At 61.7% G+C, this 56,090-nt stretch carries 53 protein-coding genes, 1 other RNA gene and 1 riboswitch (2 of these 55 running past the window's edge); of the genes, 32 read left to right on the forward strand and 22 right to left on the reverse strand.

Going from position 1 to position 56,090, the window contains the following annotated elements:
* Nucleotides 1-2,394, forward strand: the 3' portion of a protein-coding gene (gene pheT / locus AC5SSZ_RS00960; RefSeq protein ID WP_495436259.1) for a phenylalanine--tRNA ligase subunit beta. It extends 3 nt beyond the left edge of the window; the window shows 2,394 of its 2,397 coding nt (coding positions 4-2,397); the start codon falls outside the window, past its left edge; it ends in the stop codon at nt 2,392-2,394.
* Between the two features lie 53 nt (nt 2,395-2,447).
* On the opposite strand, the gene AC5SSZ_RS00965 is transcribed toward pheT, so the two are convergent.
* Nucleotides 2,448-3,338 carry a LysR family transcriptional regulator gene (locus AC5SSZ_RS00965; protein ID WP_495436261.1) on the reverse strand — a complete coding sequence of 297 codons (891 nt, stop codon included), beginning with the start codon at nt 3,336-3,338 and terminating at the stop codon, nt 2,448-2,450.
* Between the two features lie 85 nt (nt 3,339-3,423).
* On the opposite strand from AC5SSZ_RS00965, the gene AC5SSZ_RS00970 reads away from it, so the two are divergent.
* The 3 genes from AC5SSZ_RS00970 (at nt 3,424) to AC5SSZ_RS00980 (ending at nt 5,111) form a co-directional block, all read left to right on the forward strand.
* Nucleotides 3,424-4,062, forward strand: a complete 639-nt coding sequence (locus AC5SSZ_RS00970; RefSeq protein ID WP_495436263.1) for a class I SAM-dependent methyltransferase — start codon at nt 3,424-3,426, stop codon at nt 4,060-4,062.
* Between the two features lie 72 nt (nt 4,063-4,134).
* Nucleotides 4,135-4,584, forward strand: coding sequence for a YtoQ family protein (locus tag AC5SSZ_RS00975; RefSeq protein WP_065273576.1), 450 nt, complete (start codon nt 4,135-4,137; stop codon nt 4,582-4,584).
* On the forward strand, nt 4,581-5,111 hold the full coding sequence (locus AC5SSZ_RS00980; RefSeq protein ID WP_495436266.1) for a GNAT family N-acetyltransferase: 531 nt from the start codon (nt 4,581-4,583) through the stop codon (nt 5,109-5,111). The genes AC5SSZ_RS00975 and AC5SSZ_RS00980 overlap by 4 nt, the downstream gene beginning before the upstream one ends.
* Before the next feature lie 135 nt (nt 5,112-5,246).
* On the opposite strand, the gene AC5SSZ_RS00985 is transcribed toward AC5SSZ_RS00980, so the two are convergent.
* Nucleotides 5,247-6,056, reverse strand: coding sequence for a mechanosensitive ion channel family protein (locus AC5SSZ_RS00985; protein ID WP_368998940.1), 810 nt, complete (start codon nt 6,054-6,056; stop codon nt 5,247-5,249).
* Nucleotides 6,057-6,327: 271 nt separating this feature from the next.
* Entirely contained in the window at nt 6,328-7,446 is a 1,119-nt protein-coding gene (ald, locus tag AC5SSZ_RS00990; protein WP_065271315.1) for an alanine dehydrogenase, read from the reverse strand.
* A gap of 134 nt (nt 7,447-7,580) precedes the next feature.
* Between ald and AC5SSZ_RS00995 the strand changes: the two genes are divergently transcribed.
* From AC5SSZ_RS00995 to ppk2, 3 genes are all read left to right on the forward strand, one after another.
* Complete coding sequence (locus tag AC5SSZ_RS00995; RefSeq protein WP_065271314.1) at nt 7,581-8,039, forward strand: Lrp/AsnC family transcriptional regulator; 459 nt, start codon at nt 7,581-7,583, stop codon at nt 8,037-8,039.
* A 277-nt stretch (nt 8,040-8,316) separates the two neighbouring features.
* Complete coding sequence (locus tag AC5SSZ_RS01000; RefSeq protein WP_495436272.1) at nt 8,317-9,906, forward strand: GMC family oxidoreductase; 1,590 nt, start codon at nt 8,317-8,319, stop codon at nt 9,904-9,906.
* Nucleotides 9,907-10,132: 226 nt separating this feature from the next.
* Nucleotides 10,133-11,050, forward strand: a complete 918-nt coding sequence (ppk2, locus tag AC5SSZ_RS01005) for a polyphosphate kinase 2 (RefSeq protein WP_065271313.1) — start codon at nt 10,133-10,135, stop codon at nt 11,048-11,050.
* A 146-nt stretch (nt 11,051-11,196) separates the two neighbouring features.
* Here ppk2 and AC5SSZ_RS01010 read toward each other — a convergent pair whose 3' ends face one another.
* Entirely contained in the window at nt 11,197-11,712 is a 516-nt protein-coding gene (locus tag AC5SSZ_RS01010) for a MarR family winged helix-turn-helix transcriptional regulator (RefSeq protein ID WP_065271312.1), read from the reverse strand.
* A gap of 86 nt (nt 11,713-11,798) precedes the next feature.
* Between AC5SSZ_RS01010 and AC5SSZ_RS01015 the strand changes: the two genes are divergently transcribed.
* Nucleotides 11,799-12,974, forward strand: coding sequence for a cytochrome P450 (locus AC5SSZ_RS01015; protein ID WP_495436275.1), 1,176 nt, complete (start codon nt 11,799-11,801; stop codon nt 12,972-12,974).
* Between the two features lie 370 nt (nt 12,975-13,344).
* On the opposite strand, the gene rpsU is transcribed toward AC5SSZ_RS01015, so the two are convergent.
* Nucleotides 13,345-13,551, reverse strand: coding sequence for a 30S ribosomal protein S21 (gene rpsU, locus AC5SSZ_RS01020; protein WP_005614280.1), 207 nt, complete (start codon nt 13,549-13,551; stop codon nt 13,345-13,347).
* 154 nt (nt 13,552-13,705) lie between these two features.
* On the opposite strand from rpsU, the gene AC5SSZ_RS01025 reads away from it, so the two are divergent.
* Complete coding sequence (locus tag AC5SSZ_RS01025; protein ID WP_274834884.1) at nt 13,706-14,416, forward strand: COQ9 family protein; 711 nt, start codon at nt 13,706-13,708, stop codon at nt 14,414-14,416.
* Between the two features lie 143 nt (nt 14,417-14,559).
* Complete coding sequence (locus tag AC5SSZ_RS01030) at nt 14,560-15,543, forward strand: NAD(P)H-quinone oxidoreductase (protein WP_495438307.1); 984 nt, start codon at nt 14,560-14,562, stop codon at nt 15,541-15,543.
* A 63-nt stretch (nt 15,544-15,606) separates the two neighbouring features.
* On the opposite strand, the gene AC5SSZ_RS01035 is transcribed toward AC5SSZ_RS01030, so the two are convergent.
* Entirely contained in the window at nt 15,607-16,464 is an 858-nt protein-coding gene (locus AC5SSZ_RS01035) for a DUF2189 domain-containing protein (RefSeq protein ID WP_495436286.1), read from the reverse strand.
* Nucleotides 16,465-16,710: 246 nt separating this feature from the next.
* The gene (locus AC5SSZ_RS01040; RefSeq protein WP_495436289.1) at nt 16,711-17,370 is read right to left on the reverse strand and encodes a ribonuclease T2 family protein; all 660 of its coding nucleotides are present in this window, start codon (nt 17,368-17,370) and stop codon (nt 16,711-16,713) included.
* Nucleotides 17,371-17,523: 153 nt separating this feature from the next.
* Between AC5SSZ_RS01040 and AC5SSZ_RS01045 the strand changes: the two genes are divergently transcribed.
* Nucleotides 17,524-18,297, forward strand: a complete 774-nt coding sequence (locus AC5SSZ_RS01045) for a DUF1013 domain-containing protein (protein WP_495436291.1) — start codon at nt 17,524-17,526, stop codon at nt 18,295-18,297.
* An 85-nt stretch (nt 18,298-18,382) separates the two neighbouring features.
* Here AC5SSZ_RS01045 and AC5SSZ_RS01050 read toward each other — a convergent pair whose 3' ends face one another.
* Entirely contained in the window at nt 18,383-20,161 is a 1,779-nt protein-coding gene (locus AC5SSZ_RS01050; protein ID WP_495436293.1) for a carboxyl transferase domain-containing protein, read from the reverse strand.
* A 196-nt stretch (nt 20,162-20,357) separates the two neighbouring features.
* Here AC5SSZ_RS01050 and ltaE point away from each other — a divergent pair, with 196 nt between their 5' ends.
* Nucleotides 20,358-21,410 (forward strand): low-specificity L-threonine aldolase, encoded by a 1,053-nt coding sequence (ltaE, locus tag AC5SSZ_RS01055; RefSeq protein ID WP_495436295.1) that lies wholly within the window; start codon nt 20,358-20,360, stop codon nt 21,408-21,410.
* Here the strand turns inward: ltaE and AC5SSZ_RS01060 are convergent.
* From AC5SSZ_RS01060 to AC5SSZ_RS01080, 5 genes are all read right to left on the reverse strand, one after another.
* Entirely contained in the window at nt 21,407-21,820 is a 414-nt protein-coding gene (locus AC5SSZ_RS01060) for a hypothetical protein (RefSeq protein ID WP_495436297.1), read from the reverse strand. The genes ltaE and AC5SSZ_RS01060 overlap by 4 nt on opposite strands.
* 22 nt (nt 21,821-21,842) lie before the next feature.
* Entirely contained in the window at nt 21,843-22,442 is a 600-nt protein-coding gene (gene recR, locus AC5SSZ_RS01065) for a recombination mediator RecR (protein ID WP_065271302.1), read from the reverse strand.
* Between the two features lie 191 nt (nt 22,443-22,633).
* On the reverse strand, nt 22,634-22,978 hold the full coding sequence (locus AC5SSZ_RS01070) for a YbaB/EbfC family nucleoid-associated protein (RefSeq protein WP_065271301.1): 345 nt from the start codon (nt 22,976-22,978) through the stop codon (nt 22,634-22,636).
* Between the two features lie 10 nt (nt 22,979-22,988).
* Nucleotides 22,989-23,342, reverse strand: coding sequence for a hypothetical protein (locus AC5SSZ_RS01075; RefSeq protein WP_495436301.1), 354 nt, complete (start codon nt 23,340-23,342; stop codon nt 22,989-22,991).
* 20 nt (nt 23,343-23,362) lie between these two features.
* A complete protein-coding gene (locus AC5SSZ_RS01080) occupies nt 23,363-25,222 on the reverse strand; it encodes a DNA polymerase III subunit gamma/tau (protein WP_495436303.1) in 1,860 nt (619 codons plus the stop codon).
* A gap of 137 nt (nt 25,223-25,359) precedes the next feature.
* Between AC5SSZ_RS01080 and AC5SSZ_RS01085 the strand changes: the two genes are divergently transcribed.
* Nucleotides 25,360-25,881 carry a protein-tyrosine phosphatase family protein gene (locus tag AC5SSZ_RS01085; RefSeq protein WP_495436305.1) on the forward strand — a complete coding sequence of 174 codons (522 nt, stop codon included), beginning with the start codon at nt 25,360-25,362 and terminating at the stop codon, nt 25,879-25,881.
* A gap of 113 nt (nt 25,882-25,994) precedes the next feature.
* Here AC5SSZ_RS01085 and AC5SSZ_RS01090 read toward each other — a convergent pair whose 3' ends face one another.
* From AC5SSZ_RS01090 to nudC, 3 genes are all read right to left on the reverse strand, one after another.
* On the reverse strand, nt 25,995-26,369 hold the full coding sequence (locus AC5SSZ_RS01090; RefSeq protein ID WP_274832680.1) for a hypothetical protein: 375 nt from the start codon (nt 26,367-26,369) through the stop codon (nt 25,995-25,997).
* 120 nt (nt 26,370-26,489) lie between these two features.
* Nucleotides 26,490-26,725: riboswitch (cobalamin riboswitch) on the reverse strand.
* 108 nt (nt 26,726-26,833) lie between these two features.
* On the reverse strand, nt 26,834-27,337 hold the full coding sequence (locus tag AC5SSZ_RS01095) for an SRPBCC family protein (protein ID WP_495436308.1): 504 nt from the start codon (nt 27,335-27,337) through the stop codon (nt 26,834-26,836).
* Nucleotides 27,338-27,363: 26 nt separating this feature from the next.
* Nucleotides 27,364-28,350, reverse strand: a complete 987-nt coding sequence (gene nudC, locus AC5SSZ_RS01100) for an NAD(+) diphosphatase (RefSeq protein WP_495436310.1) — start codon at nt 28,348-28,350, stop codon at nt 27,364-27,366.
* 336 nt (nt 28,351-28,686) lie between these two features.
* Here nudC and AC5SSZ_RS01105 point away from each other — a divergent pair, with 336 nt between their 5' ends.
* Both AC5SSZ_RS01105 and ffs read left to right on the forward strand, forming a co-directional pair.
* The gene (locus tag AC5SSZ_RS01105; protein WP_495436312.1) at nt 28,687-30,543 is read left to right on the forward strand and encodes a 5'-nucleotidase C-terminal domain-containing protein; all 1,857 of its coding nucleotides are present in this window, start codon (nt 28,687-28,689) and stop codon (nt 30,541-30,543) included.
* A gap of 65 nt (nt 30,544-30,608) precedes the next feature.
* Nucleotides 30,609-30,707: signal recognition particle sRNA small type (gene ffs / locus AC5SSZ_RS01110), an RNA gene on the forward strand.
* 66 nt (nt 30,708-30,773) lie between these two features.
* Here ffs and AC5SSZ_RS01115 read toward each other — a convergent pair.
* On the reverse strand, nt 30,774-31,607 hold the full coding sequence (locus AC5SSZ_RS01115) for a prephenate dehydratase (protein ID WP_065271293.1): 834 nt from the start codon (nt 31,605-31,607) through the stop codon (nt 30,774-30,776).
* A gap of 119 nt (nt 31,608-31,726) precedes the next feature.
* Between AC5SSZ_RS01115 and AC5SSZ_RS01120 the strand changes: the two genes are divergently transcribed.
* The 5 genes from AC5SSZ_RS01120 (at nt 31,727) to AC5SSZ_RS01140 (ending at nt 38,192) form a co-directional block, all read left to right on the forward strand.
* Complete coding sequence (locus tag AC5SSZ_RS01120) at nt 31,727-32,233, forward strand: c-type cytochrome (protein WP_065271292.1); 507 nt, start codon at nt 31,727-31,729, stop codon at nt 32,231-32,233.
* A 311-nt stretch (nt 32,234-32,544) separates the two neighbouring features.
* On the forward strand, nt 32,545-34,407 hold the full coding sequence (locus AC5SSZ_RS01125; protein ID WP_495438308.1) for an extracellular solute-binding protein: 1,863 nt from the start codon (nt 32,545-32,547) through the stop codon (nt 34,405-34,407).
* Between the two features lie 9 nt (nt 34,408-34,416).
* A complete protein-coding gene (locus AC5SSZ_RS01130) occupies nt 34,417-35,505 on the forward strand; it encodes a microcin C ABC transporter permease YejB (protein WP_065271290.1) in 1,089 nt (362 codons plus the stop codon).
* Between the two features lie 3 nt (nt 35,506-35,508).
* The gene (locus tag AC5SSZ_RS01135) at nt 35,509-36,615 is read left to right on the forward strand and encodes an ABC transporter permease (protein ID WP_065271289.1); all 1,107 of its coding nucleotides are present in this window, start codon (nt 35,509-35,511) and stop codon (nt 36,613-36,615) included.
* The gene (locus AC5SSZ_RS01140; RefSeq protein WP_495436317.1) at nt 36,612-38,192 is read left to right on the forward strand and encodes an ABC transporter ATP-binding protein; all 1,581 of its coding nucleotides are present in this window, start codon (nt 36,612-36,614) and stop codon (nt 38,190-38,192) included. The genes AC5SSZ_RS01135 and AC5SSZ_RS01140 overlap by 4 nt, the downstream gene beginning before the upstream one ends.
* Nucleotides 38,193-38,258: 66 nt before the next feature.
* Here the strand turns inward: AC5SSZ_RS01140 and hemN are convergent, their stop codons facing one another.
* Nucleotides 38,259-39,614, reverse strand: coding sequence for an oxygen-independent coproporphyrinogen III oxidase (gene hemN / locus AC5SSZ_RS01145; protein ID WP_495436319.1), 1,356 nt, complete (start codon nt 39,612-39,614; stop codon nt 38,259-38,261).
* Between the two features lie 61 nt (nt 39,615-39,675).
* Between hemN and fnrL the strand changes: the two genes are divergently transcribed.
* On the forward strand, nt 39,676-40,416 hold the full coding sequence (fnrL, locus tag AC5SSZ_RS01150) for a transcriptional regulator FnrL (RefSeq protein ID WP_065271286.1): 741 nt from the start codon (nt 39,676-39,678) through the stop codon (nt 40,414-40,416).
* A gap of 79 nt (nt 40,417-40,495) precedes the next feature.
* On the opposite strand, the gene AC5SSZ_RS01155 is transcribed toward fnrL, so the two are convergent.
* A complete protein-coding gene (locus AC5SSZ_RS01155) occupies nt 40,496-41,389 on the reverse strand; it encodes a LysR family transcriptional regulator (protein ID WP_274834869.1) in 894 nt (297 codons plus the stop codon).
* A gap of 113 nt (nt 41,390-41,502) precedes the next feature.
* Here AC5SSZ_RS01155 and glyA point away from each other — a divergent pair, with 113 nt between their 5' ends.
* Together glyA and AC5SSZ_RS01165 are read left to right on the forward strand one after the other, a co-directional pair.
* Complete coding sequence (gene glyA / locus AC5SSZ_RS01160; RefSeq protein ID WP_495436322.1) at nt 41,503-42,840, forward strand: serine hydroxymethyltransferase; 1,338 nt, start codon at nt 41,503-41,505, stop codon at nt 42,838-42,840.
* A 48-nt stretch (nt 42,841-42,888) separates the two neighbouring features.
* Entirely contained in the window at nt 42,889-43,146 is a 258-nt protein-coding gene (locus tag AC5SSZ_RS01165; RefSeq protein WP_274832689.1) for a GlsB/YeaQ/YmgE family stress response membrane protein, read from the forward strand.
* Nucleotides 43,147-43,242: 96 nt separating this feature from the next.
* Here the strand turns inward: AC5SSZ_RS01165 and AC5SSZ_RS01170 are convergent, their stop codons facing one another.
* Nucleotides 43,243-44,082, reverse strand: coding sequence for a universal stress protein (locus tag AC5SSZ_RS01170; RefSeq protein WP_274829716.1), 840 nt, complete (start codon nt 44,080-44,082; stop codon nt 43,243-43,245).
* 204 nt (nt 44,083-44,286) lie between these two features.
* Here AC5SSZ_RS01170 and ccoN point away from each other — a divergent pair, with 204 nt between their 5' ends.
* Genes ccoN through ccoP form a run of 4 tightly spaced genes read left to right on the forward strand, consistent with a single transcriptional unit; the run spans nt 44,287 to nt 47,716 of the window.
* Nucleotides 44,287-45,897 carry a cytochrome-c oxidase, cbb3-type subunit I gene (gene ccoN, locus AC5SSZ_RS01175; RefSeq protein ID WP_495436326.1) on the forward strand — a complete coding sequence of 537 codons (1,611 nt, stop codon included), beginning with the start codon at nt 44,287-44,289 and terminating at the stop codon, nt 45,895-45,897.
* Nucleotides 45,898-45,910: 13 nt separating this feature from the next.
* Nucleotides 45,911-46,639 (forward strand): cytochrome-c oxidase, cbb3-type subunit II, encoded by a 729-nt coding sequence (gene ccoO / locus AC5SSZ_RS01180; RefSeq protein ID WP_065271282.1) that lies wholly within the window; start codon nt 45,911-45,913, stop codon nt 46,637-46,639.
* 13 nt (nt 46,640-46,652) lie between these two features.
* Entirely contained in the window at nt 46,653-46,850 is a 198-nt protein-coding gene (locus tag AC5SSZ_RS01185; protein WP_065271281.1) for a CcoQ/FixQ family Cbb3-type cytochrome c oxidase assembly chaperone, read from the forward strand.
* Nucleotides 46,847-47,716: a cytochrome-c oxidase, cbb3-type subunit III gene (gene ccoP / locus AC5SSZ_RS01190; protein WP_065271280.1), complete on the forward strand. Its 870-nt coding sequence runs from the start codon at nt 46,847-46,849 to the stop codon at nt 47,714-47,716. The genes AC5SSZ_RS01185 and ccoP overlap by 4 nt, the downstream gene beginning before the upstream one ends.
* 98 nt (nt 47,717-47,814) lie before the next feature.
* Here the strand turns inward: ccoP and AC5SSZ_RS01195 are convergent, their stop codons facing one another.
* Entirely contained in the window at nt 47,815-48,732 is a 918-nt protein-coding gene (locus AC5SSZ_RS01195; RefSeq protein ID WP_495436329.1) for a DMT family transporter, read from the reverse strand.
* 620 nt (nt 48,733-49,352) lie between these two features.
* On the opposite strand from AC5SSZ_RS01195, the gene AC5SSZ_RS01200 reads away from it, so the two are divergent.
* The 5 genes from AC5SSZ_RS01200 (at nt 49,353) to ccoS (ending at nt 54,864) form a co-directional block, all read left to right on the forward strand.
* Complete coding sequence (locus tag AC5SSZ_RS01200; RefSeq protein ID WP_065271277.1) at nt 49,353-50,261, forward strand: LysR family transcriptional regulator; 909 nt, start codon at nt 49,353-49,355, stop codon at nt 50,259-50,261.
* Between the two features lie 332 nt (nt 50,262-50,593).
* Entirely contained in the window at nt 50,594-52,024 is a 1,431-nt protein-coding gene (ccoG, locus tag AC5SSZ_RS01205; RefSeq protein ID WP_274832692.1) for a cytochrome c oxidase accessory protein CcoG, read from the forward strand.
* 3 nt (nt 52,025-52,027) lie between these two features.
* Nucleotides 52,028-52,501 carry a FixH family protein gene (locus AC5SSZ_RS01210; RefSeq protein ID WP_065271275.1) on the forward strand — a complete coding sequence of 158 codons (474 nt, stop codon included), beginning with the start codon at nt 52,028-52,030 and terminating at the stop codon, nt 52,499-52,501.
* Nucleotides 52,502-52,506: 5 nt separating this feature from the next.
* Nucleotides 52,507-54,687, forward strand: a complete 2,181-nt coding sequence (locus AC5SSZ_RS01215; RefSeq protein WP_495436333.1) for a heavy metal translocating P-type ATPase — start codon at nt 52,507-52,509, stop codon at nt 54,685-54,687.
* Nucleotides 54,688-54,705: 18 nt separating this feature from the next.
* A complete protein-coding gene (ccoS, locus tag AC5SSZ_RS01220; RefSeq protein WP_065271273.1) occupies nt 54,706-54,864 on the forward strand; it encodes a cbb3-type cytochrome oxidase assembly protein CcoS in 159 nt (52 codons plus the stop codon).
* A gap of 104 nt (nt 54,865-54,968) precedes the next feature.
* Here the strand turns inward: ccoS and AC5SSZ_RS01225 are convergent, their stop codons facing one another.
* Nucleotides 54,969-56,090: the 3' portion of a serine hydrolase gene (locus AC5SSZ_RS01225; RefSeq protein WP_274829713.1), read on the reverse strand. Its footprint extends 429 nt past the window's final position; only the last 1,122 of its 1,551 coding nucleotides appear in the window; its start codon lies beyond the right edge, outside the window; it ends in the stop codon at nt 54,969-54,971.

The raw sequence follows: 56,090 nt of genomic DNA on the forward strand, positions 1-56,090 counted from the left end.
AAATTCACTCTCTCCTGGCTGAAAGACCACCTTGATACCGATGCCTCCGTTGCGGAGATCACCGAGGCCCTGACCGACCTGGGACTGGAAGTCGAAGAGGTCTCGAACCCCGCCGACCGGCTCAAGGATTTTACCCTGGGCTATGTGAAACACGCGGAGAAGCATCCTGATGCGGATAAACTGCGTGTCTGCAAGGTGGACACCGACGAAGGCGAGATGCAGATCATCTGCGGCGCGCCAAATGCCCGGGAGGGCATCACCGTGGTGGTCTGCAAACCGGGCATGTATGTGCCGGGTCTGGATATCACCATCGGCGTTGGCAAGATCCGCGGTGTTGAATCCTTCGGCATGATGGCCTCCGAGCGGGAGCTGAAACTGTCCGATGAACACGACGGCATCATCGAGCTGCCCTCGGGTGCGGTCGGCGACCGGTTCATTGACTGGCTGGCAGAGAACGATCCGGCCAAGGTTGATCCGGTGATCGAGATCGCCATTACTCCGAACCGCCCCGATGCGCTGGGTATCTTTGGCATTGCCCGCGATCTGGCGGCGCGCGGGATCGGCACGCTGAAAACACACGACTACGAGGCGGTCCCGGGTGACTTCGAAAGCCCGGTCAAGGTGACCATCGACGAAGACACGCTGGATGGCTGCCCGCTGTTCACTGGCCGGGTAATCAAGGGCGTCAAGAACGGCCCCAGCCCGCAGTGGCTGCAGGACCGGCTGACAGCCATCGGTCTGCGCCCGATTTCGGCGCTGGTGGATATCACCAACTTCTTCACCTTCGATCAGAACCGTCCGCTGCACGTCTTTGACGTGGCCAAGGTGCAGGGCGATCTGCGGGTGCATCGCGCCAAGGGCGGCGAGACGCTGCTGGCGCTGGATGAAAAGGAATACACCCTTGGCGCAGGCCAGATGGTGATTTCCGATGAAAATGGCCCCGAAAGCATCGCCGGTATCATGGGCGGTGAGGAAACCGGCTGTACCGACGAGACGGTCGATGTCTTCCTAGAAAGTGCCTTCTGGGATCACGTGCAGATCGCGACCACCGGCCGCGCGCTCAAGATCAATTCGGACGCGCGCTATCGCTTCGAGCGTGGCGTTGACCCGGAATTCACCCTCGAAGGGCTGCATCGTGCCACCCAGATGATCCTGGATCTTTGCGGTGGCGAGCCGTCCGAAGTGGTGATCGCGGGCGATGTGCCGGATCATTCGCGGGCCTATAAACTGGACCCGGAGCGGGTGCAGTCGCTGGTCGGTATGGACATCCCCGAAAGCGATCAGCGTCAGACCCTGACCCGCCTTGGCTTCCGGCTGGAGGGAAACCTGGCCCATGTGCCCAGCTGGCGCCCCGACGTGCAGGGTGAAGCCGATCTGGTGGAAGAGGTCGCGCGTATCGCTTCGTTGACCAAGCTGCAGGGCAAGCCGCTGGCACGCTTGACACCGGGCATCCCCAAGCCGGTGATGACGCTGCAGCAGCGCCGCCAGCAGATGGCACGCCGCACGGCGGCCAGCCTCGGCTACAATGAAATCGTCAGCTACACCTTCATCGACAAGGCCTCTGCGACGCTGTTTGGCGGCGGCAGCGATGCCACAATGCTGGCCAATCCAATTTCCTCGGAAATGTCCCATATGCGTCCGGATCTGCTGGCCGGTCTGATGCAGGCCGCCGCGCGCAATCAGGCGCGGGGCTTCATGGATTTGGCCCTGTTCGAGGCGGGTCCTGTGTTCCACGGCGGCGAGCCGGGCGAGCAGCGCGAACAGATCTCGGGTCTCTTGGTCGGCCGCACTGGCCCCAAGGATGTGCATGGCGCGGCGCGCCCGGTCGATACCTTTGATGCAAAGGCCGACGTCGAGGCGGTTCTGGCCGCTATCGGCGCGCCGGCCAAGGTGCAGGTGCTGCGGGGCGGCGATGCCTGGTGGCATCCGGGCCGTCACGGCAAGATTTGCCTTGGCCCGAAAAAGGTACTCGGCGTCTTTGGTGAGTTGCACCCCAAGGCGCTGAGCGAAATGGGCGTCAAAGGGCCTGCCGTGGCCTTTACCATCTGGCCGGACGAGGTGCCGCTGCCGCGTAAATCCGGTGCCACCCGCGCGGCGCTGGACATCAGCGACCTGCAGGCGGTCGAGCGTGACTTTGCCTTTGTGGTGGATGAGAGCGTCGAGGCGCTGACCCTGGTCAATGCCGCTGCCGGTGCCGACAAGGCGCTGATCGAGGACGTGCGCGTCTTTGATGAATTCATCGGCGGCAGCCTGGGTGAGGGCAAAAAATCCCTGGCCATCACCGTGCGCCTGCAGCCGACTGACAAGACGCTGAAGGAAAAAGACATCGAAGCGGTGAGCGAGAAGATCATCGCCAAGGTGAGCAAGGCCACCGGAGGCATTCTGCGGGGCTGATCTGCTGAGCGGAATGGTTGGAATTTCAGGCCGTGCCCGATCCGGGCGCGGCCTTATTTTTGAAAAAAGTGCTCTGCCAGCAGATCGAATACCAGGCGGATCTTGCGGCTGGTGTGCAGCTCCCGGTGGGTGGTCAGCCAGACTGGGAACCGGATCGGCTCCATCTGCGGCAGGATCTGCTCGACCTCGGGCGTTTGCCGGGCGATGCGATCTGACATGGGGGCGATACCAAACCCCCGTTTGACCAGTTCCCACGCGACCAGCCCGCTTTGTGATTCATATCGAAAATTGCGCTTTGTCAGGGGAAACCCCAAGGGCGTGAGATGACCGACCATCCCTTCTGCATCGCCGAAGCTGATGAAGTCATGGCTGCTCAGATCCCGGACGTCTTCGGGCCGCCCGGCCTTTGCCAGATATTGCGGCGCGGCATAAAAGCGGGCGGTTTCCTCGTGGATAAGACGGGCGATCAATTCGGGCTGCTCGGGGCGCACGTGGCGGATGGCGATATCCGCCTCGCGGCGCATCAGATCGCGGATGTCGTTGGAGGCGATGATGTCGATGTGCAGATCCGGCGCCAACTGGCGCAACCGCCGCAGCACATTCGGCAGCAGGTAAGCAGAATAAACATCGCTGGCGGTAATCCGGACGGTGCCGGTGATGGATTCTGATTGTCCCAGTGCCGCAAGGGCGATCCGGTCCGCTGCCAGACCCATGGGGCGGGTATGTTCCAGCAGTTCGACCCCGGCTTGCGTCAGCTGCAGAGATTTGCCGATCCGCTCGAACAGCATCAAGCCAAGGCTTTCCTCCAGCGCAGCCACCTGACGGCTTAGCGTGGGTTGTGTCAGGTTCAGACGCCGGGCCGCAGCAGAGAGAGAGCCCGTCTCGGCGGTGGCGAGAAAGGCGCGGATGTGGTTCCAGTCGAAGGTGTTTGGGGTGCTGGTCATACATTACCGTATATCGTGCCTGCATATTTCGGCAATTCCTGCATGTATGGCTTTCTCGTAGTTTCCTCGCAAAGGAGACAAAACCATGCAGACCTCAATTCAGTTCTGGGACGGAATTGCCGAAAAATATGCCCGCAGTCAGATCCGGGATCCTGCCGCTTATGACTATACGTTGGAACGCACTCAGGCCTATCTGAATCCGGGCGACCGGGTTCTGGAACTGGGTTGCGGCACCGGGACCACCGCGCTGCGCCTCAGGAAGGCGGTCGCCTGTTATACTGCCACCGATCTGGCGCCTTCGATGATCGCCATCGCGCAGCGCAAGAAGGATGAGGCAGGCGTCACCAATCTGCGGTTCGTCGTCTCTGACATCGCAAATGCACCCGTGGGACCCTTTGACGCGGTGATGGCATTCAACCTGTTCCACCTGATAGGCGATCTGGATGGCGCCCTTGCGCATATCTACCGGACCATTCGCCCCGGTGGCACTTTTATCTCGAAAACGCCCTGCCTGGCCGATAGCAAAAGCGCGCTGCAGCGTTTCATGATGCGGGTTGCGATTCCGGTGATGCGGCTTGTCGGCAAGGCGCCGCCCTCGGTCGTGCATTTCCTGTCAGTGGCCGATTGGCAGGCACGGCTTGAGGCTGCGGGTTTCGAGATCATCGAGACCGGAAACTACCCGGCCGATCCGCCCAACCGGTTTCTGGTTGCACGCCGCAAGTGATCTGTAGGCGGCGGGGCTGGTCCGTTCGGGCGATCCGGTCTAAGCATGGCGGAACAGCGAATGGAGGGTGCGATGACTTTGAACGTATATCTTTCGGGTGAAATCCACACGGACTGGCGCGAGCAGATCGTGACTGGCGCGGCGGATCTGGACGTGGCTTTCAACAGCCCGGTCACTGACCACGGGGCCAGCGATGACTGCGGTGTGGCCATTTTGGGCGCCGAAGAGAACAAATACTGGCACGATCACAAAGGGGCCATGGTCAACGCGATCCGTACCCGCAAGGGGATCGAGGATGCCGATGTGGTCGTCGTGCGTTTTGGCGACAAGTACAAGCAGTGGAATGCCGCCTTTGACGCAGGCTATGCGGCGGCGCTGGGCAAATCGATCATCGTGCTGAGCCAGCCGGACCATCAGCACGCGCTGAAAGAAGTGCACGCTGCCGCGCTGGCAGTGGCTGAAGAGCCGCGGCAGGTGGTGGAAATCCTGACCTATGTGCTGACGGGCAAGCTGCCCGGGTGAGCGAGGTCATCCTTGAAACCGACCGGCTAATCCTGCGTCCGCACCGGACTGAGGATTTCCCCGGTGTGGCCGCGCTTTGGGGTGATCCCGAGGTGGTGAAATACATCGGCGGCGTTCCTTCTGACCCAGAAGCCTCGTGGGCGCGGCTTTTGCGGAACATGGGGCACTGGCAGGCGATGGGCTTTGGCTATTGGGCGGTCACGGATCGCACCGATGGCCGGTTCCTGGGAGAGGTCGGGTTTTCCGACTTCAAACGCGGCATCGTTCCGCCGCTGAACGGAATGCCCGAGGCCGGCTGGGTGCTGGCAGCCCATGCCCATGGCCGCGGCATCGCGACCGAGGCGGTGCGCTCTATCCATGACTGGGCGGATCGCTGCATGGACTGGTCGGAAACGGTCTGCCTGTTCGACCCGGAACATCTGGTGTCACAGAACGTTGCCCGGAAACTGGGCTACGAGATGCGCGAAGAGGCGGCGGTATATCGGGGCGATCCCACCGTCGTGATGGTCCGGGGTTCCGGCAGCTGATCTGCGGCGGGGCTGCCTTCATCGGCGTCTGCGATTGGGCGCACAGGGGACTGCAGAAACGACAACGCCCCGCCAAAGGCGGGGCGCCAGGCCCAACGGGCAGAGGGTCGCAAAACCCGATAACGGGCGGGAGGCTTACCCCTCCTTTTTCTGGATCTCCACACTGTGCGGGTAGGGGATCGAAATGCCTTCGGCGTCAAAGGCTTCCTTCACAGCCTGTGTCATGGCGAATTTCAGCTCCCAGTAATCCGATGCCTTGCACCACAGGCGCGCGGTCAGATCGACCGAGCTGTCACCAAGGTTGGTCACGCGAACCCAGGGTTCGGGATCGGTCATGACCCGTGCATCGGCGGCGGCCTGTCGCAGGATGATCGCCTTGGCCTTGTCGGCACTGTCGCCATAATCGATGCCAAAGACCAGATCTACCCGGCGGGTGTCATGGGCCGAGAAGTTAGTGATGATCGATCCCCAGGCCTGACCATTAGGGATGATGATCTGCACGTTGTCCGCAGTGGCCAGTTCGGTCACAAAAAGGTTCAGATCCTTTACCGTCCCGGCGGTGCCGCCGATGTCGACGTATTGACCCAGCTTGTAAGGGCGGAACAGGATCAGCATGAAACCGGCTGCCAGATCGCTCAGCGTGCCTTGTAGGGCCAGACCGATGGCCAGCGTAGCAGCGCCCAGCATGGCGACAAGACTGGTGGCCTCGATGCCGAAGATCCCGAGAACCGCAACCAGCACCACAGCCAGCAGCGCCCAACGGATCATGCTGGCGGCAAAATTGCCTAGCGTCGGATCGATCTGAGGGGTCTTGTTGATGCGGCGGCGCACCATGTTGCTGATCATTCCCGCTGCCACCCAGCCAAGGATAAGAACAACAAGTGCCTTGGCAGCGCTCAGTGCCAGCGGCCAGAGGGCTCCGGCTTGTTCAATCATCTCTTCCATACCAATAGGTCCTCTTTCAATCCTGTCATCCGGCGCGGACCTGCTTTGGTCGACGTCGGATTCTCCGACTCAGCCTTATTGTTACTATCAAGATTGTTTGAATTGACAGGGAATTTCTTGGCCACGTTTGCATTTAGCAACCCGGCACAGGGTCGCCTGGCTGGTGGTGGCGGAATACGGGAAGATAAAAATCCCCGCCAGTGCGCAGGCGCTGGCGGGGAGGAGGTAGCAGGGTAATCCGTAATGATCAGTCAGGTTCGCGGACCGGAACTCAGGATTTGATCGCCAGTGCTGGGGAAACGACATCGATCCCCAGCGCCTTGCCGACGGCATAGTAGGTCAACTGGCCCGCATGGACGTTCAGCCCGTTCAGAAGATGCGGATCATCGGCGCAGGCCTGTTTCCAGCCTTTGTCCGCCAATGCCAGCAGGAAGGGGAGGGTTGCATTGCCCAGAGCCTGGGTCGAGGTGCGGGCAACGGCGCCCGGCATGTTGGCCACGCAGTAATGCATGACGCCATCGACCTCATAAATCGGATCGGCATGAGTGGTGGCTTTCGAGGTTTCGAAACAGCCCCCCTGATCGATCGCGACATCGACCAGGACAGCCCCCGGCTTCATCTCGCTGAGCTGCGCGCGGGAGACCAGTTTCGGTGCCGCTGCGCCGGGCACCAGCACCGCGCCGACAACCAGGTCGGCTTCGCGGACCAGTTCGGCGGTGGCGGCGGCGGTGGAATAGCGGGTGCGGAAGTCTCGGCCAAATACATCATCGAGGTATTTCAGGCGATGCAGGGAGCGGTCCAGAACGGTGACATCGCCGCCCATGCCCGAGGCGATGCGGGCCGCATGGGTGCCGACCACACCGCCGCCGATCACCACCACCTTTGCCGGAGGGACGCCGGGTACGCCGCCCATCAGGACGCCGCGGCCGCCGTTTGCCTTTTGCAGGGTCCAGGCGCCGACCTGCGGTGCCAGCCGTCCGGCCACTTCGGACATCGGCGCCAGCAGCGGCAGGCCACCAAAGCTGTCGGTGACGGTTTCATAAGCAATCGCGGTGCAGCCTGATGCAAGAAGGTCGCGGGTCTGTTCGGGGTCGGGGGCCAGGTGCAGGTAGGTGAACAGCAACTGCCCTTCGCGCAGCATCTTGCGCTCACCGGCTTGCGGTTCCTTGACCTTGACGATCATGTCTGCGGTGGCAAAAATCTCTTCGGCCGTCTCCAGCAGCGTCGCACCGGCGGCGGCATAGTCGGCATCGGTGTATCCGGCACCGGCCCCGGCGCCGGTCTGGATGAAAACGTCATGGCCATGTGCGATGGCTTCGTGGGCCGCGTCGGGGGTCATGCCGACGCGAAATTCCTGCGGTTTGATTTCAGTCGGGCATCCGATTTTCATGTAGCTTCCTCCCTGCTATACTAAAACCCTAGATCCGCTGTTGGGAAATGTGCTGCTTTTTTGGGCGAATTAAAAAGATGCGGATCGAAGATAATTCGAATAGATGCGGAATATGAGCAAGGTACTACGCAATTATGTCTCTTGATTCGACGGATCGTCGTATTCTGGAGGTCCTCCAACGGCAGGGCCGTATTTCCAACGCGGATCTGAGCGAGCGGGTGAACCTTTCCGCATCGGCCTGCCACCGCCGGGTGCAGCGGCTGGAGGCTGAGGGCTATATCAAGGACTACGTCGCCCTGCTGGACGCCCGCAAGCTGAGCGTTCCGACAACCGTCTTCGTGGAGATCACCCTGCAGGGGCAGGCGGACGAGCTGTTGGATGCTTTTGAACGTGCGGTGGCGCGGATCCCGGATGTGCTGGAGTGCCACCTGATGGCGGGATCGGCGGATTACATCCTGAAGGTCGTGGCCGAAAATACCGATGATTTTGCCCGCATCCATCGCCAGCATCTGACACGGCTTCCGGGGGTGGCGCAGATGCAATCGAGTTTCGCTCTGCGCACGGTGTTCAAGACAACGGCGCTGCCCGTCTGAGCTTTCTCTTCGTAGCGCTCCCGCCCGTCGGCGGCTTTTTGAAAAAGACCTCCTCCCGTTGGGCGTGGCAGCGCGCGGGCGCGCAGCAGCCAAGGCTGCCAAGGGGTGCGGACGCAGTCGGGGCCCCCGCGGGCGCGGGAGGGCCTCTTGCTTGGCTGTTTGGGCCGGACAGTTGGGTGCTGTGAATACAGATGGGGGCATAGAGGACTTATTTGTCTTACATTTCGCTCCTGCTTCTGGTTCAACAGGAAGACGAGGGAAAGACGGGGAGCAGATCATGCAGTTCGACTACATCATCGTGGGCGCCGGGAGTGCCGGCTGTGTTCTAGCCAAGCGGCTGAGCGAGGCGGGCAAGCAGGTGCTGCTGCTGGAGGCGGGCGGCCGTGACAATTATCACTGGGTGCATATCCCGATGGGATATCTCTACTGCATCAACAACCCGCGCACCGACTGGATGTATCGCACAGAGGCCGACCCGGGGCTGAATGGTCGGGCGCTGATCTATCCGCGCGGCAAGGTGCTGGGAGGCTGCTCGTCCATCAACGGCATGCTGTATCTGCGTGGGCAGGCAGCGGATTATGATGGTTGGCGCCAGCGCGGCCTCGCGGGCTGGGGCTGGGACGATGTGCTGCCCTATTTCAAGAAATCCGAGGATTACGTCGAAGGCCCCTCCGAGATGCATGGCGCGGGCGGCGAATGGCGGGTCGAGAACCAGCGGCTGCATTGGGATGTGCTGGATGACTGGATGGAGGCCGCTGCGGCCTGGGGCCTGCCCAAGGTCACGGATTTCAACACCGGCAATAATGAAGGCGTCGGCTATTTCCGGGTCAATCAGCGCGCGGGCTGGCGGATGAATACCGCCAAAGCTTTCTTGCGTACGGCGACGGGGCAGGGGTTGAAGGTGGAAACCCAGGCCCATACCCGCCGGATCCTGATCGAAGAGGGCCGCGCGACGGGCGTCGAGTATCAAAAGGGCGGCGAGGTGCATGTGGCCCATGCCGCCGCCGAGGTGATCCTGTCGGCAGGGGCGATCAACAGCCCACAGATCCTGCAGCTGTCCGGGCTGGGGCCGGGCGCCTTGCTGCAACAGCACGGGATCGAGGTTCTGCGGGACATACCGCAGGTCGGTGCGAATCTGCAGGACCATTTGCAGCTGCGCTGCGCCTGGCGGCTGGAGGGGGCGCATACGCTCAACACGCTGGCGAATTCCGTGATCGGCAAGGCCAAAATCGGTCTGGAATACGCGCTGAAACGGTCTGGACCGATGTCCATGGCGCCAAGCCAGCTGGGCGCCTTTTCCCGCTCGCGGCCCGATCTGGAAACGCCGGATCTCGAATACCACGTGCAGCCCCTGACGCTGGAGGCCTTCGGCCAGCCCTTGCATGATTTTCCGGGGCTGACGGCCAGCGTCTGCAACCTGCGCCCCGAAAGCCGGGGCCGGGTCGAGATCGCCTCGGCCGATCCGATGGTCGCGCCGAGTATCCAGCCGAACTACCTGTCTACAGAAGGCGACCGTCAGGTGGCCGTGGCGGCGATCCGGCAGGCGCGGGCGATCATGGGGCAGGCCAAGATGCAGGCCTACTGCCCCGAGGAGATCAAGCCGGGGATCGCATCTGATAGCGAGGCCGATCTGATGCAGGCGGCCGGGGATATCGGCACGACGATCTTCCACCCCACCTGCACTGTGCATATGGGCAGCGACGAACGTGCGCCGCTTGACCCCGAATTGCGTCTGCGCGGGGTATCGGGGTTGCGGGTGGTGGATGCCAGCGTGATGCCCACGATCACCAGCGGCAACACCAATGCGCCGACAATCATGATCGCGGAAAAGGCATCTGACATGATCCTTGCAGCTGCGCGCGGCTGAATTTGGCAGAAAGCCGGAAGCCGGTGCTTTTGCGCTTGCACCCGGTCGGGATTTTCGTTTGCCTTTGACCCGGGCGAATTAACGCCCTTTGTGACAGTTCCGGTCAGGCCGGATCGGAACTGCCTATTTCAGGCCATTCGGGCAGCGGGTGCTGCTGTGACATCAAACAATCACATCCGTGCGTTAGAGCGGCCGAAACAGACGAGTAACAACAAGGAGCCGCGCCGTGACCAGCGATACAACCCCTGATTCATTTGACTGGCTGGATGCCGAGCTTCAGGACACGCTGGACGAGGATTTCGAGATTGAATTTGCCGAGCCCATGCTGTCGATGGAGCTGCGCAAGATCTACCGGTCGCAGCATCCCGAAATGCTGGATCGCAAGGTCTATTTCAGAAACCTGTTGCGGCTGCAGGCGGAACTGATCCGACTTCAGGATTGGGTGCAGCACAGCGGCGCCAAGGTATGCATCCTGTTCGAAGGGCGCGACAGCGCAGGCAAGGGCGGTGTGATCAAGCGGATCACCCAGCGTCTGAACCCGCGTGTTGCCCGCGTCGTGGCCCTGCCCGCACCGTCGCGCCGTGAGCAGAGCCAATGGTATTTTCAGCGCTACGTGCCGCATCTGCCGGCTGCGGGGGAAATCGTGCTGTTTGACCGGTCCTGGTATAACCGCGCCGGGGTTGAACGGGTGATGGGCTTTGCCAGTGAGGATCAGGTCGAACAGTTCTTTCAGGACGTTCCGGAATTTGAACGCATGCTGGTGCGGTCGGGGATCATCCTGCTGAAATACTGGTTCTCGATTACGGATGAGGAACAGCAGCTGCGGTTCATGATGCGGATCCATGATCCGATGAAGCAGTGGAAGCTGTCGCCGATGGATCTGGAAAGCCGTATCCGCTGGGAACAATATACCAAGGCAAAGGAGGATATGTTCGAACGTACCAACATCCCCGAAGCCCCCTGGTATATCGTCGAGGGCAACGACAAGAAGCGCGAGCGGCTGAACTGCATCGAGCACCTGCTGACCAAAGTGCCCTATGAAGAGGTGCCGCAGGAGAAGGTGTCGCTGCCGGACCGGGAATATAATCCCGACTATGAACGCAGGGTTCTGCCAGACGAGCTGTACGTGCCAAAGATCTACTGAGCGGCCTCTGCGTAAAGAGCGAGGGCGGGCTCCTCCGCCGGTTCCAGCACAGCCTGCGGACTGTGCTGCCGCCGTTGGGCCCGGCGCCGCACCGGGGCGCGGCGTGCGTTTGTCTCAGGCTGCCTGCCTCAAGGCCGTTGTGATCTTTATTCGGGCGTGTCCGCCTGATCTGCCATATTGTCGAGAAACCGTTGCAGATACCCGGTGAAGGCGGTGAGCTCCTCGGGGGAGAAGCCTTTGAGCAGGTCGCGCTGCCGCTCCAGCGCGCGCGGCAACATCTGGGCGTGCAGGGCATGCCCCGCCTCGGTCAGGAACCAGGATTTGCGCCGCTCATCTCCGCCCCGGACCTCGGCCCGGACGAGACCGGCCTTTTCCATGCGCTGCAGTGCGCGGCTGACGGCGGCCTTGTCGATACCGGTGAGGTTCGCAGCCTGACCGACGGAACAGCCCGGATCGCGCGTCAGCATGACCAGCATGCGCCAGTCCATGACACCGATTCCGAATTCCTTTTGGTAGGCGCGCGCAGCGTTCCGGGTCAGCCGGTTGCCTGCGAATGTCACCGTGACCACCGGGTTGCGGCTGTAGTCCAGTGTCGGGGCGGCGGGGCTGTCCTCACTGCCATCCGGCAGGATAAGGAACAGATCGTCGGGTAAATCGCTCATCCAGGCAGCTTAGGTCAGGCGAGTTGACAAGACAACAGTTGCCACGCAGTCTTCCCTGAAGCTGACAATCGGGGGGAGGGGCAGTGATGGAAAGGCCAGTTTATAACATCGATCCGCAGGCGTTCTGGCGGGATCCCTATCCGGATCTGGCCCGTATGCGAGCCGAGGCGCCGGTGGCCTATGTGCCACAACTGGATGCGGTTCTGATCACCCGCCGTGACGATATTTCCCGGGAGGAAAAGCGGATCGAGGTGTTTTCCTCGGACCAGCCTGAGGGGTTGATGACCCAACTGATGGGGCAGAACATGATGCGCAAGGACGGCGCCGCCCATATGGGAGAGCGCAAGGCGATCTTTCCGGCGGTCTCTCCCAAGACGGTGAAACAGCATTGGCTGGCGCAGTTCCGTTCCGCGACGGCGCGGATACTTGACGACCTGGCGCCCCGGGGGGCCTGCGATCTGGTGCGTGACTTCGCCATGCCAGTCTCGGCAGAGGCGCTGAAGGCAGTCACCGGCCTGACGGGCATGCGCGCCGAAGAGATGGACGCGGTGAGCCAGGGAATGATCGATGGCTGTGCCAATTATGCGGGTGATCCGGAGGTTGAGGCGCGCTGCCATGACAGCACGCGGCTGATCGATCAGCATATTTCCGAGATGTGGCAGAGTGATTCTGGCGCGGATGACTATTCCCTGTTGCGGGTTCAGCAGGCTGCGGGCCTGCCGGAGGATCAGATCAGGGCCAATATCAAGCTGGCGATCTCCGGCGGGCAGAACGAGCCACGCGATGCGATTGCCGGGACCGTCTGGGCCTTGCTGCGCCATCCGGAGCAACTGGAAGATGTCCGCGTCGGCCGTGCCAGCTGGCTGCAGGCGTTCGAGGAATATGCCCGCTGGATGTCCCCCATCGGAATGTCACCGCGCCGGGTGGCGCAGCCTTATGTCCTGCACGAGGTGGCGCTGAAGCCTGAGGACCGGGTGTTTCTGATGTTCGGTTCTGGGAACCGGGACGAGCAGGTGTTTGCGCGCCCCGATGCCTTTGACATCCATCAGGATATCAGCGCGGCCATTTCATTTGGCGCCGGGCCACATTTCTGCGCCGGGGCCTGGATATCACGGGCGCTGATCGCCGAAGCGGCGCTACCGATGCTGTTTGAGCGGCTGCCGGATCTATCCCTAGCGGGGGAGGCACGGTTCGGCGGATGGGCTTTCCGCGGTCCGCTTGAAATGCCGGTGACCTGGGTCAAAGGGGAGAGGAGCCGGTAAGTGCGGAGAGCGCCGGGAGGCACGCGCAGATCAGACCAATAAGGGGCTCAAGAGGAAGTCACCCGGAGGGGCAGACGCCTTGGTGCAGGGAGCAAGGCTATCGCCAGGTTTGGGGGGGGAGCGATGTGCCTCCTCCGGGAAATGCCGACCGTTCCAACTTCGGCAACAGGGCCGTCCGCCTTGGGAAACGTGAGGTTTCGGCGCCCTGCTACTATTGATAGCAAAGATGGACTCTGAATACACGTATAAGTTTAACTATTTAGCCGCAGAACCGATATTCCGCCGTAAAATATGTATCTTAGAAACGACAAACCCCCGGGGCGGGCCACGGGGGTCGTCAAAAGCGTCCAGAAAAAACCGGAGGAAGATCTTAGAGGAGACCTTCGCGCTGTGCTTTCTTACGTGCCAGTTTACGGGCACGACGAATCGCTTCAGCCTTCTCGCGCGCTTTTTTCTCGGAGGGTTTCTCGAAATGTTGCTTGAGCTTCATTTCGCGGAACACGCCTTCGCGCTGCAGCTTTTTCTTCAGGGCACGGAGCGCCTGATCGACATTGTTGTCACGAACACTAACCTGCATGTGGTTTTCACCACCTTTCTAAGTTGGGTTGCAAGGATTTGCAGGAGGTGGCCGTATAGCAAAGCCGGTCTAACTTGTCTAGTACTGAGCAAAAGGGCAGATCGCGCAGCGACGCAGGCCCTTAAAGGCGCATTTGTTGACGAGGAGATGCATCATGACTGAGCAAACAGCCACAGAGCAACCGGCCGCCGACACCGGATCGATCGACGCGCTTCTGGATGCGGCGCTCATTCATGTTGCCTTTGACGGCTGGACCGAAGCCACCTTTGCTGCTGCAGTCGAGGATTGCGGCATGGACCCGGTTCTGGCACGCGCCCTGTGCCCGCGTGGGGCGGTGGATCTGGCGCTGGCCTATCACCGGCGCGGCGATGATCAGATGCTGGAACGGTTGAAGACGGCGGATCTGACGGGGCTGCGGTTCCGGGACAAGATCGCCGCCGCCGTCCGGTTCCGCCTTGAAGCCTCTGACGACAAGGAAGCGGTGCGCCGGGGCGTGACGCTGTTCTCGCTGCCGGTCTATGCCGCCGACGGGGCCAAGGCGATCTGGGGCACGGTGGATGCGATCTGGACCGCGCTGGGCGATACCTCCGAAGACATCAACTGGTACAGCAAACGGGCCACGTTGTCCGGGGTTTACTCCTCGACCGTTTTGTTCTGGCTGGGGGACGACAGCCCGGGCCATCAGGCCACATGGGACTTTCTGGATCGGCGCATCGACAACGTGATGCAGTTCGAAAAGCTGAAGGCCGATGTGCAGAAGAACCCTTTGCTGAAGCCCCTTCTGGCCGGCCCGTCCTGGCTGGCGGATCAGATCCGGCGCCCGTCGACGCCCACGGATCTGCCAGGCCGTAGGACTGGCCGCTGATCAAACGCCACGTCCATTCGCCGTTTCAGTACATCCGGGCGCAATGCAAGCCTCCTGCCGGGGTTTGTGCCCCGCACCCAAGGTGTTATTCAAAGCGGTAAAACGCACCACGCAAGGGAAAGGATCTTTGCATGACGGAGACATTGCCGGAAACGATGCGCGCGATTGAAATCTCGCAACCCGGAGGCCCCGAGGTTCTGACGCTGACAGACCGGCCCGTTCCGCAGCCGGGCCATGGCCAGCTGCTGCTGAAGGTAGCCTATGCGGGCGTCAATCGGCCGGACGCGCTGCAGCGGGCGGGGGCTTATGATCCGCCTGCCGGTGCCAGCGATCTGCCGGGGCTCGAGGCTTCGGGCGAGGTGGTCGCCATCGGTGCGGGCGTCACCGAATACGCCGTGGGGGACAGGGTCTGCGGCCTGCTGCCCGGCGGCGGCTATGCCGAATACGTGGTCACACCGGCCGCCCATTGTCTGCCAATCCCCAAGGGCATGTCGCTGAAACGCGCGGCCTGCCTGCCGGAAACCTGTTTCACGGTCTGGTCAAACGTCTTTACCCGGGGAGGGCTAAAGGCGGGCGAACGTTTTCTGGTGCACGGCGGCTCATCCGGGATCGGAACGACAGCGATTCAGCTGGCCTCGGCCTTGGGCGCGCGGGTGTTCACCACTGCCGGGTCCGATGCCAAATGTCAGGCCTGTCTCGATCTGGGGGCCGAGCGTGCGATCAATTACCGCGACGAGGATTTTGTGAAAGTTCTTAGCGCTGAGGGCGGCGCCGATCTCATCCTCGACATGGTGGGCGGCGACTATATTCCCCGCAATATCCGGGCGCTGGCCGATGATGGCCGTCTGGTACATATCGCCTTTCTTTCAGGCCCTAAGGCCGAGCTGAACTTTGCCCAGATCATGGCGCGCCGCCTGACGGTGACGGGCTCGACCCTGCGCCCGCAGAGCGATCTGGCCAAGGCCCGCATTGCGCAGGATCTGGCCGAGGCGGTCTGGCCACTGGTCGAGGCAGGCAAGATGGCGCCGGTGATGGACAGCGAATTTGCGCTGGAGGAGGCGGCAGCCGCACACGCGCGGATGGAAAGTTCCGGCCATATTGGCAAGATCGTTCTGAAGGTGGGCTAAGGCCGCTTACCTGCACGCAAGAAGGGCCGACAGTTGCGTCGGCCCTTTTCTGTGTGGTTCGCTCTATTTCACCGCGCGTCGGTACAGGTGCCATGTGGCGTGCCCCAGCACCGGCACCACGATGATCAGCCCGGCCAGGAACGGGATCGCACCGATTACCAGCATGCTGCCGACGATCACGCCCCAGGTAATGCAGATCACCGGGTTCTTGCGCAGCACCTTGATTGAGGTGGCCACCGCCACCGGCAGGCCCACGTGGCGGTCCAGTAGCAGCGGGAAAGAGACCAGGCTCATCGCCAGCGCGGCAAAGGCAAAGACGGCCCCTAACGCGCCGCCTGCAATTGCCATGATCCAGCCTTCGCGGGTGGTCACTACGGCGGTGGCGAAGCCGAGCATCGAGGTCGGCGGCTCTGGTCCCAGGGTGCGGATATAGATCATGTCCGCCGCGACCAGCCAGATGATGAACAGTGCTGCCAGATAAAAGCCCAGCACCAGAATGGCGCCGAAGGCAGGCGAGCGGATAACACCAAAGGCATCCATCCAGCGCGGCTCAAACCCGGCTTCGCGGCGCGAGGACATTTCATACAGCCCGACCGCCGCAACAGGCCCGAGGATCGCAAACCCCATGATCATTGGCACGATCAGCGGCAGCAGATTCATCGACAGGCTCATCACGATCAACGCGATGCCAATCACCGGATAGAACAGCACCAGGAACATCGCATCGCTGCGGCAGGCGGCAAAATCTTCAAGGCCTGCGGCCAGTGAATGGATGAGGTCGTCCATCGAAAGCCTGCGCGCCTGAGGCAGCTCCGTGACGTCGCTGCTGCCCATTTCTCCCACCGTCTTGCCGAAATGCTGTCCGGTGGTTTCTGCCCCCTGCAAGAGCCAACTGAGCGGATTACCGATTGTCTTTGCCATGCGCTTGTTCCTCCTCTTCCTCCTCGCGGATTTAAATGGAAGTGCCGTTTAGGCAGGGCCGTGCGCGGCACGTGGAACAATACTAGCACAAAATCGGCCAAAATGCGCTGCACAAGCCAATCAATGTCGCGTGAGGGAAAGCTGCCCAGTGGCGCCTGCCTCCTCTTTTCGCGGCCAAGCCGCCTGTCGGGCGGTGGGGCAGGGGGAGTTGGGGAGATGGAGGAGGAAGCCAAGCCTCCATAAGGTTCAGCGCACCGGGGCAAATAGTGCATCCTTCAGAGTGCAGTCGCGGATCACGTCCCGGCCGCAGGGCACCGGATCAAGGCTGCGCGACAGGCAGATGCGGGCCTCTTGGATGTGACCATCGCGGCAGGTGATGGTCAGGCTGTCCCGGCTCAGCTGTGGATTTTCCTTCAGAAAGGCTTCCTCGACCAGCGATGCGGGCAGTTTCACCAGTTTGTCCAGCTTGCGGAAGATGGCCGGACGGGTGATCTGTCCATAAGCCTCGCGCGAGAGGGAAAAATACTGGGCAGGGGACAGGCCGGAACAGCTGCCGTGTTTCTTCCATTGATGCCAAGCCAGGCCCGGAGACCCCATGATATCGGCCATCTCGGCGGTCTGGCGGCGGCTTGGCGGGGCCTCGGCGGTGTTGCAGAAATCCGGCCAGCCCCGGTGATACTGCGGCCACAGCCCATGCAGGGTCCAGCCGTGATCATGGCGGCTATCGCATTGGTCTGCTCCCCTGGCATCGCCTTCGATGGCGCACCAGTTCGGTGACCAGCTGAGGCTGAGGACGTAGTAATCGAATTCGCCCGCGACCTCCCGCGACCGGTCGCTGTCGGCGTAACCGGGCAGCGACGCCAGCCCGGAAATCACGGTTGCAATTGCCAGCAAGAACCTGCGCATCGCCTCTTTCCTTATGAAAACAAGGCGACTATATAGGACTGAAGTTCCCCGACAACGGAAACCCGCCCCAGACCTCGGGGCAGCCTAATTCAGGCGACGGGAAAGATGTACGTAGATGTTCGTGGGGCAAACGTGTTTTAAGGAGATAAGCGCATGGCAAAACCGTTGATGACCAAAGCGACCGCCGTGTGGCTGGTGGACAATACCACGATCAGCTTCAAGCAGATCGCCGATTTCGTTGGCATGCACGAGCTGGAGATCCAGGGCATTGCCGACGGTGACGTCGCCGCCGGCGTCAAAGGCTTTGATCCGGTCGCAAACAACCAGCTGACGCAGGATGAGATCGACAAGGCCGAGGCCAATCCGCTGCACAAGCTGAAGCTCAAGTTCAACCCGGCCGCTGCTGGCGAGGAAAAACGCCGCGGACCGCGCTACACGCCGCTGTCCAAGCGTCAAGACCGCCCGAACTCGATCCTGTGGCTGGTGAAGTTCCACCCGGAACTCTCCGATGGTCAGATCGCCAAACTGGTAGGCACCACCAAGCCGACGATCCAGTCGATCCGCGAGCGGACCCACTGGAACATTGCCAACATGCAGCCGATCGACCCGGTTGCGCTGGGCCTGTGCAAACAGTCCGAACTGGACTCTGCCGTGCAAAAAGCCGCCGCAAAACGGGCTGCCGAAGGCGGCGTGATGAGCGATGACGAACGCCGCAAGCTGGTGTCGACCGAGCAATCGCTGGAGATGGATGCCGAGCCGAAGATCCCCTCGGCCATTGAAGGGCTGGAAACCTTCACTCTGGGTGGTGGCTCTGCCGAAAGCACCACGTCCGAAGAGCCGCTGCCCGATGCGGACAGCTTCTTCAACCTGCCCTCGGGCGGTGATGAGGACGACGAGGACGAAGACGGGACCGATCCCCGCTTCTGAAGCGTTCAGACATCAGGGCCGACACGGTCCAACGAATAGGAAAACCACGCCCGGATCCGGGCGTGGTTTTTTCTTTGTGGCGGTCCTACCAGGCGTCGGCGTAGCGGGGGGCGGGGGTCGCGTGGCCTGCGCTCTCCAATGCGCGGTGCAGCGCGGCGCGGGTCTCTGCCGGGTCGATGACCGCGTCGAATTCCAGCAGGCTGGCCGCATTCAGTGCCTTTCCGCGCTCATACAGGGCATCGACGAGGCGTTGATACTCCGCTTCCCGCTCTGCCGGGTCCTCAATCGCGGCCAGATGGTCGCGGTGGCCCAGCCTGACTGCGCCCTCCAACCCCATGGCGCCGACCTCTCCGGTGGGCCAGGCACAGCAGAAATGCGGACGATCCAGCCCGCCGCCCGCCATCGCCATCGCGCCCAGACCATAGGCCTTGCGCAGGATCAGCGTCACCAGCGGTTGGCTGAAATGGGCTCCGGCCAGAAACAGCCGGGAGATATGCGCCACCTGTCCGGTTTTCTCGACCTCGGGGCCGACCATGAAGCCGGGCGTGTCACATAGGGTGACGACGGGCAGGCCCCAAGCATCACACAGCTGCAGAAAACGCGCGCCCTTGTCACCGGCCTCGGCATCAATGGCGCCGCCAAGGTGCAGCGGGTTGTTCGCCAGCAGCCCCACCGCGCGACCTTTGATCCGGGCAAAGCCGGTGATCATGCCCGCGCCAAACCCGCGGCGCAGCTCCTGATACGTGTCACTGTCGGCCAGCCCGTCGATGGCTGCGCGCATGTCATAGGCGCGGGTGCGGTCCACAGGCACGACATTGCGCAGGTCCGGGGTTTCCTCTGGGTCATCAGCGGGTGGTGTCTGTGCGGCCTCAAGGCTTAGCAGCCGTTTCGCAGCCTCTACGGCCTCGGCTTCGTCTTCGGTCAGAATGTCGATCAGCCCGGTGCCTGCCTGCACGTCACTGGGGCCGATCTCCTTCGGGGCGACGACACCCAGCCCGCCGCCTTCTATCATCGCCGGGCCGCCCATGCCGATCCAGCTATTGCGGGTGGCGATCCGCAGGTCGCAGACCCCGTAAAGGGCCGCGTTCCCGGCGAAACAATAGCCCGACACGATGCCGATTTTCGGCCCTTTGTAGGCGGCGAAATGGCGGAAGGAGGTGACATTCAGCCAGGCCGCCATGATCAGGGCGGTGTCGCCGTCGTTGGGTCTCCCGCCGCCGCCTTCGGCGAAGAGGACGATGGGCAGCCGGTCGCGGCTGGCGACCTCGATCAGGCGGTCCATCTTACGGTGGTGGTTGAAACCCTGTGTGCCTGCCAGAACCATGTAATCTACCGCCATGGCAGCCACCGTACGCCCAGAAACCGTGCCGATTCCGCAGATGATACCGTCGCCCTGCGTGCGCGCATGGAGATCGGGCAGCGCCCGCTTGCCACGCTGGGCCGCCACAGCGAGGGCGCCATATTCAGTGAAACTGCCTGCATCGAACAGGTCGTTGATATTCTCCCGTGCGGTGCGGCCTCCCTGCGCGTGACGTTTGGCAACGGCCTCGGGTCGGGCGCTATCGTCCAGCAGTGCCATGCGGGCCGCATATTCCTCCAGATCTGGACGGGCGGTATCGTCGGTTGCGGCCTCCTCAACGGACACGCTGCCGGGTTCCAGTGTGATCAGCGTCTCACCGCCCTGCAGCTCTTGTCCGGCGGTCACGTGAACGGCAGTGACAATCCCGCTCTGCTCGGCGCGGATTTCATGGCGCATTTTCATCAGTTCGGTGGCCAGCAACACCGTGCCTGCGGCCACTTCCTGACCCGGTGCGACATGGACTTCGGCGACGATTGCGGCGCTTTCGGCCTTTATGAGTGTCACCAGTACCCCTCCCTGATCGCTGATGTTGTTCTCAGTCAAGCGTTCGCCGGGGGCAGCTGTCAATTTGACCGTGGGGTCACTTTTCCGGATCAGGGCTGGGGCGGGACACAGAAGGTTGTTATCTACCCGCGACTTGGGGGTTTTCGTGCCGACCTCTTGCGGCTAGCGTTGCGCAAAATCGACTGGAGAGATCATCATGAGCCAATATGCAGGAATGACGCAGACCGAAACCGGTGCAGGGGTGCTGTGCGATCTGCGCAGCGACACGGTCACCCGCCCCGACGACGCGATGCGTCAGGCGATGGCGGCGGCTGAGGTGGGCGATGATGTCTATGGTGAGGATCCGCAGGTCAACCAGTTGGAGGCTACCCTGGCCGAGCGTCTGGGCAAGGAAGCGGGCCTGTTCCTGCCCACCGGCACCCAGAGCAACCTGACCGCGCTCCTGTCTCATTGCGGCCGCGGAGAGGAAATCATTACCGGCCGCGACTACCACGTATTCAAATACGAGGCGGCCGGCGCTTCGGTGCTGGGCGGCAGCGCGCTCTACCCGCTGGAGGTTCAGCCCGGCGGTGGACTTGATCCCGCAGCGATCGCGGCAGCGGTCAAACCGGATGATTCCCATATGCCGATCAGCCGCCTGCTGTCCTTGGAGAACACCCACAACGGACAGGCCATTTCGCTGGAGGACATGCGCGCGATGACCGATGCGGGCCGGGCTGCGGGGCTGTCGCTGCATCTGGACGGGGCGCGTTTTTTCAACGCGATCACTGAACTGGGCTGCTCTGCACCGCATCTGGCGGTGCTGTTCGATACCGTGTCGATCTGCCTGTCCAAGGGGTTGGGCACGCCTGCGGGATCGGTTCTGGTCGGTCCGTCCGATCTGATTGCCCGCGCTCGGCGCTGGCGCAAGATGCTGGGCGGCGGCATGCGCCAGTCCGGGGTGTTGGCCGCAGCAGGTCTGATGGCGCTGGAGCAGAACGTCGACCGTCTGTCAGAGGATCACGCCCGGGCCGCTACGCTGGCAGATGCCTTGCGCGCTCTGGGCGCGGGAGAGGTCACGCAAGCCACGAACATGGTGTTCTTCACCCCGGCAGAGGGGCAGAACGCAGCCCTGCAGGCGCATCTGGCCAAGGCGGGCGTGGTGATTGGGGCAGGGGACAGCGGCCCGATCCGGCTGGTGCTGCACAAGGATGTCACCGATGAGGGCCTCAACGGCGCGATTGCCGCCTTCCAGGCCTTCTTCAGCTAAGAACGGGTTATCCGTTGCACAAACGGGATCAGGGCAAATGCGATTTGCCCTGCCAACCCGATCGCCCCGGCAGGGGTGGCCCAATGGCTGAAGTAGCTGCTGGGGGGCGCGCCCATCAGGTTGGTGGCGAGTACATATTCCGCGACCATCAGCAGCCCGAAGGCCCAGATCCCCATCCACAGGCGCGCGGCGGCAGGATACAGATCCTTGCGATTCCGGGTCAGGTGCCGGGCGATCAGCCAGCTGAGGGTGAGCATGATGGGCAGTTCAAGGCAGACCGCCCAGAGTTCATCCATCAGGGGCAGCAGCACAAAGATCCGCAGGCTGCCCAGAACAAATCCGCAGAAGAACACGGCCGCAAAATAAAATGTGGCGGCTCTCAGAACCGGGCGGTGCAGGGCGATTGGCATGGCTGTCCTTCCCCTTTTGCCGTCAGAGTTCCTTACGGGCCTTCAGCGCGGCGCTGATGGTACCGTCGTCGAGGTAATCCAGCTCGCCGCCGATGGGTACACCCTGCGCGAGCGAGGTAAGTTTCACCTGACCGCTCAGCTGGTCGGCGATGTAATGGGCTGTGGTCTGCCCGTCGATGGTGGCATTCAGCGCCAAGATCACCTCGCTCACTGCCTCGCTGCCGACCCGGTCGACCAATCGGGGAATGCGCAGGTCTTCGGGACCGATGGCATCCAGCGCCGAGAGGGTGCCGCCGAGCACGTGATAGCGTCCCTTGAAAACGCCTGCGCGCTCCATCGCCCAGAGATCCGAGACGCTTTCGACGACGCAGATTTCGCCATTGGCGCGGGCCTCGCTGTCGCAGATCTCGCAGATATCCTCGGTCCCCACGTTGCCGCAGTTGAGGCATTCGCGGGCAGTGGTGGCGACGCGGGTCATCATGTCCGACAGTGGTGTCAGCAAAAGCGCGCGTTTGCGGATCAGGTGCAGCACCGCCCGCCGGGCCGAACGCGGCCCCATGCCGGGCAGTTTTGCCATCAGATCGATGAGGGTTTCGATGTCGCTGGTAGAGCGGTCTTGCATGGAGGCGGCCTTTGGAGTGTTAGCCCATATAGACGCATCACGGCGGGCAATGGCAAGGGGAAGCGCGATGGATGTTCAGGGTTTGTCTGGGCGGTGCCTGCGCGTTAGATCGGGCAAAGGGCGTATGCCCGTGAGACATGAAAAAGGCGGCCAAGGCCGCCTTTTCGGAACTTTTCAGTCGCGCCTCCGGATCAGAAGGGCAGCTTGATATCCTTGGGCAGGCCCATGCTTTCCGTGAGGTTGGTCATCTCTTCCTGCGCTTTTTCGGCTGCCTTGGACTGTGCGTCCTTGATGGCGGCCAGGATCAGGTCCTCGACCATTTCCTTGTCATCGCCGTTGAAGATGGACGGGTCGATATCCAGCGCCTTGAGGTCGCCCTTGGCCGAGGCGGTGGCCTTGACCAGGCCCGCGCCCGCTTCGCCGGTAACCATGACGTTGTGCAGGTCTTCCTGCATCTGCGCCATCTTGGTTTGCAGTTCCTGTGCCGATTTCATCATCTTGGCCATATCGCCAAGACCGCCGAGGCCTTTGAGCATCTGTGTTCTCCTAAGTGCGGGGGCGCAGCGCGCCGTAAGTCATTCCCGAACATATCGCAATTGCAAGCGTGATGAACAAGTGGGGGGAGGCGGTGCAGTCTTCGATTATGCCCAAGGCACTCTTATCATCAAAGAAAAGCTCATGATTATCGACGGCAATTACGGCCGCGAGCATGCCCCAAAGAAAGCCTGCGATTGCAAAGGAGGCGCGCTTTCTGCTGTACAGTGCGAATCCGGCAAGAGCGAAGAGGGCCAATACAGCAGGCTTGGCCGATATCCGCCAAAGCACATCCCACGCGCTGTCGGAAAGATCGCCGGTGGCAAGGCAGGTTTTGGCGTAAGCGGTTGTCGGCAGGGTGAACAAGAGGACCGTCAGGCCAGTCGCTACCCGTCCTCGAACGGATCCCATTCGTCCTCCACCTCGGGCAGGGCTTCGGCCTCAACCTCGGCGGCCATTTCCTCGGCGGTACGAATGCGGGTAATCCGGGCCTTGGGGAAACTGTCGATCACCGCCTGTACCAGCGGGTGTTTGCTGGCCTTGGTGCGCAATGCGTTTTCGGCGGCATCGCGGATTTCGGCGATCGTCGGGGCCTCGCCGTCGGGGGCTATGGTGACGACCCAGCGGCTGCCGGTCCAGTTTTGCAAGGCGGTGCCGAGGCGCGCAGCAAGGTCTCGGGGCGCATTCGCATGCGGTGTGAATTCGATCCGGCCCGGCTGGTAAGAGACGAGGCGCACGCCTGTTTCCACCTCGACCAGCAGTTTCACATCGCGGTTGGTGCGGATCAGTTCCACCACATGTTCGAAGGTCGGGTAGCGGGCGAGGGCCTTTTCTGCGGCCGGGGCCAGCGCAGTGGCTTGTCCCTGTCCCTGTCCCTGTCCTTGGCCGTGGGACATGGTCATGCCGCCGGACGGTCCACCGCCCGGTGCGCCTTGCGGCGGAGCAGAGGTGATAGCCGATGCCCCGCCCGCGGCAGGCGCGCCCATGCTTTGCATGGGCATTCCGCCACCACCGCCGGGCGGCGGGGGCGGCATATCCTGCAGCTTGCGGATCAACTCCTCGGGGCTGGGCAGATCGGCCACGTGCGTCAGGCGGATCACCGCCATCTCGGCAGCCATCATCGCGTTGGGGGCGGCGGCGATCTCTTCCAGCGCCTTGAGCAGCATCTGCCACATGCGGGTCAACACCCGCATCGGCAGCGCTTCGGCCATCTGTTGACCGCGGGCGCGCTCATCCGGGCTGATGGTCGGATCCTCTGCCGCGTCTGGCGTAATCTTTACCACCGACACCCAATGGGTAATTTCGGCCAGATCGCGCAGAACAGCCAGCGGATCGGCGCCTTCGGCATATTGCGAGGAGAGCTCGCTGAGCGCCGCAGCCGCATCGCCGCGCAGGATCATATCCATCAGGTCCAGCACCCGGCCCCGGTCGGCAAGGCCCAGCATGGCGCGGACCTGATCGGCGGTGGTCTCGCCCGCGCCGTGGGAAATCGCCTGATCCAGCAGTGAGGTCGCATCGCGGGCCGAACCTTCGGCGGCGCGGGTGATGAGGGCGAGCGCATCCTCGGCAATCTGGGCGTTTTCGGCGGTGGCGATCTTGCGCAGGAGGGCGATCATCACCTCGGGCTCAATCCGGCGCAGATCGAACCGCTGGCAGCGCGACAGCACCGTCACCGGAACCTTGCGGATCTCGGTGGTGGCAAAGATGAACTTCACGTGGGCGGGGGGTTCCTCAAGCGTCTTCAACAGCGCGTTGAACGCGCTGGTCGACAGCATGTGAACCTCGTCGATGATGTAGATCTTATAGCGGGCCGAGGCCGCGCGGTATTGCACCGAATCGATGATTTCGCGGATGTCGCCGACGCCGGTGCGGCTGGCGGCGTCCATCTCCATCACGTCCACGTGGCGGCCTTCCATGATCGCGAGGCAATGCTCGCACTGACCACAGGGTTCGGTGGTGGGGCCGCCGGTGCCATCGGTGCCGATACAGTTCATCCCCTTGGCAATGATCCGGGCGGTGGTGGTCTTACCCGTGCCGCGAATACCGGTCATGATGAAAGCCTGGGCGATTCGGTTCGCGGCAAAGGCGTTTTTCAGCGTACGCACCATGGCGTCCTGGCCAACCAGATCCGCAAAGGTTTCGGGCCGGTACTTGCGGGCGAGGACCTGATACTGGCCGGACGGCTGCTCCGCGTGCTGAACCTCAGCGGTTTGGGTTTCAGGATCGGATGTTGGGGTGTCGCTCATGCTGTCTCGTGCCGGATTCGGAATGGGATTGGGACCGCCTCATAGGGTAGGGAAGCCCGCGGGCTTCGTCCACCGCTGTTGACCGCCCGGCAGGGCAGGTGGCAGAGTTTTTCCCTGTATGTGGTGGAGAGTGTGTGATGACTGGGATGAGTTCCGACGGGGCGGGCGCGCAGGCCGGGCAGCCCTTTACGATCTACGCGGTGTCCGCCGCCAATGGCATTCTTGCTATCTGCCCGCTGCCCGGTGCCGGGGGCGACTACAAGGGGGACCTTGAGCTGATCCACGACTGGCAGCCCGGTCTGGTCATTTCGATGACCACCGAAGCCGAGCATGTCTCCGTTGGGGCCGCGACGCTGGGGGTTGATCTGCAGAGCATGGGAAGCCGCTGGGTGCATCTGCCGGTGGCGGATTTCGGTGTGCCCGGCCCGGAGGTGAACGAGGCCTGGCCCGGGGTCAGCGCCTCGGCGCGCCAGGCGCTGAACGGTGGCGGCCGCGTTCTAGTGCATTGCCGGGGCGGCTGCGGGCGCTCCGGCATGGTGGTGCTGCGCCTGTTGATCGAATGCGGTGTTGCGCCAGAGGCGGCGCTGAACCGGCTGCGCATGTCTCGCCCCTGCGCGGTCGAGACCGAGGCACAGATGGCCTGGGCCCGCAGCCGCTGAGCCAGAGGCAGCCCGCCGGAGCGGGCTCGACTGTCATCCCGCTTTCTTCTTCATGGGGCGCGGCATTCACCGAATAAAACCGACGCCCCTCCTGTTGTTTGCTGGGTCTGCCGCTACGCCGCGCTGAGCGGGATGGCTTCTCCGAAGGAGCAGGGGCGATGTGGCAGGTGATCTGCGGGCTGCGCTTGTGCATCGCTGGACAGCAGCGCGTCGGCAAAACGGTCCAGACCGCTGCGCTCTGCTGCGGTGTCCACTTCGCAGAACACCCGGATCCTGTCGTGCGAGGCAAAAAAGCGCGCCGGGCAATGGCGGGTGCAGCCATCGAGCAGGCTGTCGCCGGTGATTTCAAAATCCTCTTCGGTCATATCCCGCGCGGTATCGAGCGCCCCGCACAGGGCCACCAGCATCCGTTCCAGTGCCGGGCAGCTTGCCCCGGTGTGTTGACAGGTTGTTGCCGCAAGTTCATGCGTTTTTGTCGTCCAGATCATCGCGCCCTCCGCGCTGAGGCAGGGGCATAAAGAGGGGGGAGAGACATGTGGTCGGATGCTTGTCGGCCAGAACGGGCCGCGCAACAGGAGCCATCTCACCCGCTCCGGACACCCCGCCCGGTTTCGAGTTGTTCGATGGCAGGTCTCCTGACTTGCGGGTCATAGCTTCTCCGGTCCTTCCCGGCCGCAGGTCTGTACCTTGCGTCCAGTGGATCTTCCGGGGTCGCTCTCCGCCTACAGTTGCGGGGGCAGTCGTGGAATTGTTCTGGCCGAGAGAGGCCGGATCGCACCACGTTCCCTTTTCATCCCGAACCCGCCAAAGGCGGATCGCGGAAACCATCTGTGAAATGGGTAGCGGGTCGAAGGGCGAGTCGTCAATTCGCTTGTGTGAAAGTCGGAGAAATCCGCGCCAACACCAGCAAGCCAGGTAAGCTTGCTGAATTGTGCAGGCGGATGCGGTGCCCTCAGGCCGTGCGGTTCAATCGTTCTTCGGTCAGCCGTGCGAAATCTGCCGCACGCGCTTTGAATTTTTTATTGAGCGAACCGCGCGCCAGTTTGAAGGATTGCAGCAGCAACCGCCCCGACAGGGTCTTGGCCGTCAGGTTGAGTGAAATTGTTACACGGGTGCGCCGCGGCGACAGCGCCATCAGTTCGATCTCGGTTTCGCCGTTCAGCCCGCTGCTGTCGCCGGACAGCAGAATGCGGGTGACGGGATCATAGGATTTGAGAGCAATGCGCAGCTCGCGCGCCTTGCCGCGAAAGTTGAATTTGGCATCCCAGGCGAGGCCGTTTTCAGGCGTGCTGATATCGCCGATCCGTTGCACGTCGATGCCGCGCCGGATGGCCGAGCGTTCAAAGCTTTCAAAGTCCGACAGGGCTTCAAACACGTCGGCGATCGGTGAATCGATATCTTCTTTACTCGTGAAATCCATGACTCTGACGCCTGCTTGCCTGTTTTGATTGATCAATTCTCAGCGTGGCTGCGATATTCCCTTTAATCCAGCGTATCCGCAAGCCAGTTCTGCAACAGAAAATGTGCAATTGCTCCTTTTCGGGCAGGCTTCAGGATCGGGTGCTCTCCGGCAAAGGCGGTCATCATGTCCTGCTTGCTGACCCAGATCGCGTCCTCGATTTCATGTGGGTCGATGGTCAGCTCGCGATCCAGTGCGATCCCGCGGCAGCCGAACATCAGCGACATGGGAAAGGGCCAGGGCTGGCTGGACAGGTACTCCACCTCTCCGACGTTCACGCCGGATTCTTCCAGAACTTCACGCCGCACGGCGGCCTCCAGCGTTTCGCCGGGTTCAACGAAACCGGCCAGCAGGGAGTACATACCTTCCGGCCAGCCGGGTGAGCGGCCCATCAGGACCTCGTCCCCATGGGTAATCAGCATGATCACAACCGGATCGGTGCGGGGGAAATGGCTCGCCTTGCAGCTGGGGCAATTTCTTTGCCAGCCAGCCTGAACCATATCACTGGGGTGGCCACAGCGGGCACAGAACCCATGCGAGCCATGCCAGGAAAACAGCGCCTTGGCAGTGGCGGCCAGCTCGGCCTCCAGCGGGGTCAGCCGGGTCATCACCCTGCGCAGCTCGGCGAAAGCATAACCAGAGGGCAGGTCCGGGTGCTGCTGCTCCGTCACATCGGCAAAACTGGCCAGCGCCATCTCGTCCAGCGCATCGGGCTGCCAACTGCTGATGTCACAGGCGAAGGCCGGGCTTTGATCCGGCAGGAGGCCGAGAAACAGAGCGGCGTCGCGGCACTCTGCTGCCATCGGATGCGTGGTGGCGATCCAGGCAAGAGCGTCCGGTCCGCGCTCTGGATCTGACCGCTGGCACAGGGGTTTGCCGCGCCACATCATCAGCACCTGTGCATTCTGTGCCCCCCTGGCAGCGTCTAGCGCTTCGGCATCCGCACGCAGATGCGCGCTGCGGTCCAGGCCACCCTTGCCGCCAAATGTCACCTCTTCGGCCCGTTTCATATCGTTGTCCTTCTTTTGGCAGGGGATCCGGCGTTAAGGCCCGATTTCCTGCATTGATGGCGGCAAAACCGCGCAATGACCAGCCTGTTCGGGTAGCGCGGTCGATGCATTTTTATGGTTGTCAGTGGATGTTTAACGCTAGGTCACCGGTCTGCCGCTGGATATTGGCGTTAGACCGGTCAAATTTTCGGCATCAGCGCCACAATCGTTAACATCCTCAAAAATGGTGACTTTGCAAATCAAGGAAACGCTGTTTCAAAGGGTTAACGCGTTCGTGTCAGAACGTGAGAAAAAACGAAGATCGGAAGACGCCGTGCAGGCTGCGGGTAGAGCAATATGACAGGACCGGATCAATCCTTGCCATTGGGGAAGGGGGTGCTGCGCTTGTTGGCAACCACCGATCTGCACAGCAATCTGCTCAGCTACGACTATTATGCCGACCGGCCGGACCCCAGCATCGGCCTGTCCCGCGTCGCGTCCCTGATCGCAGAGGCGCGGCAAGAGGTCCGGGAGGCAGGGGGCACGGTGCTGCTCTTGGACAATGGTGATGGGCTGCAAGGGGCGCCGATTGGTGAGATTTCCTCTGACGACCCGATCGTGCCGCATCCGCTGATGCAGGCCTTCGACGTGTTGCAATACGATGCCATCGGGCTTGGAAATCACGACTTCAACTTCGGTCTGGAGACGCTTGAGCAGGTGCTGGAGCAGGCACCCTGTCCGGTGATTTGCTCGAATATGACAGCCGTGGAGGAGGGACGGGAGCTACCTTTCGCCCGCACCACCATTCTGGAGCGGGAGGTGCCCGCCTGCGCTGGTGCGCCGCCGCTGCGGATCGGGATCCTGTCGGTGTTGCCGCCGCAGACGGTAACATGGGACGCGCATCTTCTGGAAGGTCAGGTCGTGGTTGCGGACATGGTGCAGGCGGCTGCCGCCGCTGCCAGCGCGCTGCGGCGGGAAGGATGCGATATCGTGATCGCATTGGCGCATACTGGTGTCGGAGGGCTGGAGCGGGTGCCGGGCATGGAGAATGCCTTGCTTCCCATCGCGGCCACGGCGGGAATCGATGCGGTGATCGGCGGGCACACCCACAAGACCCTTCCAGATCCCGAGCACAGTTTCACCAAGCCGGTGGTCATGCCGGGCGCGCATGGCTCACACTTGGGGCAGATCGATCTGCAGGTGTCGCACGGCTCGGAGGGGTGGCGGCTGGAAAATTGGGACGCCCGCCTCAAACCCATCTGCAGCAGGGCAGAGAATGGCGATCTGATGTCTCTGGTCGAGGAGGACGCTGAACTGACCCGTGCGCTTGGCCCCGCGCATGATTCAACGCGCGAACGGATGCGTCAGCCGGTTGGCTTCAGTGACGTGCCTTTGCACTCCTTCTTTACTTTCTTTGGGCCCGATCTTGGGCTGGAACTTGCAGCAGCAGCGCAGGCGGCAGCGGTCAGGCCGCTGCTGGAAGGCACTGAGGTTGGCAAACTGCCGCTCTTGTCCGCGGCGGCGCCGGGTAAATTCGGTGGCCGCTCCGGGCCGGGGCATTATACCGACATCGGGCGTGGCGATCTGTGTATGCGCAACGTCGCTGATCTTCACATCTTCCCGAATGAGCTTAGGCTGGTTGTTGCGACCGGCGCGCAAGTGCTGGACTGGTTGGAAATGTCTGCGGGTGTGTTCAAACAAGTCCGCCCAGGCAGTACCGAACAGGAACTGGTTGATCCCAGCCGTGCCGGGCATAATTTTGACGTTCTTTTTGGCCTGCAATACGAAATAGATCTCTCGGCACCGCCGCGGTTTTCCTCCTCTGGCGTGCGGATCAACCCGGCGGCAGGGCGCATTCGACGTCTTCGCGTGCATGGGCGGCCCGTGGCCCCTGCACAGCGTTTTGCCGTTGTGGTCAACAGTTACAGGGTCAGCGGTGGTGGTAATTTCCAGATGGTCAAAGACGCCGAGAGCATCCCGCTGCCGCCGGTGCGAATCCGGGATGTGATCCGGGACTACGTTGCGGGCCGCCTGCCTGAGGATCCACTGGCGCAGGAAGAGTATCCGTGGCGGTTTGCCGAGCTCAACAACGCCGAGGCTGCCGCCTATACCAGCCCGGAGGCGGTGCAGTATCTGGATGAATTGCCGGAAGGGCAGGTGCGCAACTGCGGCATGACACCAAAAGGCTTTCTGAAACTGATGCTTGCCCTCTGAACTGCGGAGCGGTGGATCGGGGAGGCCCCCTTGTCATTGCTGCGGCAGCCGCCTATATCGGGATTCGAGAGGTTGGCGCGGGCAAGCGCCTCGCCAACCTGGTCAGGTCCGGAAGGAAGCAGCCACAACGAGCCCCGCTTGGGTCGATGTCCAACCTCTCACCTTTCCCCAAAATACAGGTCCAGCCCGCCGAAAGGCGTGGGCTGTCTTAATGCCCGCAGAATTACAGGTTAGTAGCGGCCATTGTCAGCGGGATAGACGCCCAGGATCTCGACGTTGGTGGTAAAATAGGCCAGCTCGTCCATTGCCAGCTGCACGTTCTCATCCTCGGGATGGCCTTCGATATCGGCATAGAACTGAGTCGCCGTGAAGGAGCCGTCGACCATATAGCTTTCCAGCTTGGTCATGTTGATTCCATTGGTGGCAAAGCCACCCATCGCCTTGTAAAGCGCGGCGGGGATGTTGCGCACCTGGAACACGAAGCTGGTGATCATGCCATGGGCACCGCGACGGCTGTAATCTGGCTCGCGTGACATGATCAGGAACCGCGTGGTGTTGTCGCCGTTGTCTTCGATATGGCGGGCCAGCACATCCAGACCGTAGATCTCTCCGGCCAGCTCGCTGGCGAGGGCGGCAACGTGTTTGTCGCCTGCCTCCGCCACATCGCGGGCGGCCCGTGCGTTGTCGGGGCTGACCCGGCCGGTGATGTCATGTTTACGCAGGAACTGTCCGCATTGCGGTAGAAGAACCAGATGCGATTTCGCCTCGCGGATATCTTCCAGCCGGGCACCGGGCACGCCCAGAAGATTGATATGCACCCGCACAAATGCCTCGTCGACAATATGCAAGCCGCTGTGCGGCAGCAGACGGTGAATATCGGCCACCCGACCATAGGTCGAATTCTCCACCGGCAGCATGGCGAGGTCCGCCTGACCGCTTGTCACCGCTGCGATCGTGTCCTCGAAATTGCGGCAGGGTAGCACTTCCATGTCGTGCCGCGCGTTGCGGCAGGCTTCGTGGCTGTAAGAGCCAAGCTCCCCCTGAATGGCGATTTTTCCGGTCATGAGTGCGACTTTCCTGCAAAACTTGGACAATCGGGCGTTTCGTCGCGCTGTCTACACCTTGCCACTTGAGAGGGGAAGCCTTAGACACCCTCCCAGACAGCTGAAATGGACTCGCGATCATGTTTGACACGATGACCCTTACCAAAGCGACTGCAGGCTTCTGCGGCGCGTTCCTCGTGTTCCTCCTGGGCAAATGGGCCGCAGAGGAACTGTATCATGTGGAGGCCCATGGCGAGGCTTCTTACGTGATTGAAGTGGCAGAGGCAGGTGGTGCAGAAGAAGAAGTGGAAGAAGTCAGCTTTGAAGAGCTGATGGCCTCCGCTGACGTTGGCAAAGGCGCCAAAGTCTTCAAGAAATGCTCCGCGTGCCACAAACTTGAGGCTGGCGCCAATGCGACCGGTCCTTATCTCTACGGTGTGGTTGACCGTCCCAAGGCAAGCGCCGAAGGATTTGGTTACTCCGGTGCCCTGTCCGGTATGGAAGGCGCATGGACCGCTGAGAACCTCAATGAATTCCTGATCAAACCGTCCGACTACGCACCGGGCACCACGATGAGCTTCTCTGGCCTGAAAAAGGTCAAGGACCGCGTGAACCTGATCGCTTATCTGGACAGCCTCGACGACTAAACCGTCGCTCCGGCTGGTACATAACCGGATTTGAGTTTTGAAAGGCCGCTGATCCTCAGCGGCCTTTCGCTTTTTGTGGGGCCTGTCGGAGAATATGTGCCGCAAAAGGATGGGAAATTGCCCTGGCCCAACCCGAAAGTGACCGCATCACAACTTGAATGTTGCGCCTGCCTGCCATTAGCTTGAAATACGGTAGAAATCCGGATCGCTTGAACACCGGACAGCGGAGGTTAAGGCAGATGAGATCACAACAGATGACAGCCCGAACGCAGACCATGCGCGGGGGGCTGCCAGCGCAGCTTGGTTTTCTGATGCAGAGCGTGCTGGCGCTGGGTGCGACGATGCTGGCACTGGTTGCCGTGCTCGCAGGAACAGCCCGCGCCGAAGAGACAATCATCAAAAGCCATGGGTTCGCGGAATTCGGTGAGCTGAAATACCCCGAAGGATTCGCGCATTTCGACTATGTGAACCCGGAGGCGCCGAAGGGTGGGGAGCTGTCCTTTTCCGCCGTCGGTACCTTCGACAGCATGAACCCCTTTACCCGCAAGGGGCGGGGCGGGGCGCTGTCCTCCTACCATCTGGAAAGCCTGTTGATCGAATCCTATGACGAACCGGGCTCCTATTACGGGCTGATTGCGGAAAGTCTGGAATACCCCGAAAGCCAGGATTGGGTGATCTTCAACCTGCGCCCCGAAGCGCGGTTTTCGGATGGATCGCCTGTGACCGCCGATGACGTGGTCTTTTCCCATAACATCCTGCTGGATCAGGGGCTGCAATCCTATGCCGAGGCAGTGCGCAAACGCATCCCCAAGGCCGAGGCGCTTGGCCCGCACCGGGTCAAATTCTACTTCTCACCCGATTTCCCGCGCCGCGCGATGATTTCGCAGGTCGCAGGCACGCCCGTCTTCTCCAAGGCCTGGTTCGAAGCCGATCCCGAAAACCGCCGTCTTGATGAGCCGCGTCTGGATCCGGGAATCGGGTCGGGGCCATATGTTCTCGACAGCTTCGACATCAATCAGCGCATCGTCTACCGCCGTAATCCGGATTACTGGGGCGCCGATCTCAATGTGAATGTCGGCCGTCACAACTACGACAGCATCCGGATCGAGTATTTCGGCGATGCCATCGCGGCGATGGAAGGGTTCAAGGCCGGTGTCTACACCCTGCGCCCCGAGAACAGTTCCAAAAGCTGGGCGACCGCCTATGAGTTTGACGCGGTTGCGCGCGGTGATGTCATCAAGGACGAAATTCCCGACGGTAACGTGCCTGCTGCCAATGGTTTTGTAATGAACCTGCTGCGTCCTGTGTTCCAGGACATCCGCGTGCGCGAAGCGGTGCAACTGGCCTTCAACTTCGAATGGACCAACGAAAGCCTGCAATACGGACTATTCCGGCACCGCTCCTCCTTCTGGCAGGACAGTGCGCTGGAGGCCAGAGGCCTGCCGGAAGGGCGCGAAAAAGAAGTGCTCGAGGCGCTGGGCGACCAGATCGACCCCACCATCCTGACCACTGAACCGGTGATGGCGCATGCTTCGAAACCGGGGCGTCCATCGGACCGCCGCAATCTGCGCCGGGCGATGAGACTTCTGGATGAGGCAGGCTGGGCCGTTGGCGATGACGGGGTGCGCCGCAATGCGGCGGGCGAGGTCATGCAGATCGAATTCCTGCTGGATAGCCCGACGCTGGAACGCATCGTACAGCCCTATGTCGCGAACCTCATCACCATGGGGATCGATGCCAAGCTGAACCGGGTGGATTTCGCGCAATACACCAGCCGTCGCCGGGAAAAGGATTTCGATATGGTGAGCTTTGCCTATCCGAAGTCGCTGGAACCTTCGACGGGTCTTTATCAGCAATTCGGATCGGAGGCGCACCAATATTCGGTGTTCAATCCCGCAGGGCTGGCCGATCCGGCAGTGGACGCGCTGATCGACAATATCGTCAAGGCCACCACCGAGGAGGAACTCCACGCCAGCGCCCGCGCGCTGGACCGGGTGCTGCGGGCTAAGCGGTTTATGGTTCCCACGTGGTATCTGGACGTGAACTGGATTGCCTACTGGAGCATGTATGAATACCCCGAGAACCTGCCGCCCTATGCGCCGGGCACGATGGATCTGTGGTGGGTGAACGCCGAAAAGGAGGCCGCTCTCAAGGCCTCTGGCGCGTTGCGGTAGGCCCGTCCCATGGCAGCCTATATTCTGCGGCGTTTCCTGCTGGTGATCCCGACCCTGTTCGGGATCATGGTGATCAACTTTGCCCTGGTGCAATTTGTGCCGGGCGGGCCGGTGGAACAGATCATTGCCCAGATGCAGGGCAGTGGTGATGTGTTCGAAGGCTTTGCCGGTGGTGGCGGCGATGCGGGGGCCACGGAAACCCTTGGATCGAATGACAACTATGCGGGTCGTCAGGGCCTGCCACCCGAGTTGATCGAAGAGTTGAACGCGCAATTCGGTCTAGACAAGCCGCCATTGGAGCGGTTCATCCAGATGATCGGCAACTATCTTCGGTTCGATTTCGGCGAAAGTTATTTCCGCAAGATCGATGTCACCGAACTGGTGATGGAGAAAATGCCGGTGTCGATTTCGCTGGGCCTGTGGTCGACCTTGATCGCCTATATGATCTCGATCCCGATGGGCATCCGCAAGGCGCTGAGCGACGGGTCGCGTTTCGATACTTGGACCAGTGGCATGATTATCGCGGCCTATGCGATCCCCTCGTTCCTGTTCGCGATCCTATTGCTGGTGCTCTTTGCCGGTGGCTCTTATTGGCAGATCTTTCCGTTGCGGGGGCTGACCTCGGACAACTGGGAGGAGCTGAGCCTGCTGGCCAAGATTGGGGATTACTTCTGGCACATCGCGCTGCCGGTCATCGCCTCCACCATCGGGGCTTTTGCGACGCTGACGCTGCTGACCAAGAACTCCTTCCTGGATGAGATCAAGAAACAATACGTGATGACCGCCCGGGCCAAGGGGCTGAGCGAACGACGGGTTCTGTATGGCCATGTGTTCCGCAATGCCATGCTGATCGTGATCGCGGGCTTCCCGGCGGTGTTTATCGGCGTCTTCTTCTCGGGCAGCCTGATCATCGAAACGATCTTCTCGCTTGATGGGCTGGGGCGTCTCGGGTTTGAGGCCGCCGTGGCGCGTGATTATCCGGTGATCTTCGGCACGCTGTTCATCTTTGGCCTGATGAGCCTCGTCGTGGGGATCGTGTCAGACATCATGTACGTGCTGGTCGATCCGCGCATCGACTTTGAAAAGAGAGAGGGCTGAGCCATGGCATTGTCCCCACTCAACCAGCGCCGCTGGAACAATTTCCGCCGTAACAAGCGGGCCTTCTGGTCGTTCTGGATCTTTTCGGTGCTCTTCGTGCTGTCGCTGTTTGCCGAGTTCATCGCCAACGATAAGCCGATCCTGGTCAGCTATCGCGGCGAATTGCACATGCCGATCTTCAAGTTCTATCCCGAAACCGCCTTTGGCGGCGATTTCAGGACCGAGGCGGTCTACAAGGACCCCGAGGTGGAATGCCTGATCCGTTCGGGCGGCAATCTGGACTGTTTCGATGACCCTGAGGGGATCATGGAGCAAATCGCAGCTGGTACCTTTGCAGGGGAAGATTTCCACGAAGGCTGGACCATCTGGCCGCCGATTCCCTACAGTTTTAACACCACGGTGGACCGGCCCGGTGCAGCGCCGCTGCCGCCGAACGGGCAGAACCTCTTAGGCACCGATGATACCAAGCGGGACGTGCTGGCGCGGGTCATCCACGGCTTCCGCCTGTCCATCGTCTTTACCCTGATCGTGACAGGTGCGGCAACCGTTCTCGGCATCGCGGCAGGCGCCGTGCAGGGCTATTTTGGCGGCTGGCTGGATCTTCTGTTCCAGCGGTTCATCGAAATCTGGAGCTCGACCCCGACGCTTTATGTGATCATCATCATGTTCGCGATCCTGGGGCGCAGTTTCTGGCTGCTGGTCTTCCTTATGATCCTGTTCGGCTGGACCGCGCTGGTCGGGGTGGTGCGCGCCGAATTCCTGCGGGCGCGCAATCTGGAGTACGTGCGCGCGGCCAAGGCGCTGGGTGTTGGCAACATGACCATCATGTTCCGCCACATGCTGCCGAATGCCATGGTGGCGACCCTGACGATGATGCCCTTCATCGTGACCGGCACTATCTCTTCGCTGGCAGGGCTCGATTTCCTCGGCTTTGGCCTGCCGTCCTCGGCGCCTTCGCTGGGGGAGTTGACCCTGCAGGCGAAACAGAACCTTGAAGCGCCCTGGCTGGCCTTCACCGCCTTCTTCACCTTCGCCATCATGCTGTCGCTTCTTGTCTTTATCTTTGAAGGCATCCGCGACGCCTTCGACCCAAGAAAGACCTTCTCATGACTGCGATACTGGAGGTGAAAGGTCTGCGTGTCTCTTTCCGCCAAGACGGCAAGGAGACCGAAGCGGTCAAAGGCGTGTCCTTTGAGGTGGGGCGTGGCGAAACGGTGGCGCTGGTGGGGGAATCCGGCTCTGGCAAATCCGTGTCGGCTCTGTCGACGGTGTCGCTTCTGGGGGACAGTGCCACGGTGAAGGGATCGGTGCTCTACAACGGCAAGGAGATGGTCGGCGCCGACGAAAAGCACCTGATGAAGCTGCGTGGCAACGACATCAGCTTTATCTTTCAGGAGCCGATGACCTCGCTTAATCCGCTGCACACCATTGAAAAGCAACTGTCGGAATCGCTGGCCCTGCATCAGGGGCTGGTGGGGCAGGCGGCGCGGGACCGCATTCTGGAACTGCTGATCAAGGTCGGCATCCGCGATCCGGAAACTCGTCTTGGCGCCTATCCGCACGAGCTGTCCGGTGGGCAGCGGCAGCGGGTGATGATCGCCATGGCGCTGGCCAACAAGCCCGAGATCCTGATCGCGGATGAGCCGACCACTGCGCTGGATGTCACTATTCAGGCCCAGATTCTCGAACTTCTGGCCGAGCTGAAGGAAAGCGAAGGCATGGGGTTGTTGTTTATCACCCATGACCTGGCCATCGTGCGGCGTATCGCCGACCGGGTTTGCGTGATGAAGGACGGCGAGATCGTCGAAAACGGTCCTGCCGAGGATATTTTTGCAAACCCGCAGCATCCCTATACACAGAAATTGCTGGCAGCCGAGCCCTCCGGGCAACCTGCCGCCGTGCCCGAAGGCGCCGAGGAATTGGTCCGAACCTCGGATCTCAAGGTCTGGTTCCCGATCCAGAAGGGGCTGTTGAAGCGCACCGTTGGGCATGTGAAGGCGGTCAATCCGACCTCCATTTCCGTCCGGGCAGGGGAAACCCTTGGCATTGTCGGGGAAAGCGGCTCTGGCAAGACGACCCTGGCGCTGGCCATCATGCGGTTGATTGCGTCGGAGGGTGAAGTGCGATTCCGCGGCGATGACCTGCGACAATGGTCAACGCGGGATCTGCGGCGCCTGCGCAAGGACATGCAGATCGTGTTTCAGGATCCATTCGGTTCTCTCAGCCCCCGGATGACCTGCGCACAGATTATTTCCGAAGGTCTGGCAATCCATAAGGTCGATCAGCATCGCGACACCCGCGAGTTGGTGGCTGAGGTGATGGTGGAGGTGGGCCTAGACCCGGCGGCGATGGACCGCTACCCGCACGAGTTTTCGGGCGGACAGCGGCAACGCATCGCCATTGCCCGTGCCATGGTGTTGCGGCCGCGGCTGGTGGTTCTGGATGAGCCGACATCGGCACTGGACATGACGGTTCAGGTGCAGATCGTCGACCTGCTGCGCGATCTGCAGACGCGCTATGGGTTGGCCTATCTGTTCATTTCCCACGATCTGAACGTCGTGCGCGCCATGTCGCACAAAATGATTGTGATGAAGCAGGGCGACGTGGTGGAGGCTGGGGAGGCAGACGCGCTGTTTGACACCCCCCAAGAGGAATACACGCGCCAGCTTCTTGCGGCGACGCGATGAACGGCTGACCCGCCAGCGGCAGGCAGCGCGGCCTTTTGAGGCGTCGGCGCGATATCAAACGGGATATCAGATCGCGGAGCTGTGCCCGGCCTGGTTCACCTCATAGGCGTCCAGACTACGTGCGATCATCCGAGTCAGGGGGCGGGCGCGCTCCGGGATCGACAGCCCTTCCTGCGACAGTTCCACCATGTTCGGAAAGGCGCGGGCTGTTTGCTCCAGCACATCCCGGAGCCATTGCGCCGAAATCTGAAACTTGCCCAGGATATCTTCGGCGCTGATCCTGAAATCGCACATCAGCGATTCGATCATGCGACCCCGCAACTTGTCTTCTCCCTGAAAGACATGTCCGCGCGCGGTTGCAAACTGACCCGTCGCTATCGCCTTTGCGTGGTCCGCGGTGCCGGGGGCGTTCTGGGCGTAGCCCTGCGGGAAGCGCGAGATTGCCGAGGCGCCGATGCCGATCAGAACGTCGGCGGGATCCTCGGTATAGCCCTGGAAATTCCGTTTGAGCCGCCCAGAGGTCTGAGCCTTGACCAGACTGTCGTCCGGCCTTGCAAAATGGTCGATGCCAATTTCGCGGTAGCCGTCCCACAGGAACAGGCGCCGGGCGGTATCAAAAAGATCCAGCCGATTTTCGGGCGTCGGCAGGGTATCCGTAGGAATCATGGTCTGGCGCCGCGCCATCCAGGGCACATGCGCATATCCAAACAGGGCGACCCGATCCGGTGAGAGGGACAACAGTTTCTGCGCGCTGTCGGTGATCCGCTCCGGCGTCTGATGTGGCAGCCCGAACAGGATGTCAGCATTGATACTGTGGATTCCCCGCGCGCGCAGCATTTCGAAGGTTTCATGCGTCAGCTCATAGCTTTGCAGCCGCCCGATTGCGTTCTGGATGGTGGCGTCGAAATCCTGCACCCCGATCGAGGCCCGGTTCATGCCTGCCTCGGCCAGGGCATCCAGCCGCGCCGCGTCGCATTCGTTCGGATCAATCTCGACCGAAAACTTGGTGCCAAGGGCCCATGGCGCCAGATCGGCCTGCGCGGCGGCCAGTTCACGAATCATATCGGCTGATAGCAGCGTCGGTGTGCCACCGCCCCAATGCAGCCGGGACAGGCTGACACCTTCGGGGAGGTGCGATTTCAGCAGCGCGATTTCGGCCTTGAGCGTGTCGAGATAGGCCCTGACCGGGGCGTCCGACTGGGTTCCCTGTGTGCGGCAGGCGCAGAACCAGCACAGCCTGCGGCAGAAAGGCACATGCACATAAAGCGAGATCTGACTGCCAGGCGCGATATCCCTTAGCCAGCCTGAGAAAACACTGGCATTTACGCCGCCTGCAAAGTGCGGCGCCGTGGGGTAGCTGGTATAGCGCGGCACTTTAGCATCGAATAATCCGAGGCTTGCCAATTGTGATTTCTGTTTCATCGGACTATCGTAAATCGTGTACGAGTAACTAGACTTTGACCCAGATCAAGCGGGACACGCCATGACAGCCCCCACGATTTCATCTTTCAACTGTGGTGATTGCCCGATCAGGCATCGCGCGGTCTGTGCGCGCTGCGATTCGGATGAATTGGAAGAGTTGGATGCCATCAAATACTACCGGACCTATGAGGCGGGGCGCCCGATTATCTGGTCCGGCGACTCAATGAATTTTGTCGGTTCGGTGGTTTCCGGCATCGCGACCCTGACCCAGACAATGGAAGATGGTCGTACCCAGATGGTCGGTCTTCTCCTGCCCAGCGATTTTGTCGGACGCCCTGGGCGCGATGGCGCGGCCTATAACGTGGTCGCCACAACCGAAGTGGTGATGTGCTGTTTCCGCAAGAAACCCTTTGAAGAACTGATGGCGCGTACGCCACATATCGCGCACCGCCTGCTTGAAATGACGCTGGATGAACTGGACGCCGCGCGGGAATGGATGCTGGTACTGGGCCGTAAGACCGCCCGGGAAAAGATCGCCAGCCTGCTATCGATCATTGCGCGCCGGGATGCGTCTCTGACTCCCGCAGGAGCGAAGGATCGGATGGTGTTTGATCTGCCGCTCACGCGGGAGGCAATGGCAGACTACCTTGGCCTGACCCTAGAAACCGTCAGCCGCCAGATGTCGGCACTGAAAAAGGACGGCGTGATCGAGCTCGAAGGCAAGCGGCACGTGACCGTGCCCGACATGGGGCGCCTGCTGGAAGAAGCGGGCGACGATAGTGACGGTGGTTTCCTCGGCTGAGATCCACGCTGTGCGCAATCAACACGTGCATATTGGACAGGGGCGAAGCAGGTGCAGATCTGTCCGCCCCTTTTTCGTGTCAGCTTGGCAAATTTCCTGCGCCCGCACTCTCTTTCAGCCAGTCAGCGACCTGATTGACCGCCGCCGTTGATCCACGGCCCGGCAGGCGCCACAGACGCAGCGCATCCGGCAGTGTGACCTCAGTCGCAAAGGGCGCGACCAGCCGTCCTGATTGAAGCAAAGGCGCCAGAAGGGCAGCATGGCCGATCAGCACCCCGGCACCGTTCAGGGTTTCCTCTACCGCGAGGGCATAGAGCGAATAGACCGGTCCCCGTGGCGTCACGGTCTCACTGAGATCCACTGCAGCCAGCCAATGCATCCAGTCCCGGTCCCATGTGGTGTCAGTCAGGCAGGGCACATTTCGCAGATCCTCGGGCCGCGAAAGCTGTGCGGCCAGATTGGGAGCGCAGACTGGAAATATGACATCTCGTTCCACTGGCTGCCCCTGCGACGGGTCGAAGAACAGGCACAGATCATAAGGCGTGCGTTTCAGGTTGGGCGGTGTTTCCAGCGCGGTGACCGAAATGGCAACCTCGGGCATGGCCTGACGCAGGGCGGGCAGGCGCGGGGACAGCCAGAACTGCGCAACCGAGGGCAGGGTGGCGATATGCACCACCGCAGGCGCGGCCTCATCCCGCAGGGTTTGCACCGCCCCGGCCAGCTGATCAAAGGCGGCGGTAAATTCGGGCAGGGCCCGCGCGCCCGGTGCGGTCAGCTCCACTGCCTTGGCCCGGCGATGAAACAGCGGCGCTCCCAGCGCATCCTCCAGCGTCTTGATATGCGCCGATACTGCCCCTGGTGTAACGCCAAGTTCCTGCGCTGCAGCGGAAAAACTACCCAGCCGGGCAGCAGCCTCGAAGGCGCGTAGGGCGGTGAGGGGCAGGGATCTGGGACGGGGTGGAGAGACGCTCATGAAGTAAGCCTTAGTTTTTCTAACCCTAATTTTTCGTAAAACTGGTTTGCGCACAAGGGCGCGCGGCGGCTTCACTGAGGCAAAGAAACAGACCTTCAACAGGGATGATCCACATGACCGATCCGGCAAAACAACGCCTTGCACAGCGCCGCTGGGTGCCAGCGGCCTGCGAGGCCCATGTGCAGGAAATTGCAAAGCAGACCGCTGCCGCAACCACCGACGGGCTGGCAGGCCGCATCGATACGCTGATCCGGCGCAACGCTGAAATCCACGATGAAGAGTGTTTCAACCTCAACCCAGCCACCAATGTGATGAACCCCGCCGCCGAGGCGGTGTTGTCATCCGGGCTCGGCAGTCGGCCGTCGCTGGGCTATCCTGGCGACAAATATGAAATGGGGCTGGAGGCCATTGAGGAGATTGAGGTGATCGCCGCCGAATTGGCCGCCGAGGTGTTTCAGGCGGCCTATGCCGAGGTTCGGGTCGGCTCCGGCGCGCTCGCCAATCTCTATGGCTTCATGGCTCTGACGCAGCCGGGGGACAGTATCATCGCGCCGCCCGCCACCGTGGGTGGACATGTGACGCACCATGAGGCGGGCTGTGCGGGGCTTTACGGGTTGAAAACACATCCGGCGCCAGTGCACGCGGATGGCTACACCGTGGATCTGGATGGCTTGCGCCGTATGGCGCATGAGGTGCAGCCAAGCCTGATCACCATCGGAGGCAGCCTGAACCTCTTTCCGCACCCGGTGGCAGAGGTCCGCGCCATCGCAGATGAGGTCGGCGCAAAGGTGCTGTTCGACGCGGCGCATCAATGCGGTATCATCGCGGGCGACGCCTGGGCCAATCCACTACAGGAGGGCGCCCATCTGATGACGATGAGCACTTACAAGAGCCTTGGCGGACCGGCCGGGGGGCTGATTGTCAGCAATGACGCGGCGGTTGCTGAGCGGCTTGATGCCATCGCCTTTCCGGGGATGACGGCCAATTTTGACGCGGCCAAGACGGCGGCGCTGGCGGTCAGCCTTCTGGATTGGATCGACTATGGCCCCGCCTACGCAAAGGCTATGATCGACCTGGCGCAGGCGCTGGCGGATGAATTGGAAAAGCTTGGACTGCCGGTGTTCAAAGGCGCAGGAAAGGCAACCCAATCGCATCAGTTCGCGGTTGAGGCCGCTGGATTCGGTGGTGGGCAGGCAGCATCCAAAACCCTGCGGAAAGCCGGGTTCCTGGCCTGTGGGATCGGCCTGCCAATTGCCGAGGTGCCGGGTGACATGAACGGTCTGCGCATCGGAACGCCCGAATTGGTGCGCCGGGGTGTCACGCCTGCGGATGCGCCGGAACTGGCGGCGCTGATCGCGCAGGGGCTGATCGGGAACGATCCCGCAGCCGTGGCACCGCGCACCCGCGCGATGCGGGCACGGTTCCAGGGCATGCATTACGTGCGGGCGTGACCTCGCAGGGCTTCGCAGCTAAGCTGCCTGAAACAGGGGAGAAATCATATGCACTTCGAAAGTCTGATCGGAATGCTGATCATCGGCGCCTTGGCAGGGTGGCTGTCGGGCAAGATCATGCAGGGGCGCGGGTTTGGCGTCATTGGCAATATCATCGTGGGGATCGTTGGCGCCTTTCTGGCGGGGGCAATCTTCCCGGCTCTTGGCTTTGCCGTTGGTGGCGGGGTGCTGGCTTCGGTGATCCACGCCACCATCGGCGCGGTGATTCTATTGTTTGTTATAGGGTTGATCCGAAAAGCACGCTGAGCCAGCCCTGCGACAGAATGTAAAAAAGGCGCCCCTGATCGGGCGCCTTTTGTTTGCGTCGTTTCTTTGCCAGCCACGCGTGGCCAGTCGGTGAAATCAGTGGGCCATAAAGACTGGAACGGTCGCTTTTTCCAGCATGTTGCGGGTTGCGCCACCCAGAATCGCCTCGCGGAAACGGGAGTGGCCGTAGGCGCCCATCACGATCATATCCGCACCGGTATCGGTGGCATGGCGGTTCAGGATGTCCGAGACCCGTGGCATCGTCTTGCTGAGCACGTCGATTTCGCATTTTACGCCATGGCGCGAGAGCATCTGCGCCAGCATCCCGCCGGGATCGGACCGTTCCGGGCTGTGCTGCGGCGGGTCGATGACGACGATGCGGGCCACCTCGGCGCCTTCGAGGAAGGGCAGCGCCTTGCGGATAGCGGTCATGGCCTCGATGCTTTCGTTCCAAGCCAGCAGCACGGTTTTCGGCTGGGTGATCGGCTCGGCGTCATCCGGCACCACCAGAACCGGGGTGCGTCCTTCAAACAGGGCCGCTTCGACCACGGGCTCTGCCTCTACGCCGATGCCTTCGCCGTAGGGCTTGCCGAGCACCACCAGATCCGAGAATCGCGCATGATGCGCCACGTGGCGGCCCAGATCGGCCACCGGCGCGATGGCGATATCGGTCGAAAAGGGCGTGCCACTGCGCTCCATGACCTCTGCGGCGTGGGTTTGGACCTCTGCTGCTTCTTCCTGTGCCCGTACCATGGCTTCCTGGATGATCATGGCATTGGCACCGGCGTAGTAGTACCCCGTTTGGGTCCGGTCCACGCCAAGGCACAGAACCTCGGTATGGCCGGAAAAATGCTCTGCCAGAGCGGCGGCCTGAGCCAGCGGAGCTGCGGCGGTGTTCTGGTCAGTCAGAACGGATAAGAAGGTTTTGTAGGTCATTGTCATCCCTTGGTGGAAATAGCGCAAAATCCCCAGAAGGGACCGCGTTTCAATGGCTGTGCCATAAATGATGTGTCACACTTGTTTGGCAATTGTCTTGATGCAGATCAATGCATGGACGCGGCGCGTTCTGCATCACAAACTCGGTCTAAAAAGGTCCCGCGTGGCGGAAGAATCGCGCGGTACATGTTAAAGGGACGCAAGATGTCTAATTATCTCAAGCTGATAGCGCTTGGTCTGGTCACGCTCTTTGCGATGATCGGGATCAACTATGCGCGCGATCTGGCTTACCAGGTGCACGCGATCATCGTGATGCTCGTGGCTGGTGGGCTTTTCCTCTACACACTTCGCAAGACGGATGAGCCGGTACCGGCCACCGGCAATCTGGAGCACGAATATTTCGATAGTGTCGTGCGCTACGGGGTCATTGCCACCGCCTTTTGGGGCGTTGTTGGTTTTCTGGCGGGCACGTTTATTGCCTTCCAGCTGGCCTTTCCGGTTCTGAACTTCGACTGGGCGCAGGGCTTTGCCAACTTTGGCCGTCTGCGTCCGCTGCACACCTCGGCGGTGATCTTCGCCTTCGGGGGCAACGCGCTTCTGGCAACCTCTTTCTATGTCGTTCAGCGCACCTCCGCGGCGCGGCTTTGGGGCGGCAACTTGGCGTGGTTCGTGTTCTGGGGCTATCAGCTGTTCATCGTTCTGGCCGCAACCGGCTATGTCCTGGGCGGGACCCAGTCCAAGGAATACGCCGAGCCGGAATGGTATGTTGACCTGTGGCTGACCATCGTATGGGTCGCCTATCTTGCTGTCTTCCTGGGCACGCTGATCAAGCGGAAAGAGCCGCATATCTACGTCGCCAACTGGTTCTACCTGGCCTTCATCGTGACCGTCGCGATGCTGCACGTCGTCAACAACCTGACTATCCCGGTCTCCATCTGGGGGTCCAAATCGGTCATCGTCTGGCCCGGCGTGCAGGATGCGATGGTGCAGTGGTGGTATGGCCACAACGCGGTGGGCTTCTTCCTGACCGCTGGCTTCCTCGGGATGATGTACTATTTCATCCCGAAACAGGCCGAACGTCCCGTGTTCAGCTACAAACTGTCGATCATCCACTTCTGGGCGCTGATCTTCATCTACATCTGGGCTGGTCCGCACCACCTGCACTACACCGCGCTGCCTGACTGGGCCTCGACCCTTGGCATGGTGTTCTCGATCGTGCTGTGGATGCCGTCCTGGGGTGGTATGATCAACGGTCTGATGACCCTGTCGGGTGCCTGGGACAAGCTGCGCACCGACCCCGTCATCCGCATGATGGTGATCTCGGTCGGCTTCTACGGCATGTCCACCTTCGAAGGTCCGATGATGTCGATCCGCGCCGTGAACTCGCTGTCGCACTATACGGACTGGACCATCGGTCACGTGCACTCCGGCGCCCTTGGCTGGAACGGCATGATCACCTTCGGTGCCCTCTACTTCCTGGTGCCGGTTCTGTGGAAACGTGAGCGTCTCTACTCGCTGCGGATGGTGTCCTGGCACTTCTGGCTCGCCACCATCGGTATCGTTCTCTATGCCGCCTCCATGTGGGTGACCGGCATCATGGAAGGCCTGATGTGGCGCGAAGTGGATGCGAATGGCTTCCTGGTGAACTCCTTTGCCGACACCGTGGCTGCAAAGCTTCCGATGTATGTGGTGCGCGGTCTGGGCGGGGTCATGTACCTCACCGGTGCGATCATCATGTGCTACAACCTCATCATGACCGTCCGTCGGGCGCCGGCCAAAGAAGCCAGCCTGTCGGTCTCGGTCCCGGCTGAATAAGGAGGGCCGGACAATGGCAATTCTCGACAAACATAAAATCCTCGAGACCAACGCGACCCTCCTTCTGGTGTGCAGCTTCCTGGTTGTGACCATCGGTGGTCTGGTGCAGATCGCACCGCTGTTCTGGCTGGAAAACACCATCGAAGAGGTGGAGGGCATGCGTCCCTACACCCCGCTGGAGATGGCTGGTCGCGAAGTCTACATCCGCGAAGGCTGCTATGTGTGCCACAGCCAGATGATCCGCCCCATGCGGGACGAGGTCGAACGCTATGGTCACTACTCGCTGGCGGCGGAATCGATGTACGATCACCCGTTCCAGTGGGGGTCCAAGCGGACCGGGCCGGATCTGGCCCGTGTCGGTGGCCGCTACTCGGATGAGTGGCACGTGGACCACCTGCGCAATCCGCAGTCGGTGGTGCCGGAATCGGTGATGCCCAAATATGGCTTCCTTGAGCGGACCATGCTGGACGGCAAATACATCGGTGACATCATGGCCACCAATGCGATCCTGGGCGTGCCCTACACCGACGAGATGGTCGAAGCCGCGCAAGCCGACTTCATGGCGCAAGCGGATCCCGACAGTGATTACGACGGTCTGATGGAGCGCTATGGCGAAGACATCAATGTGCGTAACTTTGATGGCCAGCCGGGTGTTTCCGAAGCGGACGCTCTGATCGCCTATCTGCAGATGCTGGGGACTCTGGTCGACTTCTCGACCTTCACCCCGGATGCAAGCCGCTAAGCAGGAGGGACAGATGGAAGAATACACACTCCTGCGGCAGTTCGCAGACAGCTGGATGCTGCTGATGCTGTTCGCTTTCTTCATCGGGGTCGTTGTCTGGGTGTTCCGCCCAGGCAGCAACCGGGTCTACCGCGACACGGCAGATATCCCCTTCCGGCATGACGACAAACCCGCCCCAGCAAAGGGTAAAGCCAAGGAGGCGCGGACATGAGTAAGAAACCACAAAAGTTCGATAGCGATCCGAAGACAACCGGCCATCAATGGGACGGGATCGAAGAGTTCGACAATCCGATGCCGCGCTGGTGGCTCTACACCTTCTACCTCTGCATCATCTGGGGCATTGGTTACACCATCGCCTATCCGGCATGGCCGATGATCAACTCGGCCACGGCCGGGGTGCTGGGCTGGTCGACCCGTGCAGATGTGGCCAGTGAAATCGCGGCCGTGGAAGAGGCAAACGCCCCGACCAATGCCAAGCTGGTCGAAACCGACCTGACTGAGATTTCGGCAGACCCGGATCTGAATGCCTATGCTGTGTCGGCTGGCTCCGCCGTGTTCAAGACCTGGTGTGCCCAGTGTCACGGATCTGGCGCTGCAGGTGCCAAGGGTTATCCCAACCTGCTGGACGACGACTGGCTTTGGGGTGGTTCGGTGGAAGACATCCACGCGACTGTGGCCCACGGCATCCGCAATGAGGACAGCGACGATGCGCGCTACTCCGCGATGCCTGCCTTTGGCCGGGATGAGCTGCTCGAAGCCGAAGAGATCGATCAGGTCGTGAACTACGTTATGTCCCTGTCGGGCGAAGCGCAGGATGCCTCCAAAGTCGAAGCAGGCGCTGTTGTTTTTGAAGACAACTGTTCGTCCTGCCACATGGAAGACGGCACCGGTGATCGCGCTCAGGGCGCTCCGAACCTGGCCGATGCGATCTGGCTCTATGGCGGCGATTACGACACGCTGACGGAGACCGTGACCAATGCGCGTTACGGTGTGATGCCGGCCTGGAACCTCCGCCTCAGCGAGGCCGAGATCCGCGCGGTTACCGCCTATGTGCACCAGCTGGGTGGCGGCGAATAAGACCGGGTTTCACAGCAAATATCGGAACACGTAAAAGGGCTGCCCAACGGGTGGCCCTTTTCATTTTGCCCTTGCCCGGGCTGCTTGGTTCTGCCGGTTCAGGGGCCTGCCCTGTGGGGGGCGACCGTGCGCCCGGTCTGGCTGCTCAGCATGATCGCCGCAAGGATCAGGGCGCACGCGATGGCCTGCGCCAGAGAGATTCGCTCTCCAAAGGCGATGACACCCACCGCGAACATGGTTGGCAGTTCGATGCTGCCAATGACAGCGGTGCGCGCGGCGCCGATCATCGGGCTGCAGACGGAATAGACCAACTGGGGCACCAGTGCCGTGCCAAGGCTGATCCCCAGCAACAAAAGCCAGCCTTCGCCGCTGTTGGGGACCATTGCGGCCGCATCCGTCGTCATCACCAGCGGTAAGAGGCCCAGAACGGATCCTAACGAGACCGCCGCGATCCGGGCCAAAGGCGGAAGAACGGTCAGCCGGTAGACTAACACGGTGATGCCAAATCCAAACCCCAAGGGGGCCGCCAGAGAAATCGCCAAGGCGGGCAGCGCGGCAGCAGGGACCGCACCCGGGCCGCTGGCGATTGTCGCGGCAACCACGATCAGACCGGCGGCCCAGACGGCGCGCAGGGGCGGTCTGTCACGAAACAGCACCCAGGCGATCAGCAGCGTGAACACCGGGTAGGTCATGTAAAGAACCCCGACCACGGAGACCGGCGCGCTGCGCAGGGCGCTGACATATCCAATCCAGCCAAGCCCCATCAGTGCCCCGGCCGCCATCCCCCACAGGATTGCGCGGGCTTTGTCCCGGTGCAGGAACAGCAGCGGCGAGAGGACCACGGCCGCCAGGGTGAAACGGTAAAAGGCGATGATGTGGGGCGGCATGCCCTGTTCGGTCAGGCTGCGGGCAAAGAACGGCAGCGCGCCGAAGCAGAGCGAAGCAAACAGCACGCCCGCGCTGGCCAGAACAAGCGATGGCGCGGCAGGAAGCGGGCTGGAAGAGCGATCTGACATCCAAAGCCGATAGCACCGGTTTGGAATTCCGGCAAGAATTCCACGGCGACCTGCGGCGGGCCCAGTCAGAGCTGCGCAGCCCGGCGGCAGTTTCTGTCCAATTTGGCGCCTTTAGTTTGCGTGACTTGATCCGTGTCAAATCGCGTTGGGCTGTCGCGTGCTTATATCGTTTCAAAGAGAAACAGGCCCTGCAGGGCGATAGGCATCAGGGTGATGCTTTCCTGCCGGGTCCTTCGCATCCCGCCGGTACCGACGTGCTGGTTAGGCGGGTACAGGCGTCGGCTTTTCGATCTGTTCGCGCGTTTCCTGAAAAGCCGACGCTTTTTCTTCCTAGATTTTCTGCGGGTCGATGCAGCGGGTGCGTCGCGCTGGTTGACTGCCGCGCCGTGTAAGCCAGGCTTTGATCCGGCCAAGGCGGCTCCGTGGCTGGGGTAGCGGTTTGGCGGGTGGCATATCCCGCAGGGGGGCGCAGTCGAGGCGGGTCGCGGTGAATACGGTGCGTGCGTAGATGTCGGTCAGCATTTCGATGCCTCCTGAGTTTGAACATGTCCGGTACTGTTGCGCCAAAACGCGTTTCATGCGACTCAGGAAAAAAGTCACTATGTAAGTCAGGATTACATATGGAGTGGTTTAGCCTGCCGCCTCTGGCTGCGCTCAGAGCCTTTTCTGCCTTTGCCGAAACGTCGAATGTGGTGAAGGCAGGGGCGGCGCTGAATGTCAGCCACGCTGCCATTAGCCAACAGCTCAGGGCGCTGGAACGCCATATGGGCGTGGCGCTTCTGGACCGCAGTGGCCGGGCGCTGCGGCTGACGCGCGAGGGGGAGCATCTGGCGCGCGGACTGCAACTGGGGTTCAGTGCGATTCAGACAGCGGTTCAGGACCTGACCGTTTCTGGCGCGCAGCGGCCGTTACATGTCAGTTGCACGCCGATGTTTGCCGCCCAGTGGCTTATGCCGCGCCTTGCAGAGTTCCGCGCCCTGCATCCGGAGGTGGATATGGTTCTGGACCCAAGTGGCGAATTGGTCGAACTGACGCCGGGCGGGATCGACATTGCGCTGCGTTATGGTTCTGGCGATTGGTCCGGGTTGGCGGCTGAGATGTTGCTACAATCGCCGATGTCCGTGGTTGCGGCGCCGGATCTACTTGATGGGCGCAGCGTGTCTTCGCCGCAGGACCTACTCGATTTTCCCTGGCTTGAGGAATTGGGAACCACGGAGGCGGCCAAATGGCTTGTCTCCCGTGGTGTCGTCGACGCCCTACGTGGCCCCCGGGTCCGGCTGCCTGGAAATCTGCTGATGGAGGCGGTGCGCGGCGGTCAGGGCGCGGCGGTCAGCGTGCGCGCCTTTGTCGAAGAGGACATTAGGGCAGGGCGGCTGGTGGACCTGTTCACAGAGGACGACACGCGCGGTTATCACATCGTGACTCGGCCCGGCGTGTTGCGGTCGCAGGCCCGCAAATTCATCGCCTGGCTCAGGAAGCACCGGCAGGTTCCGAATGCTGTGGCGGAGGATGACACCGGCGATAACTGACGGGCGGGACAACACAATTTTGTGAAGCTGCGCCCGTGAGCCCGCCGATCCCGGTTGCGCGCCTATGATCCCTTGGTCACAGAGACGTTTGCAGATGCGGAGGCGTGCAAAAAGGTCGCGTTGCGCATCCATATAAGGTCGCTGACAACCGTTTCAGACGTATGTCGTCAACCTATCACGGTAGTTGGTGGCCGGTTTTTTTGACGTGATCAAAGGGTGGCAGGACGCTGGCAAAGATATTTGTCCGATATCCTTTTTGATCCACGTCAAAGCTGTGCTGCGCCGCATCTGTGAGAACGCAAGACAAAGAGCAAATTCAGTGGAGTGAGTCCGTGAGCGATTCCGATCCCGCCCCAAGCCTTTATGCCGCCAGGGAGCCGATTTTCCCAAGGCGCGTATCGGGCATGTTCCGCAATCTCAAATGGTATCTGATGGCCGTGATGCTGGGCATCTACTACATCACGCCGTGGATCCGCTGGGACCGGGGGCCGTCGTTGCCCGATCAGGCGGTGCTGCTGGATCTTGCCAACCGCCGCTTCTATTTCTTCTGGATCGAAATCTGGCCGCATGAATTCTATTTCGTGGCCGGTCTTCTGATCATGGCGGGGCTGGGCCTCTTCCTGTTCACCTCGGCGCTGGGCCGGGTCTGGTGTGGCTATGCCTGCCCGCAGACTGTCTGGACCGACTTGTTCATTCTGGTGGAACGCTGGATCGAGGGTGACCGGAACGCCCGCCTGCGTCTGCACCGTCAGAAAAAGATGGATTTCCGCAAGGCGCGGCTGCGTGTCACCAAATGGGTGGCCTGGTTCCTGATCGGTCTGGCAACCGGCGGTGCCTGGATCTTCTATTTCTCCGATGCCCCGACACTGCTGCATGATTTGGTGACGCTGCAGGCGCACCCCATCGCCTATACCACCATGTTGGTGCTGACCCTGACCACCTTCTTCTTTGGTGGCTTTGCGCGCGAACAGATCTGCATCTACGCCTGCCCCTGGCCGCGTATTCAGGCGGCGATGATGGATGAGGACACGCTGACCGTCGGCTATCGTGAGTGGCGGGGTGAGCCGCGCGGCAAGCATCGCAAATCAGCCGAGTCGCAGGAAATGGGCGATTGCATCGACTGCATGGCCTGCGTCAACGTCTGTCCGATGGGTATCGACATCCGGGATGGCCAGCAACTGGAGTGCATCACCTGCGCCCTGTGCATCGACGCCTGTGACGATGTCATGGCCAAGATCGGCAAGCCGCGGGGCCTCATCGACTATATGGCGCTGTCGGACGAGGCAAACGAACGCGCTGGTCAGCCACCGCGCAGCGTCTGGAAACATATCCTGCGTCCACGCACGATCATGTATACCTCGCTCTGGGCTGTTGTTGGCTTTGCGCTGGTGTTTGCTCTGTTCATCCGCCCGGACATCGATCTGACCGTCGCACCGGTCCGCAACCCGACCTTCGTTACCCTGTCGGATGGCTCCGTCCGCAACACCTATGATGTGCGCCTGCGCAACAAGCATGGGGAGCCGCGCCAGTTCGAGCTGTCGATCAAGGGTGAGCCGGAAATGCGGATCCAGCTGGAAGGCACGCCCTATGCCTCGGTTCAGGTGCCTGCCGACACCGCCTTCCTGCAACGGGTTTATATTGTTACCCCTAAGGGAGCGCCTGCGTCCGGAGCCGAGTCGACCCCGGTCCGGATCTGGGTCGAAGACCTCAACAGCGGCGAGCGTGCCTACAAGGATACGACCTTCAACGGGAAAGGAAACTGAACCATGGCGGCAGACAAACCCCAGCGTGAGTTCACTGGTCGCCATGCGCTGATGGTGTTCGGCGGCGCTTTCACGGTCATCATCGGCGTCAATATTGCGCTGGCGGTCAATGCTGTGAAAACCTTTCCTGGTCTGGAGGTGAAGAACTCCTACACCGCCAGTCAGGAGTTCGATGCCCGTCGCACCGCCCAAGAGGCGCTGGGCTGGTCGGTCTATGCCTCGGCTCAGGACGGTCAGGTAAAGCTTGAGATCACCGACCGGGATGGCAACCCGGTCGAAGTGGCCAAGCTGACGGCCACTTTGGGCCGGGCAACCCACGTGAAGGACGACCAGAACCCTGATTTCCAGTTCAACGGCCAGGCCTATGTCGCGCCTGCCAAACTGGGCGCTGGGAACTGGAATATCCGGATGGTGGCGCGGGCCCAGAATGGCACTGAGTTCACTCAGCGGGTCATCCTGCACGTGGCAAAAGGGTAACGCAGATGACGGCTCCGATGCGTCCTCAGATGGCAGTGTGCCCGGGCTGCGTTGCGGCGCCGTCTGGAGCTGTGGAACAGGCTCCGACAGACGCACGGCTGGCCTTGTCCCTGCCGTCAATCCACTGTCAGGGCTGCATTTCCGCGGTCGAGCGCGGGCTGAACGCCCATCCGGGCGTAAAATCGGCGCGGGTCAACCTGACCCTGAAACGGGCTCTGATCGAAGCGGAGCCAGATGTTCACGCCGCCGATCTGATCCCGGTGCTCGAAAATCTGGGGTATGAGGCGCATGAGCTGGATGTGACCGCCCTTGCGGCAACCCAGAACGATACCGCAGGCCGGGATCTGTTGATGCGGCTGGCGGTTGCGGGCTTTGCCTCGATGAACGTCATGCTGCTGTCGATCTCTGTCTGGTCCGGAGCTTCGGACGCGACGCGGGACATGTTCCACTGGATTTCGGCGGCGATCACCTTTCCGGCGATCATTTTCTCGGCGCAGCCTTTCTTCAAGAACGCCTGGAGCGCACTGAAGGTCGGGCGCCTCAATATGGATGTGCCCATTGTCCTCGCACTGGTTCTGGCGCTGGTGACCTCGCTTTGGGAAACCTCGCTGTCGGGGGAACATGCCTATTTCGATGCAGCGCTGACGCTGACCTTTTTCCTGTTGGCAGGCCGTTATCTGGACTATCGCACCCGTGCCGTGGCGCGGTCGGCAGCGCAGGAGCTTGCGGCGCTTGAGGTGCCTCGCGCGATCCGTCTGCTGGACGGTCAGGAATATGAGGTGCCGGTCGCCGATCTGGCCATCGGGGATCTAATCTTGGTGCGTCCCGGCGGGCGTATGCCGGTGGACGGGGAAGTGACCGATGGGCATTCGGAACTGGACCGGTCCCTGCTGACAGGGGAAACGCTGCCAGTCTTTGCGGGTCCCGGCACCGGGGTTTCTGCGGGTGAGGTGAACCTGACCGGGCCGCTGACCATTCGCGCAACGGCGGTGGGGGAGGATACCTCTCTGCATCGCATGGCCGATCTGGTGGCGATCGCCGAGTCGGGCCGCTCGCGTTATACATCGCTGGCCGACAAGGCCGCCAAACTCTACGCGCCCGGGGTGCACATCCTGTCGGCGCTCGCTTTTGTGGGCTGGTATCTTTACACCTTTGATGTGCGCACGGCGCTGAACATCGCTGCGGCGGTTCTGATCATCACCTGCCCCTGTGCGCTGGGCCTTGCGGTGCCTGCGGTGACCACCGCAGCCTCGGGACGGCTGTTCAAGAAGGGCATGCTGATCAAGCATTCCACTGCGTTGGAACGGCTTGCAGGCGTGGATACCGTTGTCTTTGACAAGACCGGGACCCTGACGGCTGGCACACCCCAGTTGGTCAATCTGGACGAGATGGCGCAATCCGATCTGGAAATCGCGCTGGCACTGGCCGCGCCCTCAGCGCATCCGCTGTCGGTGGCGCTGGCACGTGCCGCGCGGGAGGCCGGGATCACTCCGGCAGAGGTTTCTGAGCTGAAAGAGGTGCCGGGCTACGGCACTGAAGGCATCTACCAAGGCCGCCGCGTGCGGTTGGGCCGAGCGGCTTGGGTTGGCGCCGCGCAGGGCAGTCAGACGGCTGCCTGGCTTGATACCGGCGATGGCAATCCGCGCGGTTTCCTGTTCACTGATGCGCTGCGTCCCGGCGCGGCCGAAGCGGTGCGTGCGCTGCAGGCGGCGGGTAAGGACGTGTTGCTGATTTCGGGCGATACCACCGGCGCGGTGGAGGCGCTGGCGAAGCGGCTTGGCATCGAAAAATGGGTGGCCGAGGCGCTGCCAGAGGATAAGGCTGGGCGTATCCGCATGCTTGCAGGGCAGGGGCGCAAGGTGCTGATGGTCGGGGACGGTCTGAACGACACTGCGGCCCTCGCGGCAGCGCATGTGTCGATCTCACCTGCCTCGGCGCTCGATGCGGCGCGCGTGGCCTCGGATATCGTGCTATTGGGGCAAGATCTGGAACCTATCGCCGATGCCTGCACCGTGGCGCAAAAGGCGATCCGCCGGATCCGCGAGAATTTCCGCCTTGCCACCCTTTACAACGTGATCGCGGTACCTTTGGCTGTGGCAGGGCTGGCAACGCCGCTGATCGCGGCGCTGGCGATGTCCAGCTCTTCGATCACCGTATCGCTGAACGCGCTGCGCCTGAAATCCTGAGCTGAGAAAGTCCGCAAGATGAGCGTCCTGTCCTATCTGATCCCAATTTCGCTGATCCTAGGCGGCGCGGCGCTTGTCGCCTTTATCTACACCGTGCGGTCGAACCAGTATGACGATCCCGAAGGCGATGCTCGGCGCATCCTGAGCGATGAATGGGATGATCACCCGAAACCCTGACCCTTGGCGCTGTGCTGGATCACGCAAAAGAAAAGGCCCCGTCGTCCGGGGCCTTTGTCGTTTCTGGTGGTCTGGTGCCTTGTCCCTTGCATGGGGCAAGGGGGTCAGGAGGCGGGTCCCAATGTATCGCAGGTCACGTTGCGGGCCTGTAGGCGCCGACAAGCCAGTTCCGCGCTTTCCTTGCTCATGCCAAGGAAGTTGGCTTCAAACCCCAATCTGGATTTGGACACCTTGCGCAGCGAGCCATTGAGCGTTTCCATTTCCGACAGGGCCGTGCGCAGCAGGACCTTTTCCGCTTCATACCGGTTGGTGTAGCGGCCCACGTTGATACCCCAATAGCGCCCCCCGGAGGTCGAAAGACGGGTGACAACAACCGGTTCCGGCTCGGCGGCGGTCTCTGCCTTTGCCAATCTGGCCGGGCGGGCGACGGGGCGCAGCCCTTTGAAGAAGGTCTTCACAGCCGCGCCAACGGTCGGTTTCTCGGCAGAGGCGGGAACCACTTTGGCTTCGGTGATTGCGGCTTCGACGCTGGCCTGCAGGATCTCGGGGTCGAGCTTGGGCGTCGATGCCACGGTATCCGCAGCGGTTTCTTCTGTGGCCTGGCTGGCTTCGGCGACCAGCACCGGCGCTGTATCTTCGGCAGGCTCGGTTGCGGGGCGCAGACGCGGACGCAGGCTGGTCTGGACCCGGCCGCTGACGCGGATGGTCTTGCCTGCGGCACCATCAGCCACCTGGATGTTCTGGTTGCCCACATAGGCGGGCATCGCCGGTTTGCGCAGTTTCGCGTGCGCCGGGGCACGGCGGAAGCCGAGGTCCAAAAGCTCTGCGACCTTGGCGTTGCGCGAGGTCGAGGATTTACCGCCGAACACGGTAGCGATCACTCGCTCGTTGCCGCGCTTGGCCGAAGCCACGAGGTTGAAACCGGCGGCGCGTGTATAACCCGTCTTGATCCCGTCAGCGCCCTTGTAGGCCGCCAGAAGGCGGCGGTTTGTGTTGGGCACGACGCGCACGCCGGCGTCGGTGGAGGTGCGCGAAAACAGATTATAATACTCAGGGTAGTCATAAAGCATGTGACGTCCCAGGGTGGTCATGTCCCGGGCGGTGGACATATGGCCGCTTTCGGTCAGACCGTGGGCGTTCTTGAAGGTCGTGCGGGACATGCCAAGCGCCTTTGCGGTGCGGGTCATGCGGCGGGCAAAGGCGGCTTCGGATCCGGCCAGAGTTTC

The organism is Phaeobacter sp. CC-HEC084 (genome assembly GCF_059429255.1).

Coding starts and splice junctions, on each gene's coding strand:
- AC5SSZ_RS00965 (WP_495436261.1), bottom strand. CDS start 3,338: ATGACCAGCACCCCAAACACCTTCGACTGGAACCACATCCGCGCCTTT.
- AC5SSZ_RS00970 (WP_495436263.1), top strand. CDS start 3,424: ATGCAGACCTCAATTCAGTTCTGGGACGGAATTGCCGAAAAATATGCC.
- AC5SSZ_RS00975 (WP_065273576.1), top strand. CDS start 4,135: ATGACTTTGAACGTATATCTTTCGGGTGAAATCCACACGGACTGGCGC.
- AC5SSZ_RS00985 (WP_368998940.1), bottom strand. CDS start 6,056: ATGGAAGAGATGATTGAACAAGCCGGAGCCCTCTGGCCGCTGGCACTG.
- ald (WP_065271315.1), bottom strand. CDS start 7,446: ATGAAAATCGGATGCCCGACTGAAATCAAACCGCAGGAATTTCGCGTC.
- AC5SSZ_RS00995 (WP_065271314.1), top strand. CDS start 7,581: ATGTCTCTTGATTCGACGGATCGTCGTATTCTGGAGGTCCTCCAACGG.
- AC5SSZ_RS01000 (WP_495436272.1), top strand. CDS start 8,317: ATGCAGTTCGACTACATCATCGTGGGCGCCGGGAGTGCCGGCTGTGTT.
- AC5SSZ_RS01010 (WP_065271312.1), bottom strand. CDS start 11,712: ATGAGCGATTTACCCGACGATCTGTTCCTTATCCTGCCGGATGGCAGT.
- AC5SSZ_RS01015 (WP_495436275.1), top strand. CDS start 11,799: ATGGAAAGGCCAGTTTATAACATCGATCCGCAGGCGTTCTGGCGGGAT.
- rpsU (WP_005614280.1), bottom strand. CDS start 13,551: ATGCAGGTTAGTGTTCGTGACAACAATGTCGATCAGGCGCTCCGTGCC.
- AC5SSZ_RS01025 (WP_274834884.1), top strand. CDS start 13,706: ATGACTGAGCAAACAGCCACAGAGCAACCGGCCGCCGACACCGGATCG.
- AC5SSZ_RS01035 (WP_495436286.1), bottom strand. CDS start 16,464: ATGGCAAAGACAATCGGTAATCCGCTCAGTTGGCTCTTGCAGGGGGCA.
- AC5SSZ_RS01040 (WP_495436289.1), bottom strand. CDS start 17,370: ATGCGCAGGTTCTTGCTGGCAATTGCAACCGTGATTTCCGGGCTGGCG.
- AC5SSZ_RS01045 (WP_495436291.1), top strand. CDS start 17,524: ATGGCAAAACCGTTGATGACCAAAGCGACCGCCGTGTGGCTGGTGGAC.
- ltaE (WP_495436295.1), top strand. CDS start 20,358: ATGAGCCAATATGCAGGAATGACGCAGACCGAAACCGGTGCAGGGGTG.
- AC5SSZ_RS01060 (WP_495436297.1), bottom strand. CDS start 21,820: ATGCCAATCGCCCTGCACCGCCCGGTTCTGAGAGCCGCCACATTTTAT.
- recR (WP_065271302.1), bottom strand. CDS start 22,442: ATGCAAGACCGCTCTACCAGCGACATCGAAACCCTCATCGATCTGATG.
- AC5SSZ_RS01070 (WP_065271301.1), bottom strand. CDS start 22,978: ATGCTCAAAGGCCTCGGCGGTCTTGGCGATATGGCCAAGATGATGAAA.
- AC5SSZ_RS01080 (WP_495436303.1), bottom strand. CDS start 25,222: ATGAGCGACACCCCAACATCCGATCCTGAAACCCAAACCGCTGAGGTT.
- AC5SSZ_RS01085 (WP_495436305.1), top strand. CDS start 25,360: ATGACTGGGATGAGTTCCGACGGGGCGGGCGCGCAGGCCGGGCAGCCC.
- AC5SSZ_RS01090 (WP_274832680.1), bottom strand. CDS start 26,369: ATGATCTGGACGACAAAAACGCATGAACTTGCGGCAACAACCTGTCAA.
- nudC (WP_495436310.1), bottom strand. CDS start 28,350: ATGAAACGGGCCGAAGAGGTGACATTTGGCGGCAAGGGTGGCCTGGAC.
- AC5SSZ_RS01105 (WP_495436312.1), top strand. CDS start 28,687: ATGACAGGACCGGATCAATCCTTGCCATTGGGGAAGGGGGTGCTGCGC.
- AC5SSZ_RS01115 (WP_065271293.1), bottom strand. CDS start 31,607: ATGACCGGAAAAATCGCCATTCAGGGGGAGCTTGGCTCTTACAGCCAC.
- AC5SSZ_RS01120 (WP_065271292.1), top strand. CDS start 31,727: ATGTTTGACACGATGACCCTTACCAAAGCGACTGCAGGCTTCTGCGGC.
- AC5SSZ_RS01125 (WP_495438308.1), top strand. CDS start 32,545: ATGCAGAGCGTGCTGGCGCTGGGTGCGACGATGCTGGCACTGGTTGCC.
- AC5SSZ_RS01130 (WP_065271290.1), top strand. CDS start 34,417: ATGGCAGCCTATATTCTGCGGCGTTTCCTGCTGGTGATCCCGACCCTG.
- AC5SSZ_RS01135 (WP_065271289.1), top strand. CDS start 35,509: ATGGCATTGTCCCCACTCAACCAGCGCCGCTGGAACAATTTCCGCCGT.
- AC5SSZ_RS01140 (WP_495436317.1), top strand. CDS start 36,612: ATGACTGCGATACTGGAGGTGAAAGGTCTGCGTGTCTCTTTCCGCCAA.
- hemN (WP_495436319.1), bottom strand. CDS start 39,614: ATGAAACAGAAATCACAATTGGCAAGCCTCGGATTATTCGATGCTAAA.
- fnrL (WP_065271286.1), top strand. CDS start 39,676: ATGACAGCCCCCACGATTTCATCTTTCAACTGTGGTGATTGCCCGATC.
- AC5SSZ_RS01155 (WP_274834869.1), bottom strand. CDS start 41,389: ATGAGCGTCTCTCCACCCCGTCCCAGATCCCTGCCCCTCACCGCCCTA.
- glyA (WP_495436322.1), top strand. CDS start 41,503: ATGACCGATCCGGCAAAACAACGCCTTGCACAGCGCCGCTGGGTGCCA.
- AC5SSZ_RS01165 (WP_274832689.1), top strand. CDS start 42,889: ATGCACTTCGAAAGTCTGATCGGAATGCTGATCATCGGCGCCTTGGCA.
- AC5SSZ_RS01170 (WP_274829716.1), bottom strand. CDS start 44,082: ATGACCTACAAAACCTTCTTATCCGTTCTGACTGACCAGAACACCGCC.
- ccoN (WP_495436326.1), top strand. CDS start 44,287: ATGTCTAATTATCTCAAGCTGATAGCGCTTGGTCTGGTCACGCTCTTT.
- ccoO (WP_065271282.1), top strand. CDS start 45,911: ATGGCAATTCTCGACAAACATAAAATCCTCGAGACCAACGCGACCCTC.
- AC5SSZ_RS01185 (WP_065271281.1), top strand. CDS start 46,653: ATGGAAGAATACACACTCCTGCGGCAGTTCGCAGACAGCTGGATGCTG.
- ccoP (WP_065271280.1), top strand. CDS start 46,847: ATGAGTAAGAAACCACAAAAGTTCGATAGCGATCCGAAGACAACCGGC.
- AC5SSZ_RS01195 (WP_495436329.1), bottom strand. CDS start 48,732: ATGTCAGATCGCTCTTCCAGCCCGCTTCCTGCCGCGCCATCGCTTGTT.
- AC5SSZ_RS01200 (WP_065271277.1), top strand. CDS start 49,353: ATGGAGTGGTTTAGCCTGCCGCCTCTGGCTGCGCTCAGAGCCTTTTCT.
- AC5SSZ_RS01210 (WP_065271275.1), top strand. CDS start 52,028: ATGGCGGCAGACAAACCCCAGCGTGAGTTCACTGGTCGCCATGCGCTG.
- AC5SSZ_RS01215 (WP_495436333.1), top strand. CDS start 52,507: ATGACGGCTCCGATGCGTCCTCAGATGGCAGTGTGCCCGGGCTGCGTT.
- ccoS (WP_065271273.1), top strand. CDS start 54,706: ATGAGCGTCCTGTCCTATCTGATCCCAATTTCGCTGATCCTAGGCGGC.